Origin of the sequence: Brevibacterium sp. 2SA (assembly GCF_005502845.1) — a bacterium.
Lineage (GTDB): Bacteria > Actinomycetota > Actinomycetes > Actinomycetales > Brevibacteriaceae > Brevibacterium.
The window spans coordinates 1-50,425 of sequence record NZ_SCMW01000022.1; the positions used below are offsets into that span (position 1 = coordinate 1).

Annotated in this window: 44 protein-coding genes and 1 riboswitch; of the genes, 13 read left to right on the top strand and 31 right to left on the bottom strand. The window is 69.1% G+C overall.

Features of this window, described 5'->3' with window-relative positions:
- Positions 1-236: 236 nt before the first annotated feature.
- The 3 genes from FFS20_RS09570 to FFS20_RS09580 all read right to left on the bottom strand — a co-directional run bounded on the left by FFS20_RS09570 (position 237) and on the right by FFS20_RS09580 (position 3,072).
- On the bottom strand, positions 237-1,226 hold the full coding sequence (locus FFS20_RS09570; RefSeq protein ID WP_137825621.1) for a hypothetical protein: 990 nt from the start codon (positions 1,224-1,226) through the stop codon (positions 237-239).
- A gap of 350 nt (positions 1,227-1,576) precedes the next feature.
- A complete protein-coding gene (locus FFS20_RS09575) occupies positions 1,577-2,266 on the bottom strand; it encodes a phosphonatase-like hydrolase (RefSeq protein WP_137825622.1) in 690 nt (229 codons plus the stop codon).
- Between the two features lie 53 nt (positions 2,267-2,319).
- Positions 2,320-3,072: a GntR family transcriptional regulator gene (locus FFS20_RS09580; protein WP_249356767.1), complete on the bottom strand. Its 753-nt coding sequence runs from the start codon at positions 3,070-3,072 to the stop codon at positions 2,320-2,322.
- Between the two features lie 189 nt (positions 3,073-3,261).
- Between FFS20_RS09580 and FFS20_RS09585 the strand changes: the two genes are divergently transcribed.
- The 4 genes from FFS20_RS09585 (at position 3,262) to phnE (ending at position 7,206) form a co-directional block, all read left to right on the top strand.
- Entirely contained in the window at positions 3,262-4,410 is a 1,149-nt protein-coding gene (locus FFS20_RS09585; RefSeq protein ID WP_171007041.1) for a TIGR03364 family FAD-dependent oxidoreductase, read from the top strand.
- A gap of 235 nt (positions 4,411-4,645) precedes the next feature.
- On the top strand, positions 4,646-5,551 hold the full coding sequence (locus tag FFS20_RS09590) for a phosphate/phosphite/phosphonate ABC transporter substrate-binding protein (protein WP_137825625.1): 906 nt from the start codon (positions 4,646-4,648) through the stop codon (positions 5,549-5,551).
- Positions 5,552-5,553: 2 nt separating this feature from the next.
- The gene (locus tag FFS20_RS09595) at positions 5,554-6,348 is read left to right on the top strand and encodes an ATP-binding cassette domain-containing protein (RefSeq protein ID WP_137825626.1); all 795 of its coding nucleotides are present in this window, start codon (positions 5,554-5,556) and stop codon (positions 6,346-6,348) included.
- Positions 6,349-7,206, top strand: coding sequence for a phosphonate ABC transporter, permease protein PhnE (phnE, locus tag FFS20_RS09600; protein WP_137825627.1), 858 nt, complete (start codon positions 6,349-6,351; stop codon positions 7,204-7,206). It abuts the gene before it with no gap.
- Between the two features lie 141 nt (positions 7,207-7,347).
- Here phnE and glmM read toward each other — a convergent pair whose 3' ends face one another.
- From glmM to rplM, 3 genes are all read right to left on the bottom strand, one after another.
- The gene (gene glmM, locus FFS20_RS09605; protein WP_137825628.1) at positions 7,348-8,700 is read right to left on the bottom strand and encodes a phosphoglucosamine mutase; all 1,353 of its coding nucleotides are present in this window, start codon (positions 8,698-8,700) and stop codon (positions 7,348-7,350) included.
- Between the two features lie 180 nt (positions 8,701-8,880).
- The gene (rpsI, locus tag FFS20_RS09610) at positions 8,881-9,309 is read right to left on the bottom strand and encodes a 30S ribosomal protein S9 (RefSeq protein WP_171007042.1); all 429 of its coding nucleotides are present in this window, start codon (positions 9,307-9,309) and stop codon (positions 8,881-8,883) included.
- A gap of 109 nt (positions 9,310-9,418) precedes the next feature.
- A complete protein-coding gene (rplM, locus tag FFS20_RS09615) occupies positions 9,419-9,862 on the bottom strand; it encodes a 50S ribosomal protein L13 (RefSeq protein ID WP_137825630.1) in 444 nt (147 codons plus the stop codon).
- 267 nt (positions 9,863-10,129) lie between these two features.
- On the opposite strand from rplM, the gene FFS20_RS09620 reads away from it, so the two are divergent.
- Together FFS20_RS09620 and FFS20_RS09625 are read left to right on the top strand one after the other, a co-directional pair.
- Positions 10,130-12,727, top strand: coding sequence for a hypothetical protein (locus tag FFS20_RS09620; RefSeq protein ID WP_249356768.1), 2,598 nt, complete (start codon positions 10,130-10,132; stop codon positions 12,725-12,727).
- Complete coding sequence (locus FFS20_RS09625) at positions 12,724-15,174, top strand: hypothetical protein (protein ID WP_249356769.1); 2,451 nt, start codon at positions 12,724-12,726, stop codon at positions 15,172-15,174. Before FFS20_RS09620 ends, FFS20_RS09625 begins: the two co-directional genes overlap by 4 nt.
- A 305-nt stretch (positions 15,175-15,479) precedes the next feature.
- Here FFS20_RS09625 and FFS20_RS09630 read toward each other — a convergent pair whose 3' ends face one another.
- The 4 genes from FFS20_RS09630 to FFS20_RS09645 form a co-directional block, all read right to left on the bottom strand.
- Complete coding sequence (locus FFS20_RS09630; protein WP_137825631.1) at positions 15,480-18,104, bottom strand: 5'-nucleotidase C-terminal domain-containing protein; 2,625 nt, start codon at positions 18,102-18,104, stop codon at positions 15,480-15,482.
- A gap of 365 nt (positions 18,105-18,469) precedes the next feature.
- The gene (locus FFS20_RS09635; RefSeq protein ID WP_137825632.1) at positions 18,470-19,063 is read right to left on the bottom strand and encodes a DUF1269 domain-containing protein; all 594 of its coding nucleotides are present in this window, start codon (positions 19,061-19,063) and stop codon (positions 18,470-18,472) included.
- Between the two features lie 249 nt (positions 19,064-19,312).
- A complete protein-coding gene (gene truA, locus FFS20_RS09640; protein WP_137825633.1) occupies positions 19,313-20,167 on the bottom strand; it encodes a tRNA pseudouridine(38-40) synthase TruA in 855 nt (284 codons plus the stop codon).
- Positions 20,164-20,838 carry a LemA family protein gene (locus FFS20_RS09645; RefSeq protein ID WP_137825634.1) on the bottom strand — a complete coding sequence of 225 codons (675 nt, stop codon included), beginning with the start codon at positions 20,836-20,838 and terminating at the stop codon, positions 20,164-20,166. The genes truA and FFS20_RS09645 overlap by 4 nt, the downstream gene beginning before the upstream one ends.
- A 230-nt stretch (positions 20,839-21,068) precedes the next feature.
- On the opposite strand from FFS20_RS09645, the gene FFS20_RS09650 reads away from it, so the two are divergent.
- Positions 21,069-22,211 (top strand): glycosyltransferase family 1 protein, encoded by a 1,143-nt coding sequence (locus tag FFS20_RS09650; RefSeq protein ID WP_137825635.1) that lies wholly within the window; start codon positions 21,069-21,071, stop codon positions 22,209-22,211.
- Between the two features lie 60 nt (positions 22,212-22,271).
- Here the strand turns inward: FFS20_RS09650 and FFS20_RS09655 are convergent, their stop codons facing one another.
- The 10 genes from FFS20_RS09655 to FFS20_RS09700 all read right to left on the bottom strand — a co-directional run bounded on the left by FFS20_RS09655 (position 22,272) and on the right by FFS20_RS09700 (position 31,272).
- Positions 22,272-22,613, bottom strand: a complete 342-nt coding sequence (locus tag FFS20_RS09655; RefSeq protein WP_137825636.1) for a hypothetical protein — start codon at positions 22,611-22,613, stop codon at positions 22,272-22,274.
- A gap of 200 nt (positions 22,614-22,813) precedes the next feature.
- Positions 22,814-23,368 (bottom strand): cysteine hydrolase, encoded by a 555-nt coding sequence (locus tag FFS20_RS09660; RefSeq protein ID WP_137825637.1) that lies wholly within the window; start codon positions 23,366-23,368, stop codon positions 22,814-22,816.
- Between the two features lie 92 nt (positions 23,369-23,460).
- Positions 23,461-24,045, bottom strand: coding sequence for a CbiQ family ECF transporter T component (locus FFS20_RS09665; RefSeq protein WP_249356770.1), 585 nt, complete (start codon positions 24,043-24,045; stop codon positions 23,461-23,463).
- A gap of 160 nt (positions 24,046-24,205) precedes the next feature.
- Complete coding sequence (locus FFS20_RS09670; protein ID WP_249356774.1) at positions 24,206-24,925, bottom strand: ABC transporter ATP-binding protein; 720 nt, start codon at positions 24,923-24,925, stop codon at positions 24,206-24,208.
- 158 nt (positions 24,926-25,083) lie between these two features.
- Positions 25,084-25,731, bottom strand: a complete 648-nt coding sequence (locus FFS20_RS09675) for a biotin transporter BioY (RefSeq protein ID WP_137825639.1) — start codon at positions 25,729-25,731, stop codon at positions 25,084-25,086.
- Positions 25,732-25,954: 223 nt separating this feature from the next.
- Positions 25,955-27,535 (bottom strand): glutamine-hydrolyzing GMP synthase, encoded by a 1,581-nt coding sequence (guaA, locus tag FFS20_RS09680; RefSeq protein WP_137825640.1) that lies wholly within the window; start codon positions 27,533-27,535, stop codon positions 25,955-25,957.
- A gap of 80 nt (positions 27,536-27,615) precedes the next feature.
- Positions 27,616-28,053 (bottom strand): DUF3817 domain-containing protein, encoded by a 438-nt coding sequence (locus FFS20_RS09685; RefSeq protein WP_137825641.1) that lies wholly within the window; start codon positions 28,051-28,053, stop codon positions 27,616-27,618.
- Positions 28,050-28,985 (bottom strand): SURF1 family protein, encoded by a 936-nt coding sequence (locus FFS20_RS09690; protein ID WP_249356771.1) that lies wholly within the window; start codon positions 28,983-28,985, stop codon positions 28,050-28,052. The genes FFS20_RS09685 and FFS20_RS09690 overlap by 4 nt, the downstream gene beginning before the upstream one ends.
- Before the next feature lie 55 nt (positions 28,986-29,040).
- Positions 29,041-30,174, bottom strand: a complete 1,134-nt coding sequence (locus FFS20_RS09695) for a GuaB3 family IMP dehydrogenase-related protein (protein WP_137825642.1) — start codon at positions 30,172-30,174, stop codon at positions 29,041-29,043.
- A gap of 198 nt (positions 30,175-30,372) precedes the next feature.
- Entirely contained in the window at positions 30,373-31,272 is a 900-nt protein-coding gene (locus FFS20_RS09700) for a LysR family transcriptional regulator (protein WP_137825643.1), read from the bottom strand.
- A 191-nt stretch (positions 31,273-31,463) separates the two neighbouring features.
- Between FFS20_RS09700 and FFS20_RS09705 the strand changes: the two genes are divergently transcribed.
- Entirely contained in the window at positions 31,464-32,180 is a 717-nt protein-coding gene (locus tag FFS20_RS09705; protein ID WP_137825644.1) for a LysE family translocator, read from the top strand.
- Between the two features lie 580 nt (positions 32,181-32,760).
- Here the strand turns inward: FFS20_RS09705 and FFS20_RS09710 are convergent.
- The 3 genes from FFS20_RS09710 to panB all read right to left on the bottom strand — a co-directional run bounded on the left by FFS20_RS09710 (position 32,761) and on the right by panB (position 36,747).
- A complete protein-coding gene (locus tag FFS20_RS09710) occupies positions 32,761-34,332 on the bottom strand; it encodes a mechanosensitive ion channel (RefSeq protein WP_137825645.1) in 1,572 nt (523 codons plus the stop codon).
- 523 nt (positions 34,333-34,855) lie between these two features.
- Positions 34,856-35,884, bottom strand: a complete 1,029-nt coding sequence (panC, locus tag FFS20_RS09715; protein WP_249356772.1) for a pantoate--beta-alanine ligase — start codon at positions 35,882-35,884, stop codon at positions 34,856-34,858.
- Positions 35,884-36,747, bottom strand: coding sequence for a 3-methyl-2-oxobutanoate hydroxymethyltransferase (gene panB / locus FFS20_RS09720; RefSeq protein ID WP_137825646.1), 864 nt, complete (start codon positions 36,745-36,747; stop codon positions 35,884-35,886). Before panB ends, panC begins: the two co-directional genes overlap by 1 nt.
- Positions 36,748-36,971: 224 nt before the next feature.
- Here panB and nadA point away from each other — a divergent pair, with 224 nt between their 5' ends.
- The 5 genes from nadA to FFS20_RS09745 all read left to right on the top strand — a co-directional run bounded on the left by nadA (position 36,972) and on the right by FFS20_RS09745 (position 42,613).
- Positions 36,972-38,255: a quinolinate synthase NadA gene (gene nadA, locus FFS20_RS09725; protein ID WP_137825647.1), complete on the top strand. Its 1,284-nt coding sequence runs from the start codon at positions 36,972-36,974 to the stop codon at positions 38,253-38,255.
- A 1-nt stretch (position 38,256) separates the two neighbouring features.
- Positions 38,257-40,056 (top strand): L-aspartate oxidase, encoded by a 1,800-nt coding sequence (nadB, locus tag FFS20_RS09730; RefSeq protein ID WP_137825648.1) that lies wholly within the window; start codon positions 38,257-38,259, stop codon positions 40,054-40,056.
- Positions 40,050-41,006, top strand: coding sequence for a carboxylating nicotinate-nucleotide diphosphorylase (gene nadC, locus FFS20_RS09735; protein ID WP_137825649.1), 957 nt, complete (start codon positions 40,050-40,052; stop codon positions 41,004-41,006). Before nadB ends, nadC begins: the two co-directional genes overlap by 7 nt.
- A gap of 1 nt (position 41,007) precedes the next feature.
- Positions 41,008-42,171 (top strand): cysteine desulfurase family protein, encoded by a 1,164-nt coding sequence (locus FFS20_RS09740; RefSeq protein ID WP_137825650.1) that lies wholly within the window; start codon positions 41,008-41,010, stop codon positions 42,169-42,171.
- 229 nt (positions 42,172-42,400) lie between these two features.
- Positions 42,401-42,613, top strand: a complete 213-nt coding sequence (locus FFS20_RS09745; RefSeq protein WP_137825651.1) for a hypothetical protein — start codon at positions 42,401-42,403, stop codon at positions 42,611-42,613.
- Between the two features lie 115 nt (positions 42,614-42,728).
- Here FFS20_RS09745 and FFS20_RS09750 read toward each other — a convergent pair whose 3' ends face one another.
- The 8 genes from FFS20_RS09750 to FFS20_RS09785 form a co-directional block, all read right to left on the bottom strand.
- Entirely contained in the window at positions 42,729-43,412 is a 684-nt protein-coding gene (locus tag FFS20_RS09750; RefSeq protein WP_137825652.1) for a hypothetical protein, read from the bottom strand.
- A gap of 118 nt (positions 43,413-43,530) precedes the next feature.
- Positions 43,531-44,253, bottom strand: a complete 723-nt coding sequence (locus tag FFS20_RS09755; RefSeq protein WP_137825653.1) for a TenA family protein — start codon at positions 44,251-44,253, stop codon at positions 43,531-43,533.
- Positions 44,254-44,347: 94 nt separating this feature from the next.
- A complete protein-coding gene (thiD, locus tag FFS20_RS09760) occupies positions 44,348-45,217 on the bottom strand; it encodes a bifunctional hydroxymethylpyrimidine kinase/phosphomethylpyrimidine kinase (RefSeq protein WP_137825654.1) in 870 nt (289 codons plus the stop codon).
- Positions 45,214-45,939 (bottom strand): thiamine phosphate synthase, encoded by a 726-nt coding sequence (gene thiE / locus FFS20_RS09765; RefSeq protein WP_137825655.1) that lies wholly within the window; start codon positions 45,937-45,939, stop codon positions 45,214-45,216. Before thiE ends, thiD begins: the two co-directional genes overlap by 4 nt.
- A complete protein-coding gene (thiM, locus tag FFS20_RS09770) occupies positions 45,936-46,796 on the bottom strand; it encodes a hydroxyethylthiazole kinase (protein ID WP_137825656.1) in 861 nt (286 codons plus the stop codon). Before thiM ends, thiE begins: the two co-directional genes overlap by 4 nt.
- Positions 46,784-46,887: riboswitch (TPP riboswitch) on the bottom strand. (Overlaps the previous gene by 13 nt.)
- A gap of 86 nt (positions 46,888-46,973) precedes the next feature.
- Positions 46,974-48,185, bottom strand: coding sequence for an ABC transporter permease (locus FFS20_RS09775; RefSeq protein ID WP_137825657.1), 1,212 nt, complete (start codon positions 48,183-48,185; stop codon positions 46,974-46,976).
- Entirely contained in the window at positions 48,182-49,018 is an 837-nt protein-coding gene (locus tag FFS20_RS09780) for an ATP-binding cassette domain-containing protein (RefSeq protein ID WP_212743320.1), read from the bottom strand. The genes FFS20_RS09775 and FFS20_RS09780 overlap by 4 nt, the downstream gene beginning before the upstream one ends.
- A gap of 18 nt (positions 49,019-49,036) precedes the next feature.
- Positions 49,037-50,179 carry a substrate-binding domain-containing protein gene (locus FFS20_RS09785; protein ID WP_249356773.1) on the bottom strand — a complete coding sequence of 381 codons (1,143 nt, stop codon included), beginning with the start codon at positions 50,177-50,179 and terminating at the stop codon, positions 49,037-49,039.
- Positions 50,180-50,425 lie beyond the last annotated feature (246 nt).

The following is a 50,425-nucleotide window of genomic DNA, read 5'->3' on the forward strand; positions in this document are numbered from 1 at the left end:
GTTCTCCGCAAGCTGAGGCGCGCGCCGGGAGCCGGGGCGGGTGCGGGGCGCGGGGAGCCCTGCTGGGTTGCGAGGCGCGCCGTCGCTCAACACTTCGCGTGAATATCAGCGCTTCCCCGAGCTCGAACTCGCTCGGTCAACAGTTGGCGCGAAAAAGCGGCCTTTGGAGACCACTTTTTCGCGTTAACTGTTGAATGAGGGAGCGCCGAGGGAGCAATCGGCGACTCCAGCCGCACTCAGCCTACAGTTGAGCGAGCAGGCCGCTGCGGTGTCCGTCGTTCGATCGCCGCTCTGATCCGGAGGAACTGGGTCGCGGAGAAGAGGTCCTGCCATGTCAACCGGAACACTTCGTATCCGAGGTTGCGGAGGGCGTACTCTCTGCGCCGCTCCTGTTCGAATGCCTTCTTCGGGTCCACACCTTTGAGGTGGTATTTCCCTGCGCCATCGAACTCGGCAACCACCTTTGCCTGCCTGTTCGCGAAGTCGGTGCGCGCGACGAATCGGCCGTTCTCGTCGACGATGACGACCTGTGGTTCGAGCCCCGGAACGGAGAACTCCACGAAGCGGACTGCGGTGATCGACTCTCCCACCGATTCGCGACGCCCGTCGACGTTCTCCAGCACGGTCTCGATCCGTCGCTGACGGGTGCGCACTGGATGGTCGGCGACGTAGGTCTGGAACTGCTCCTCGGTGATGACCGAGCGATGCAGGGCGTCGTCGATCGCTGCAACAGCGAGGGCAAGCGGATAGTCTCGCGCGAGATCGAACAGAGTGCGGAGGACCGAGGTGACGGGAATCCCGTCGACAGGAACGACGTCTTGTTCGTCGAGCGAGCGGCGCCTCACCTGCATCGACGGCCTGCGCAGGCCACAGCGGGGATGGACCGATTCGGCGAACACATCGCCGTCACGCTCGATGAAGGGGACAGCGAGTCCGTGGATGATGAGCGCACTCCGGTGGGAGAACACGGCATGCGGCAGAAGCTTGCCGACGTACGACCGGACCATGATGCGCAGATCTTCGTTGCGCTTGAGCTGCCCTTCTGTCTCGCGAGGGAGGTCGGTGGCGTCATCCGAAGCGACATCCGAGACGAACCGGTGAACACTCACCGCACATGACTTGGTGACGACGTAGATCCCGCGCCGGACGCGCCGCAGGCAGCACTTCTCGGCTCTGAGAATGTCGTACTCGCTCAGGCCCGCCGTCCTGAGCTCCGCAGCGCTCATACATATGAACATGCATCAAGAATGATCAAAAGACAGCTCTGTGACAATACCTCTGGATCAATCTGTGGATAACCTGTCACTTGAGTGCACAAGTTGCGCGACCTCGGGGCTGGAAGCGGGAGAGATCGCGAGCTGCCGCTCAACACTTCGCGTGATTATCAACGCTTTCCCGAGCCTGACCTCGCTCGGTCAACAGTTGGCGCGAAAAAGCGGCCTTTGGGGACCACATTTTCGCGCCAACTGTTGAATGAGCCGAAGACTCCGGGAAGGGGCCGTCACTGCCGAGCCGCGTCTGCTTCAACCGCATGCCGGGCGTGCGGCGCGGCCGGCCCCGCGGTGCCGGCCGCGGCTCAGCTGCGGAGGCCGAGGTACGCCGGGATCTCCGCGACCGAGGACAGGGACTGCGCTCCGTCCTGCGCCGCGAAGTCGGCGGCGGTGAGCTTGCCGGTCTCGACACCGAGGACGACACCGGCACCGGCGGCGGCTCCGGCCTCGACGTCGACGACGGTGTCACCGGCGACGAGCACCGTGGCCACGTCCTTCGTGCCGGTGCGCTCCATCGCCCGCTGGATCATGTACGGGTAGGGGCGTCCGGCGGCGACCTCGTCGGAGCAGACGACCGCGTCGAGGTTGCCGCCCTCCCCCGTCGCCCAGCCGAGTCCCTCGAGCAGGGGTCCGGCGACATCGGTCGAGAATCCCGTCGTCAGCGCCACCTTGACGCCGTTGCTGCGGAGTTCGGCGAGCGCCTCGGGGATGCCGGGCAGCGGCTCAGGCGGGGTCGCTGCGTAGAAGTCGCGGAGCAGCGCGCGGAAACGGTCGAACGAGGCCGCCACCGTCGCCTCGTCGCCGGCGTGCCCGCCGAGGCGGAGCAGGCTGCGGATCGCCTCGACCTTGTCGGCACCCATCCACGTCTGGAGGTTCTCGTCGGTGACCTTGACGCCGTTCTCCTCGACGCTCTGGCGCAGTGCGCGGTAGACGTCGCCGTGTTCGTTCAGCGTGGTGCCGGCCATGTCGAAGACGGCGAGTTCGATGGTGGTCATGGGTGTGCTCCTTGAGTGCGGTGTCAGGTGTCGGGAATGAGCTGAGTGCGGTGTCAGGTGTCGGGAATGAGGCGGACGACGGAGTTCGCCGCCCCTGCGGTGTTGTTGATCGTGAAGGTGACCTGGTCGGGCAGATAGTGGTCGTCGGAGTACTCGACGGGCACGCCCGACCCGGTCGAGGTGATGCGCCGTTCGCGCAGCAGCGGCGAGCCGACGGGGACGTCGAGAAGTTCGGCGTCGACCTCACCTGCGCCGATCGCGTCGAAGGTGTGCCGGGCGGCGACGAGTTCGACGTCGTTGGCCTTGAGGTGGGCGAAGATCGACCCGCTGTCGGTGTCGAAGTCGAAGAGGTGGCGTCCCGCGTCGAGGGTGAACGCCGTGCGCTCGACCATGACGGGCACCTCGTCGAGGAGGCGGAGGCGGATGATCTCGACGACGAGCTCTCCGACCGGGACGCCGAGGTTGAGCGCGACGTCCTGATTCGCCGCGCGCTTGGCGAGTTCGACCGTGCGCTGGCCCGGGGTCCGGTTCGTCGAATGCGCCCACTCCGAGAACGAGAGGAAGCTCGTCATCGACTGCGTCGGGATCGAGCCGACGACATGCGCGACCGCTCCCTGACCGCCGGCGATGATCCCCTCGGCCCGCAGCGCCGACAGCGCCTGACGCACCGGACCGCGGGAGACGGAGAACTCACGGCACAGCTCGGCTTCGCTCGGGACCGCGGCTCCGATCGGCAAGCGGCCATCGGTGATCCGCGCACGGAGTTCGTCGCCGATGACCCGATGCAGCGCGGTGCGCGGCTCCATAGGTGAACGAGAACTTGTCATCATAGGTTCGACCCTAACCCACTCCCCACGTCCCGACCGGCTTCACGTTTGAACGCCGGGTGAACAGATTCTGACTCTGCGGGATCGTATATGAACGGCTCGACAACTTATATATACATGCCCCGAATCGGCTTGTCCCAGACGTTCCCGACACGGCAGTCTCGAGGCATGAACCATTCTCACATCATCGTCGTCGGGGCCGGCATCGTCGGTCTCGCCCACGCCCGGGCCGCTGCCCGGCGGGGGCATTCGGTGACGATCCTCGACGTCGACACCGCCCCGCGCGGTGCCTCGGTGCGCAACTTCGGACACGCCTGCATCACCGGACAGACCGACGAGTTCGCCGAGCTCGCCGCCGCCGGCCGCGACCAGTGGATCGCCGCGGCCGCGGAGTCGGGCTTCTGGGCCGCGGAGACCGGGGCGTACGTCGTCGCCACCTCCCACGCGCAGATGGCCGTGCTCGAACAGGCCCGACTGTCCAAGGCGCCCGGCGCCATCGACCTCCTCACCCCCGAACGACTCGCGACCGCCGTCACCGGTGACCCGCACGCTCGCCTGCGCGGCGCCGTCGGCGGCGCCCATCTCACCGCCGACCTCCGGGTCGACCCCCGCACCGCGGCTCCGCGGATCGCGCAGACCCTGGCGGCCGCCTCGGCGATCGAGCTCCGCACCGGAGTCCGGGTCAGTCGGGTGGGCGACGGCGTCGTCGAGACCAACCGGGGCACGTTCACCGCCGACCATGTCATCGTCTGCACGGGCCACCAGCTGCCTGCGCTCTTCCCCGAGCTCGCCGCCGAGGCGGGCCTCGTCGAATGCGCGTTGTCGATGACCCTGGCCGCGACCCCGGAGCACATCCGCACCGACGCCGCGATCCTCTCCCGCACCTCGTTGCTGCGCTACGACGCGTTTTCCACGATGCCCGCCGCCGAGGCGGTCCGCGACGAGGTCGCCCGCAGCGCTCCCGAACTCCTCGCGGTCGGCGCGAACGTCATGTTCGGCCCCCGGCCCGACGGGACGATCATCATCGGCGACTCCCACGTCTACGGGGAGAACGTCGACCCGTTCCTGCCCGAATCGACGACGGAGGTCCTGCTCGCCGAGGCGGCCGCCGTCCTCGATCAGCCCACCGGGTTCTCGATCCGCCAGCGCTGGCAGGGGGTCTACGCCTCGAGCGAGTCCCGCCCGCTCATCGTCGAGAGCGTCGACGAGCGGACCACGGTCGCGACCGTGGCGACCGGGATCGGGATGACCATCGCCTTCGGCCTCGCCGAGCGCACCCTCGCCGGCATCCGCCGCGCCGACCGTCCCGCCGCCTGAGGCGGCAGCGGGCGCGGCAGAATCCGCCGCGCCCTCACCGCCCGCGCCCACAGACCAGACCCGACCTGACCGCCGACCACTCAGCCGTGCCGACAACCGTGTCCTGTCCGCGTGCTGACCGAACCCTGTCCTGTCCACACCACAGTCCTGTCCACCGCTCCGTCCTGCCCGCATCCGACCCCGTCACCAGACGCCAACCTCCAGACACCAATCACCACACACCAGAAGGATCGCCATGAAACGCTCTCACATCGCCCTTGCCTCCGCCGCTCTCGTCCTCGCCCCCGTCGTCCTCGCCGGCTGCACCTCGGCCGCAGAAGCAGAATCGGCCACGTGCCCTGACGGCAAGATCACCTTCGGCATCGAACCGTTCGAGGATCCGCAGAAGCTCGAACCCGCCTATCAGGCCGTCGGCGCCTCACTCGGTGAGGCCCTCGACTGCGAGGTCGAGGTCCAGGTCCTCGAGGACTACTCCGCCGAGGTGCTCGCCATGGAGAACGGCAAGCTCGACATCGGACAGTTCGGTCCGCTCGGCTACGTCTTCGCCTCCGAGCGCGCCGGGGCCGAACCGCTCGTGTCCTTCGGCACCGCCGACGGTGAGCTCAGCTCCTACACCGGCGGCATCTGGGTCGCCAAGGACTCCGACATCGAGACGCTCGACGATCTGCGCGGCAAGGACCTCGCGCTCGGCAGCGTCGGCTCGACCTCGGGCGACGCACTGCCCCGCTTCGCGCTCGCCGAGGCCGGCATCGCCGAATCCGATCTCAACCTCAACTACGCCGGCGGTCACCCCGAGTCGCTGCTCGCCCTGACCAACGGCGCCGTCGACGCCGCGCAGATCAACTCGCAGACGATGGGCACCGCGATCAAGGAGGGCACGTTCAACGAAGAGGACTTCCGTCAGATCTGGCAGTCCGATCCCATCCCGAACGACCCGATGACCGTCCGGGAGGACGCCGATCCTGAGTTCAAGGCCGCCGTCAAGGACGCCCTGCTCAACATGCCCGCCGAGGACCTCGAAGAGGTCGCCGGCTACCTCGGCGTGACCCCGGCCGGTCAGCTCATCGAGGTCGACAAGTCGACCTACCAGCCGCTGTTCGACCTCGCGGAGACGATGAACCTCACCGAAGAGGACGTGTGAGCATGGCGACGAAGACCGTGAAGCCCGCGTCCGCCGAGGAGGCGGCCGGGTCAGCGGGAAGCGACGACGCGTCGTCTCCCCTCCTCCGGGTGGACGGCCTCGCTGTGTCCTTCGGGGCGAAGCGGGTGCTCGACGATGTCAGCTTCAGCGTCGCCCCCGGTGAGCTGCTCGCGTTCCTCGGCGCCAACGGCTCGGGCAAGTCGACGACGCTGCGTGCCGTCGCCGGTCTCACCCCGTACCAGAGAGGGGACATCGAGGTCGGCGGCAGCCACGGCCGCCCGGCCATGGTGTTCCAGAAGATCCACCTCGTGGCCCGCCGCTCGGTGCTCGACAACGTGTGCGCGGGAGCGCTGGGCCGGATGTCGACGGTCGCCTCGCTCCATCCGTGGCTCTTCCCGGCGGCGATCCGCCGGGAGGCCATGGTCGCCCTCGACCGCGTCGGCCTCGCCGACCGGGCGACCGACCGGGCCGGCACGCTCTCGGGCGGTCAGCAGCAGCGCGTGGCGGTCGCCCGGGCCCTGTGCCAGGGCGCCGAGGTGCTGCTCGCCGACGAACCCGTCGCCGCCCTCGACCCGCAGGCCGCGCGCACGGTGATGTCCCTGCTGCGCGATCTCGCACACGACGAGGGCCTCGCCGTCGCCGCCGTCCTCCACCAGCCGGATCTCGCCCGGGAGTTCGCCGATACGATCATCGGCCTGCAGTCCGGGGAGATCGTGCTGCGGGGCACCGCCGAGGAGATCTCCGCCGAGGCGATCACCTCCCTGTACACGACCGCCCCGATCGCGGAGGACGAGTAGATGAAGACGATTCCCGACACCCGCGGCACCACCCTGCGCACCGTGCCGCTGAGGAACACGACCTCGGCGCTGCAGCCGCCCATCCGCCGTTTCGGCGGGTGGCAGCTGGCGACGGCGATCGTCGTCATCGTCCTCCTCCACGTCGTCGCGATCCGGGAGACGGACTTCTCGTTCGTCACCCTTGTCGACGGCCGTCAGGGGATGATCAACTTCCTTTCCGAGGCGTTCCCGCCGAACCTCAGCTGGGAGGACACGCTGTGGCCGGGCATCGAGGCCACGGGCATCACCCTGTGGATCGGCCTGCTCGGGACGACCCTGTCGATCCCCACCTCGGCGCTGCTCGCGGTGCTGGGATCGCGCACGACGTCACCGAACCGGTTCGTCTACCAGATCGCGCGCTCGATCATGTCGTTCCTCCGCGCGGTGCCCGACATCGTCTTCGCGCTCGTCTTCGTCACCGCGGTCGGCCTCGGGCCCTTCCCCGGCGTGCTCGCGCTCATCTTCCACAACACGGGAGTCATGGGCAAGCTGTGGTCGGAGGCGATCGAGGAGATCGATCCGGGGCCGTCGGAGGCGCTGAAGACCGCTGGGGCCTCCCGCGGCCAGATCGTCGCGAATGCGACGTTCCCGCAGGTCGTCCCCCAGCTCTTCGGGCTGCTCCTCTACCGGTTCGACGTCAATGTCCGGTCCTCGCTCGTCCTCGGCCTCGTCGGGGCCGGCGGCATCGGACTGCTCATCAACCAGGCGATCAAGTCGTTCCAGTTCGACTCGATGCTCACGTACATCCTCATCGTGCTCGTGCTCATCATCGCCGTCGACCTCTTCTCCGCCGGCGTGCGCAAGAAGCTCGCCCTGTGAGGGGATGATCCCGCCGAGGCGGTCGCCGAGGCTGATCGCCCGTCAAGTCCGGTCGCCCGCCGAGGCGGTGTGTCTGACCAGCGTGAATGACCGAGGGGCCCGGCAGCAGATCTCTGCTGTCGGGCCCCTCGTCGTGTGCGCTCAGAGAGCGAGGTGCTCCTTGACGACGGCGGCGAGGCGCTCGGCCTGCACCTGCGAGACCTCTTCGGTCTCGGCTTCGACCATGACGCGGATGAGCGGTTCGGTGCCCGAGGCGCGCAGCAGCACCCGACCGGTGCCGTTGAGTTCGGTCTCGACGGCGGCCACCTCGGCGGCGACCTCCGGGATGTCGACCCGGTGCTTGTCGACGCCCTTGACGTTGACGAGCGCCTGCGGCAGCTGCGGGATCTCGGCGGCGAGATCGGCCAGGGTCCGCTTCGCGTCGGCCATCCGCTTCATCAGGTGCAGGGCCGTCTGCACGCCGTCACCGGTCGTGCCGTGATCGAGCATGAGGACGTGACCGGACTGCTCTCCGCCGAGCGCGAAGTCATCGGCGAGCATCCGCTCGAGGACGTAGCGGTCGCCGACGGCCGTCTGCACGGTGCTGATGCCGTGCTTGTCCATCGCCAGGCGCAGGCCGAGGTTCGACATCACCGTGGTGACGAGCGTGTTCCCGCGCAGTTCGCCGAGCTCCTTGAGCCCGATCGCGAGGATGCCCATGAGCTGGTCGCCGTTGACGACACGGCCGAGGGAGTCGACGGCGAGGCAGCGGTCGGCGTCACCGTCGAAGGCGACGCCGAGGTCGGACTGGGTCTCGACGACGAGGCGCTGGAGGGATTCGAGGTGGGTCGATCCGACACCGTCGTTGATGTTGAGGCCGTCGGGTTCGGCGGCGGAGACGATGACCTCGGCCCCGGCCTGACGCAGTGCGGCGGGACCGACGATCGACGCAGCGCCGTGAGCGCAGTCGGCGACGACCTTGAGGCCCGAGAGAGGGCGCACGCCTTCGGGCGCGATCGAGCGGACGAGCTTCTCGGTGTATTCGTCAGCGGCAGCCGGGTACCGGGAGATGCGGCCGACGTCGGAGCCGATGGGGCGCTCCCAATCCTGGTCGAGGATGTCGAGGATCGCGTCCTCGACGGCGTCGTCGAGCTTCGTGCCGCCGGCGGCGAAGAACTTGATGCCGTTGTCGGGCATGGGGTTGTGGGAGGCGGAGATGACGACGCCGAAGGCCGCTCCGGTGTCCTTGACGACGCTGGCGATGCCCGGGGTGGGCAGCATGCCCGCGTCGAGGACGTCCACGCCTGCCGAGGCAATGCCCGCACTCGTGGCCGCGGAGAGGAACTCTCCCGAGACGCGGGTGTCGCGTCCGATGACGGCGAAGGGGCGGCGGTCGCCGTCCCAGGAGCGGGTGAGCACGCGGGAGGCGGCGACGGAGAGCTGAAGCGCGAGCTTCGCGGTGATGTCGCGATTGGCGAGTCCGCGCACTCCGTCGGTACCGAAGAGTCTGGCCATGGGCAAGTCCTTTCCTCAAGGTTCGTATCGATGTTAGTCGATGGTCATCTGCGCGTTGAGGAGCGCGCGGTGACCATTCGGCGGTGAATGCACGAAATGCGGCCCCGAACGGGTTCGGGGCCGCACGTGCGCCGCCGACTGCGCATCAGTGGCAGACCATGCGCAGACGGTGGGAGCGGATCAGCGCTTCGAGAACTGCGGAGCCTTGCGGGCCTTCTTGAGACCGGCCTTCTTGCGTTCCTTGACGCGAGCGTCGCGGCGCAGGAAGCCTGCCTTCTTCAGTTCGGGGCGATTCGACTCAGCGTCGATCTGGTTGAGCGAACGAGCGATGCCCAGACGGACGGCACCGGCCTGTCCGGAGGGTCCGCCGCCCGAGATGCGCACGACGACGTCGAAGCGGCCTTCGAGGTCGAGCAGGCGGAAGGGCTCGTTGACGAGCTGCTGGTGCAGCTTGTTCGGGAAGTACTCCTCGAGAGTGCGTCCGTTGATCGTCCACTCGCCGGAGCCCGGGATGAGGCGGACGCGGGCGATCGCCTGCTTGCGGCGGCCCACTCCGTTGCCGGGGGCGGTGAGGGACTGTCCGCGTCCACCGGCGGTCTGGTCGCCCAGGCCGGCGTCTGCGGGGGTCTCGGAGGTGTATTCGGTCAGTTCTTCGACTTCGGTCGCGTTGGCGGTGTCAGCCACGGTTCTCCTCGGTATCTCTGTGACTCAAGCGCGCTTACTGCGCGACCTGGTTGAGTTCGTACGGCTGCGGGTTCTGCGAGGCGTGCGGGTGCTCGGCACCCGCGTAGACCTTGAGTTTCCGCATCTGGGCGCGTCCGAGGCGAGTCTTCGGAACCATGCCGGCGACAGCCTTCTCGACTGCGCGCTCGGGGTTCGACGCCAGCAGCTCGGCGTAGTTGACGCTCTTGAGGCCGCCCGGGTAGCCCGAGTGGTGGTAAGCGCGCTTCTGCTCGAGCTTCGCGCCGGTCAGCGCGACCTTGTCGGCGTTGATGATGATGACGAAGTCACCGGAATCGATGTGCGGGGCGAACGTGGTCTTGTGCTTGCCGCGCAGCAGGCGTGCAACCTGGGTGGCAAGACGACCGAGCACAACATCAGTGGCGTCGATGACGTGCCACTGGCGCTCGACATCGCCGGGCTTGGGGGTGTACGTACGCAAAAGTAGCCTTCTTTTCGTATCTCATGGGGCCAGTGCCTGGGCGGACTCATCGGGTCGTGAGGCTGATGCGTCCGAACACTGTCTGTCTTCAATCGGGTCCGTTCGTCGAGTGCTTCCCCACCTACGGGCCTGCAACGCAAGAGGCTATGCAAGGGAGCACGACGAGCGCACACAACGACAATCAAATATACATGCCCCGCGGCCCGGTGAGCAAACGTCCAGGTCGGGGTCAGGAGGGTGAAATGCCGCACCCGATACCATTGTCCTGTGCCGCCTCAATCCGTCCTGCCCCGCCGCCTTCCCTCCCACCGGCTCCTGGTGCTGGGGATCATCGTCGGGCTCGTGGCACTCTTCGTCTCCCCCGCCTCATCTCCCGCGTGGGCTCAGTCGACTCCGACGCCCCCCGCCGAAGCGCCGGCCGACTCCGACGACAGCGCCGCAGCGGCCGCTGAGAGCAAGACGGTTGTCTTCGGCATACCGGGCCTGACCATAGGAGACATCGATCCGGAGCGGACTCCGAATCTCTTCGAGATCTTCCGCACCGGGGCGGCGGCGAACCTCAACGTCCGCACGATCGGGTCCGCGACGTGCCCGGCATCGGGCTGGTTGTCCTTCGGATCCGGTGCCCGCGCCGAGGCGGGTCCCCCTCACGAACCCGACGTCGACAACCCTGCCCGCTGCCCTGCCCTCATCGCCCCGTCGACGAGCACCGAACCGGCCGGCGGCGACGAGGCCGAGGTCGCCGGAGGGTTTGAGGGTGATGAAAGTCTCCTCACCCGCCCCGGTGAGACGGTGCCGGCGACGATTCCCGACTTCGACGCCGTCAGGGAGCCGAATCAGGGCACCGGCTACACCGTCGACTACGGAATGCTCGCGCGCCTCGTCGGTGAGGCGGGGGCGCCTGCCGGCCTCGACGCCTGCGTCGCCGCCGAGGGCCCGGGGGCGGCGTACGCCGTCGCCGATGAGAACGGAGAGATCGCCGACTACACCGAGGACGCGATCGCGGCGAACTGCCGCCTCGCGCTCGTCGACCTCGGATCGATCGGCTCCCGTTCGTGGCTGTTCGACCCGATCCCCAACTACTCCTACACCGTGCCCACCGACTACGACCGGCGGGCCTCCGTCGAGGAGGCCGACCGCCGCCTCGGCGACCGGCTCGAGCAGCTGCGAGCCCAGTCGGAGACGGAGCCGACCGTCATCGTCGCCGGTCTCGGCGACAGCTCGAGCTCTCCCCGACTGCGGGCATTCCTCGCCTCGGGACCCGGCTTCGTCCCGGGCACGCTCTCTTCGGCGTCGACGCGGACGGAGGGCCTGCTCCAGATCACCGACCTCGCCCCGGGCATCCTCGAGCGCCTTGGGATCGATTCCCCGAGCGGGATCTCCCTCGACGTCACCCCGTCGTCGGCGTCACCGGAGGACCGTCGCCTCGATCTCGAGACCGAGGCGACGAAATCGGAGTTCGTCTACGAGAACCTCTCCACGTTCTCCCTCTTCCTCGACATCGCCTTCTACGTCCTCGTCGTCCTCTGCGGTCTCCTCCTCAGCACGATCTTCATCGACCGTTGGGCGCCCGGCCTCCGCAGCGCCATCGCCCGCCGCGTCGGCCGTCGCGACCGCGCCCGCGCCCGCCGCAGCGACCGCGCCGGTCACCCCGGTCGCACGACCGCAGCCCGCACCGCGGAGGCCCCGGACGCCGGCGGAACCGGACTCGCCGTCGCCGCGCCGCCCCAGACCGGCGGCGCCTGGGTCCACCGCACACTGGCCTGGTTCGCCTTCGTCCTCGCGACGATTCCCATGGGTGCATTCCTCGCGGGACTGCTGCCGTGGGCGCGGTTCCCGCATCCGCAGTTCGGTCTCTTCCTCTCCGTGGCCCTCGGGGCCGCCGCGATGCTCCTCCTCTCCCTGCTCCCGCCGTGGGGTCGGACGTGGCGGGGACGCGTCGCCGCGCTCTCGCTCCTCACCGTCGTCGTCATCGCCGTCGACCTGGCGACCGGGTCGCGGCTGCAGGCGAATTCGCTGCTCGGCTACAACCCGATCGTCGGCGGCCGCTACTACGGTCTCGGCAATCAGGGTGCCGCGATCTTCATCGCGAGCCTCTTCGTCTTCCTCGGCCTCCTCGTCTCCCGGCTGCGTGCCGCAGGCCACCGGCGGCTCGTCCTCATCGTCCCCGCCGTCATCGGCCTGCTCGCGGTGTTCGTCTCCGGGAATCCGTCGTGGGGGGCGAAGTTCGGCGGCACGATCGCCACTCTCGCCGGCCTCCTCGTCCTCCTCGCCCTCGTCAGTCGCATCCGGCTCTCGGTCCTCCGGCTCGGCCTCATCGGCGTCGCGTCACTCGCGGCGCTCATCGGCATCGCGTTCCTCGACTGGCTGCGACCGGCCGGCAGCCGCTCCCATTTCGGGAACTTCTTCGACCAGCTCGTCACCGGTGAGGCGCTGCAGGTCGTCGGCCGCAAGCTGAGCGCGAACCTCCACATCATCCAGGTGAATCCGGCGCTGTCGATCGTCACCCCTCTCGCGGTCATCGCGATCCTCGTCTTCCTCCGCTACCTCCTCCACTTCCCTCGGTTCCAGGGGCCGACCCGGACTGCGCGATTCCTCGACCACTGGCGGGGTCGCCTGCCCGAGGTCTTCGCCGACGAGGACGTCCACTTCGGCTTCCTCGCCGCCGTCACCGGACTCACCGTCGGTCTCGTGCTCACGGACTCCGGCATCGCCGTGCCCTCCACCGGCGCCATGGTCCTCCTGCCCTACCTCCTCGCCCTCTGCGCCGATGACCTCACCGTCGCACACGGCACTGACGCGAGACGCGGTGCCACAGCCCTCCTCACGCCCGCCGCCGACGCTTCCGGGGAATCGGGCCGATGAGCGCTGCTGTGCGTCCGTGGCTGCTGCGCGTCCTCCTCGGGGCGCTGGCCGCCCTCGTCCTCATCACCGGCCTGCCGCAGGCCGGGCAGGCAGCCGGCACCGGACAGGCAGCCAGCACCGGACAGGCTGCTGGCGCCGGACAGGCTGCCGGCGCCGGGCAGGCAGCCAGCACCGGACAAGCTGCCGGCACCGGGCAGTCCGCCGACAGCCCTCGTCCCGCGGAGAACGCCCCGATCCTCATCGGCACCTCGGGGTTCACGTTCGAGGACCTCGACCCGCAGACGACTCCGAACCTCTGGGCGATGATGCAGTCCTCCCAGATCGGGACGATGACCCCGCGCAGCGTCCGCTCCGTCAGCTGCCCCGTCGACGGGTGGCTCGCCGTGGGGTCGGGCCGCCGTGCCGCCGACGAGCCGCGGCAGCAGTGCCGCAAGCCCCAACCGCCGCTCGACGGCTGGGTCGCCGACTGGGACGTCTATCAGCAGGTCGCGCGCGGGGACAACTACGACGCCGCCCTCGGCGGTCTCGCCGATGCCGTCCCGGCGATCTCCGCCTACGGTCCGGGAGCCGCGATCGCCGCAGCCGATCCGAGTGGTCGCATCGACCAGTGGGAGCCGATCGCCGATGACATCGGCCTCCGAGCCGCCTCGGCGTCGGAATCCGGCGAGCTCGCCATCGTCGACCTCGGCAATTCGGAGGCCGACGGCTACTCGCTCAAGGACCTCGACCGCCGGGTCGGAGCGATCCTCACCGCGACCGGCTGGCTCGGCGCCGACCCGACGGCCGGGATCGGTGAGGGCACCTCGCCGATCATCTTCGCCTCGATCGCCGACGGCACCCACGACGGGTCCTCGATGCAGGCGACGATGATGCTCGAGCCCGGGGCCGAGCCGGGTCTCCTCACCTCCTCATCGACTCGACAGCCGGGGCTGATCCAGGTACCCGACATCGCGCCCACCCTCGTCCAGCTCAGCGGCGGGGAGACGATGGGCAACGTCGCGGGGGCGCCGATGACGTCCAACCCCGGCGGGTCGTGGGAGTCGCGCTTCCAGTCGGTGCTCGACCGGCAGGTCGCGGTGACGACGCAGAACGAGATCTCGACGTGGTTCTTCCCCGTCGTCGCCTCGCTCATGGCAGGGCTGCTCGCCCTCGCGTGGTTCCTCCGCCGCCGCCACCGGGAACTCGTCCACTCCACGGCGTACCGCCTCGGCGTCGTCTTCGCGGCGATGCCCGTGTCGACCTACCTCGTCAACGTCCTGCCGTGGGAGCGGGCGACGAACCCGGACATCGCGATGCTCGGCGCACTCGTCGGGTGGTCCGTCGTCCTCGGAGCACTCGCCCTCCTCGGACCCTGGCGCCGATCGCAGCTGGGACCGGTCCTCTTCGTCTCCGTCGTCACGGTGGGCGTGCTCGCCTACGACGTCATCACTGGCTCGCAGCTGCAGATGTCGACCCTCCTCGGCGAGCCTCTCCTCATCGCCTCCCGGTTCTACGGGATCGGCAACTCCGCGCTCGCGCTCTACTGCTGTGCCCTGCTGCTCGCCGTCGCCGGCTTCGCCTCCCTAGCGAGACGACCGCTGACGCGTCTGGCGATCGTCCTCGTGCCCGTCCTCCTCTCCTGTGTGCTGCTCGCCGCTCCGGGTCTCGGCACGAAGTTCGGGTCCGTGCCCACGCTCATCATCGGCGTCGCCTACCTCGCCCTCGCCTCGGCGGGCATCCGCTTCTCCGTCAAACGGCTCGGCCTCACCGTCGGCATCGCCGGCTTCGTCATGCTCCTCGTCCTCTTCCTCGACTGGCTGCGTCCGGCTGCCCAGCGCACGCACTTCGGCCGCTTCTTCGACTCGCTCATCAACGGTGAGGCGCTCGGTGTGCTCGCGCGCAAGATCGACATGAACATCGACATCCTCACGCAGTCGTGGATGACGGTCATCCTGCCGCTCATCATCATCGCCGTGTTCTGGGTCGCGCTCACCCCCGCACGCTTCTCGATGCACGGGCTCACCGCCCTCTATGCGCGCTTCCCGCTGCTGCGCGCGGCGATGATCAGCCTCGCCATCCTCCTCGGCGTCGGCACCTTCATCAACGACTCCGGAATCGTCGTCCCCGCCGTCGGCATCCTCTTCCTCGTCCCCGTCCTCGCCCATCTCGAGACGCACCCCCGCGCCGAGGCGACCGCGGGCCCCGGGCGCGCAACGCCGGGTTCCGGCGGGGCACGGGGTTCCGGCGGGGCTGCCGGTGGCACTGACCGTGCCCCCGGTAACGCTGACCGGGCATCCGGTAACGCTGACCGGGCCCACGGTGACGCTGACCAAGTCTCCGGTGGCACGGACGCGTCGGGTGACGCTCGTGCGAGGTCGGGGGCGGACCGTCATGCGTCGGTCGGCTCCGAGGCGCCGGCCGGTCGGAAGGACGCGGGGACCCCCAGCGATCGTCAGTCGTCCGACTGACCCCACCGCGAACGCGAAGCGCTGACAGCAGCGACGCCCCGACACCTGCGACAGTTTCCCGGCACTTGTGGGCTACGCGCGTGTTGACGATGCCGACGCCGGCGACAGTATCCCGGCACCTGCGGGCTGCGCGCGTCCGGACGTTCCCGACACCAGCGACGCCCAGACGTTCCCGACGTCGGCGACGCCCGACGTCAGCGACGGTGAGAACCAGGAACGCAGTCGGGAGTGCAGCGAGGGGCCGGGGAGATCACTCCCCGGCCCCTCGACTGAGCACCCATGTCACGCGCTGAGTGCTCTCACTCTCAGATGCTGATGTTCGCCTTCCGGCGCCGCACCACGGCGATGGCGGCGCCGCCGGCGACGATGAGCGCGAGTGCCGTGGCGACGAGGTTGAGGGCCTCGAAACCGGTGCGCGGCAGGTCGCCGCCGTCCTTCGAGCCCGACGCGTTCGACGCCGTGTCCGAACCGGCCCCCGAGCCCGCTCCCCCGCCGTTCGACGAGGCGTTCGCACCGTTCGCCGAGGCGTTCGCACCGTCGGCGGAGTCGTTCGCATCAGAGGAGCCCTGGTCAGAACCGTCGGCGCTGCCGCCGTTCGACGAGGCGTCCGAGCCGCCCTGATCCGAGCCATCGGCGCCGCCGCCGCCGTCGGCATCAGCACTGCCGCCGTCGGCGTCGGCTCCGGCGTCGGAACCGGACCCGCCGACGATCTGCGCCGTCGCTTCGAACGGGTGCGGCAGCGGCATCGGGTTGTTGTCCCACCAGTCGGCGTCGCCTGCCTGGAGCGTGGTCGTCACGGTGACCTCACCGGAGGCGTCCTCGGGTGCGGTGACGGTGATCGGAACCTCGTTCGTCCCCGCCGGGATCCCATCGAGCGTGATCGTCGCGGCAGCGGCCTGGGCCCCCGCCTCGGCGGCAGACGTCCCGGCCTCAGAGGTCGTGGCCGTCGCTGCCTGCGCGGTCCCCGCCTCGACGCTGTAGCCCTCGGGCACGTCGACGGTGACGTCGATGGGTCCGGGCACTTCACCCTGGGAATCCGTCTTGAGGACGAAGTCGCCGCTGGCTCCGGGGGCGATGCCGTCGGCCGGGGCGGTCAGCTCGGCGGTGAGGTCACCGGTGCTGATGACGTCCGTGGCCGCGTCGGCCTGCCGTTCGGACTTGTCGGGAGCCACCGGCGAGTTCTTCTGGAAGTAGTTCGTCCACGTCTCGAAGTCCGTGAGGCCGGAGAGCTCGAACGACCCCTTCGCAAAGGAGGAGAAGTTGTCACCGCCGGCGGCGAGGAAGCTCAGGGTCGCGACGCGGTAGTCCCGGTTCGGATCGATCTCCTCACCGTTGACCTTGACCGACTTCACACGCTCGCCGCGGGCCGCGGTCGAATCGTAGACGACGTCGAGCTCCTTGGAGATGCCGAGGTGGAGGAAGGGACGCGAGGCGCCGTCGGGCTGCCACTGCTCCTCGAAGAGACCGATGACGTCAGAGCCCTTCATCGTCACGACGCCGTGGTCGTTGGCGAACGGCAGCACCGCGTTGAGTTCGGCGGCCGTGACCTCGCACGGCTTCTCGTTGTTGTAGATGTCGTCGCACTTGAGGTCCGTGCGCAGTCCGCCGGGGTTCGTGATGCCGAAGTCCGCGGGCGCGAGCTGGGAGTCCTCGACCCCGTCCTTGAGTGAGTCGGCGACGAGGTTGCCGAGCGTCGACTCCGCCCCGCGGTCCTCCGCACCGTCCTCGGTGAACGCGCGCGTGATGTCCTCGGTGATCGTGCCCTCGACGACGGAGCCCGGGCCCTTCGCCTGCTCCTCGGCGTCAGCGACGATCTGCTTGACCTCGTCGACGACCGGCGAGGCGTAGTCCTTGTCCTCGGTCGGCAGCAGGTCCGAACTCGACGTCGTCCAATTGCCCGCACCGTCGGATTCGAGCTTGATCTGCCCGACGTAGGAGCCGTAGTTCCCGGCCTGGAGAACCGGCCGCGTGCGCTCGGGGTCACCGGGGACCGGGGCGTTGAAGTTCGATGCGAGGTGCGTATGGCCCGTGAGCAGGGCGTCGACGGAGGCATCGGCCTCGGTGACGAGCTTCTTGAACTCCGCGTTCGAGGCCTCCGCAGCCTCGAGGCTGTCGGTGGCAGAAGCGCCGAGGTGGGCCTCGACGACGGTCATGTCCGGCTGCTGATCCTCCGGCAGGGCCTCGAGCTCACCGGCGACGCGGTTGACGGCGTCGGTCGGGTCGCCGAAGTCGACATTGGCGATGCCCGCCGGGGAGACGAGCGAGGTGGTGTCCTGGGTGACGACGCCGATGACGGCGATCTTCACTCCGCCGACGTCGATCGTCGTGTAGTCCTCAAGACCGTCGACGACATCGGTGGTGCCCTTGTCGTAGACGTTCGCGGCGAGGTAGGGGAAGTCGGCCTCGGAGGCGACGCGGCCGGTGAGGTCGTCGATGCCCCTGTCGTATTCGTGGTTGCCTGTGGCCGAGCCCTGGAGTCCGATCGCGTTGAGGACGTCGATCGTCGGGGAGTCCTCCTGCGAGGACGACACGTAGGTCGAGGCCCCGATGCTGTCACCGGCGGCGATGAAGGCGGTGCCGGCGGCGTTGTCCTCGGCCGCGAACTTCGCGCGCTCCTCTTCGACCACCGAGGCGACCTGGGCTCCGGCTTCGGAGATCCGACCGTGGAAGTCCGTGATCCCCATGAGCTGGACCTTCGTGCCGGCCGGAGCGGCATTGGGGTCGGCGGTCGGCGCGGTCGTCGGGGCGGCCGAGGCTTCGCCGGGATCCGGTGCACCGGTCTCTGCCGGCGCGCTGTCGTCGGCGGGCTCCTGGGTCGAGGTCGATGATGACTCTCCGAGTCCGGCCGCGGCGACCGGCGCGGTCCCCGGCAGCGTCAGCAGCGAAACGGCGGCGCCGGCGGCGAGCACCTTGGGAAGAAGCTTCGACATAGATTCGCATCCTTGTGGTCGTGGTGTCCGCCGCCGGGCGGCGGGACGAGAAGAGGAACGAGCGTGATCATCGTGTCGCAGCGAAGCGAACGATGAGTGACGTGTACGTGAATCTACACAGGATTCTCACACCTGGGAAGAGGATTCCTCTCAAAATCGCGAGCGATGACGACAAGGACAGCAGTCGGAAACCACATTGTCGGGCCGCCGTCCTGGGCACGACGAGCGGCGCACGACCCGTCGTCCGGGCCGTGCGCCGCCGTCTCCGCTCAGTCCGAGCCGGGTTCGGTCCGAGCCGGGCTCAGTCCGAGCCGGACTCACCATGAGTTCAGCTCAGTCCGAGCCGGACTCAGGGCAAGTCGGACTCAGAGCTTCGCCTTGATCTTGTCGATGCGCTCCTGGCGCTTCTCCTTGCGTTCGGCCTTCTTCTCCTCCTTGACCTTCTGACGCGCGGCTTCGGCGGCGGCGTTGGCGGCGTCTTCGGCCGCGGCGACCTCGGCGAGCACGTCGTCCTCGGGACGGCGCAGCAGGGACGCACCGGTCGACTTCGCGAAGTCGTCGAGGACGGTGGGATCGGATTCGACGACCTCGGCGATCACACCGGTCTTCCCCGCCGGCAGAGCCGCACTGAACACGGAGAGCGCGTCCTCGGCGTCGAAGGAGCGCTCCGCGTCGACCGTCGAGCCGATGAGCGCACCGGCGGCGAAGCCGAGGAGCATCCCGAGCGGTCCGCCGAGGACGCCGATGAGCGCGCCGATGCCGCCTCCGCCGAGCGTCGAGAGGCCGAGGTCGTTGTCCTGGCCGTCGGTGACCCGCAGCTGGCCCTTGTCATTGCGTTCGACGACCGCCGAGGCGACGATCGAGAGCGCCTCGGAGTCGAGGTCGCGGAACTTGCTGAAGGCCTCATAGGCGGATCCTGAGTTGTCCCAGGTGAGGAGAATGATATTGGTTTCGGACATGGCACGCACCTGCTTTCTCCACGCGGCTCGGTCAGCCGCGAAGGTGGGGATGGAACGCCCCATCGGGGTCGGTGGGGTACTGAGAACTCCACCATCCCTGTAGTGGAGGGTCAATGACAGGTCATCAAGACGGATTGTTTTCCCAGGGGGCGGTCAGACTCGGCGACGAGGCGGCCGACGGGCGCGTCGCCACGGTGCCGTCGGTGCGGTGCCGTCGGCAATGTGATCCGCAGTCGAGCCGTCCCCTGCTCAGCCGAGGTCGCGGCGGGCCATCGTCTGCGCGGCCCGGGCCGCGTAGTCGGCCGGATCCGGGTAGCCCACCCCGGTGAGGACGAGACCGTGGGCCGGGGTGACGTGCATGGGTCCGGTCGCGGTGATCCCGGCGTCCGCCTCGGCGAGGAGCTCCGCGGGCCGGGTCACCGGCCACGCCCCCGACCCGACGCGGATGAGCCCGCCGACGAGCGCGCGGACCATGTGATGGCAGAACGCGTCGGCGCGGAGGTCGATCGTGATGACGGCGTCCTGGTCGCGGGCGACGTCGAGGTCGTGGAGGGTGCGGATCGTCGTCGCCCCGTCCCGCGGCTTGCAGAAGGGGAGGAAGTCGTGGAGCCCGCGGGCCTCATGCGCGGCCTCGGCCATCGCCTCGGCGTCGAGCTCCCCCTTGTGCCGGGGCGTCATCGCGGTGAGCAACGGGTCGAGGAACGACCGGTGGTCGGCCAGACGGTACTGGTAGGAGCGCCACAGTGCGGAGAAGCGGGCGTCGAAGTCGGCGGGCACCTCGGTCACGGCGTGGATGACGAGGTCGTCGGAGCCGTCGACGGTGAGCACACCGCGCAGGCGGGAGAGCAGGGCCTGCTCCGGCGACCGGGCCGATCGTCCGATGAGCTTGGCCAGTCCGGCCTCGTCGACGTCGATGTGGACGACCTGCCGCTGGGCGTGGACACCGGCGTCGGTGCGGCCGGCGACGACGGTGGCCACCTCGGTGCCGGTGACCCGGGCGAGCCCGTCCTCAAGGCTGCCCTGCACGGTGCGCTGGCCCGGCTGCTTCGCCCAGCCGTGGAAGTCCGTGCCCCGGTAGCCGAGGTCGAGGCGGAAACGGGTCACGCCTCGACCACTCCCCGCTCCGGTCCCTGGTCGGCGCTGTCGGCATCGCGCGCCGAGGCGGTCGCGCCGGTTCCGCGGGGCACGGTCGTGTCCGTTCCGTGGGGAACGGTCGTGTCCGCGACCGCCTCGGTGAAGTGCTCGCGCGGGGTGAAGACCCGGCCGAAGAGGCGCGAGAGAGTGCGCCGGCGCTGGTGGTGGTAGCGGTCGACGTTGGCGTTGTAGAGCCGGGAGACAGCGATGATGCGCTCGGAGAGGACGCTGAGCTGACCGTGGAGCAGCTGGACGGTCATGTCGAGTTCGTCGCGCATCCCCGTCGAGGCGTCGGGTCCGCCGGTCGCCTCGGCGCGGCGTCCCGGGAGAGCCGCGGCATCGTTGATCTCCGCCGTCAGGGCGTTCTCCGCGGCCGCTCCCCGAGGGCCGAACGGCGCGCGTTCGGCGGAGGCGAGCGCGAGTTCGAGCGGGGAGAGATCACGCGTCGTCACCTGCTGGAGGGTGCCGAGGTAGGCCGGGACGAGGGCATGCCGGGCGCGGAGTTCGACGACGAGCTGCCGTTTCGCCTCGTCGCAGAGGGAGCGGGCCATCGAGAGCTGGTTGAACCGGAGGATGATGAGCATGACCGCGGCGACGACGAGAACCGAGACCGCACCGGCGGTGACGATGGTCCAGAACACCCGGGCTCCTCTCACGTGCAGTCGGCCGAGGTGCCGGCGACCGCCTCGGCGGTTCAAGTTTACGCAGGGTTCACCCTCGTCGCGAACGCGTCGACCCCCGGTCACCTGGCCGGGCCGATTTCCGACAGTGGTCGCCGACACGTCGCCTGTCCGTCGCCGTGTCTTCACTCTGGCGGCGTGGACTGAGTGCTGTGAGAGTAGCGATCATTGCAGAATCCTTCCTCCCCAACATGAACGGGGTCACCCACTCACTCCTGCGGGTCCTCGAGCATCTGTCCGATCGCGGCGACGAGGTCCTCGTCATCGCCCCGGGCACTCGCCGCGACGGCCCCAAAGAGGTGTCGGGGGCGAGGATCGTGCGCGTCCCCTCGATCGCCCTGCCGAAGTACCGGCGCATCCGCGTCGCTCCCGGCGGCGTCACCCGGATCCGGCGTCTGCTCGAGAAGTTCTCCCCCGATGTCGTCCATCTCGCCAGTCCCTTCGTCCTCGGGTGGCGCGGGGTGCTCGCCGCGCAGAGCCTCGACCTGCCGACCGTGGCGATCTACCAGACCGAGGTGCCCGCCTATGCCGCGCGCTACGGGATGCACGGCATCGAGGCGATGCTGTGGACCCACGTGCGCAACATCCACCAGCACGCCTCCCTCACCCTCGCGCCCTCGTCGTACACGATCGCGCAGCTCCAGGGTCTCGGCGTCGCCGAGGTCGATCACTGGGCCCGCGGAGTTGACTCGAGCCGCTTCGACCCCAGCCACCGCTCCGAGCAGTGGCGGCGCTCGGTGGCTCCGAACGGGGAGCGGATCATCGGCTTCGTCGGTCGGCTCGCCGCGGAGAAGCAGGTCGAGGACCTCAGCGTGCTCGCCGATGTGCCCCATGCCAAGCTCGTCATCGTCGGCGACGGTCCGTGGCGGTCGAAGCTCGAGCGTCTGCTGCCGAACGCCCACTTCGCGGGCTTCCTCGGCGGGGACGCCCTCGCTCAGGCGGTCGCGAGCTTCGACCTCATGGTCGCTCCCGGTGAGCTCGAGACGTTCTGCCAGACGATCCAGGAGGCCATGGCCTCCGAAGTGCCGGTCATCGCCCCGGCCCGCGGCGGTCCCCTCGATCTCGTCGACTCCTCGCACACCGGGTGGCTGTATGCACCGAAGGACCTCGCCGCAATGCGTCAGCACGTCGTCGATCTCCTCGGCGACGAGGCCAAGCGCCGGGCCTTCGGCGTCGCCGGACGCCAGCAGGTGCTGTCTCGGTCGTGGAAGAGCGTGTGCTCCCAGCTCGTCGGCCACTATTCCCGCGCAATCGAGAATCCCACCCCGCAGGTCATGGGCCGCAGCTTCAACGTCCTCGCCTGGGCGGGTGCGGAAGGCACCACGACCCGCTGACGATCGAGCCGCCAGTGCCGGTGGCAGGCTGCGCACCCGGCCAACGCACCCGGCTGCGGCTCACTCCGTGCCGTCAGCGTTCGCGCCCTGCGCACGGGTGACCAGCCACGCGACATAGAACGAGAGGGGCAGCGCAGTGGCGTAGATCGCGATCGGCGAGACGATGCCGCTGCTGAGGGTCATCATGACGACGAGATAGACGAGAGCCCCGAGGAGCGCGAACCGGTCGGCCGGGACTGCTCGAACCTTCCGCCGCAGGCTCACCCACAGTCCCGCACCAGCGAGGATTGCGGCGATGACCTGGACGGATGACAATGCGCTCGCGGTCTCGGGCACGCTCTGTCCGTTGCGGCCGACGCTGATGACGGAGAAGAGCAGAGCGGCGATGATGACCAGGGGCATGCGATCCTCTCTTCGGTTGCGGTCCGCTTCCACCGTAACAGGACCACGCACACACGGATTCGCGTGCTCGCGGCGGCTCAACCCGCAGGTCATGGGCCGCAGCTTGGGCCTCCCTGAAATCGAGACGGACACTTCGCGTCGAGACCGACAGTTGTCAGTGCCGGTCTCGACGCGAAGTGTCCGTCTCGATGGCTGGGGCGTTACTTCCCGACCCACTCGGCGACGGTGACGACATCGGCCTGCCAGGGCAGCACCTTCTCGATGAGGACTCGGTGGACCTCCTCGTCGCGGTCGGCGCAGGCATCGGCGAGGATCGTCACGGGATAGTCGAGGTCGGCGGCCTGCCGCATCGTGGCGAGGACGACGCCGCGGGTGGCGATCCCGGCGAGCACGAGCTCGGTGGCCCCGAGGCCCCGGAGCACCTCGGCGAGGTCGCTGCCGCTGAACGCCCCGACGCGGCGCTTCGTCACGAGCAGCTCATCGTCCCGGCGCCCCATGACATCGAGGATCTGCGTCGCCTCGCTCTCCTCGGACAGGTCGCCGTGGGAGGCGATGCGCATGAACGGTGAGGTCTCGGGCAGCTCGGGATAACCGGGTCGCAGCGCCACGTGCACCCAGACGACGGGGATGCCGACCTGCCTGGCGTGGGCGATCGCGTCCTTCGTGCGGGCGACGACGTCAGCCTCGGCGAAGGGCCCGGCGATGCCGTTCTGGAAGTCCATGGCCAGCAGGACGGTGCCGGTGTGGTTCTTCATGAGCATCTCCCCTCTGTGCGGGGTCACTCGCCCCGCTGTCTCCGACGGTACTCCGGAGATCGGGTCATCGGGGTGGGCATCTCTGCTGGCGATCAGTCGACGATGCCGCGGGCGTCGAGGGCGCGCCCCGTGTCCTGCGCGTACTTCACCGATCGGAGGATCGCGGGCACGACCCGAGCCCTGAGGCTCGTCTCGAGCCCACGGGCGCGGGCGGCCCGGTCGGCGTCGGTCAGCAGCCCCGAGATGTGCGAGATCGCGCGGACCATGAGTCCGGCGGTCAGGGCGATGACCTCGGTGTCGACGCCGAGGCGGCGCAGCGGGGAGACGATCGCCGCGAACGCGTCGAGGAGCTGGCCGACGGTCGTCGTCAGAGTGAGCAGCAGTGCCGCCTGGACGCAGGCGAAGACGGTGCCGGCCACGGCCAGACCGGCCTGCAGGGTTCCGAAGAAGACCTGGAGGACCATGACGATGACGACGAGAACCGCCGCATACGCCCAGGTCAGGGCGAACCGTCGGACGGGCAGGCGGGCGCTGAAGCCGACGAGGACAAGGACGGCGAAGATCGACCAGTTGATGATCGGGTCGCGGAAGATCAGGGCGACAAGACCGATGACGGCGATTGCCGCGAGCTTCCACCCCGTCGGCACCCCGTGCAGCCAGCCCCGTTGCCTGCTCACCGTTCCGAAGAACTGAGGGCGACGCCGGACCCCGGCCCGCGACCGGCCCGCGCTTCGTGCCTGGCCGGCTTGGGTCTGCGCTGCCTGGGTCTGCCCTGCTTGGGTCTGCCCGGCTTGGGTCTGCGCTGCCTGGGTCTGCCCTGCTTGGTTCTGCCCTGACTCAGTCATGGGTCTCGCTCATGACGATCTCCCGGTAGGCCGCGACCGCCTCGGTGGGGGTGCCGTCGTGGGCGATGCGCCCGGCCTCGACGACGATGGCGCGGTCGGCGATCCCGGCGAACTCGAGGTCGTGTGTGGAGACGATGATGCGGACGCCGCGTCGGGCCACGAGGTCGTTCAGCCGTGCGCGCAGCCGCTCCCGGTTGCGCAGGTCGAGCAGGGTCGTCGGTTCGTCGAGGACGAGGATCTGCGGGTCGACGGCGAGGACGGCGGCGAGGGCGACGAGCTGCCGCTGCCCGCCGGAGAGCTCATAGACGCTGCGGTCGGCGAGGTCGGCGATCCCGAGTTCGTCGAGCACGGCGAGGGCCGCCGCCCGGCGTTCGCGTTTGGGCACGCGGCGGCGCAGGGAGAGTTCGATGTCCTCGAGTGGGGTCGGCATGACGAGCTGTGCGGCCGGGTCAGTGAAGACGAAGCCGACGTGAGAGCGCACCTCGGCGGGCTGCCGGGCGGGATCGATGCCGTCGATGAGGACCTGTCCGGCGTTGGCGGTGACGAGTCCGTTGAGCAGCTGGAGCAGCGTCGACTTGCCCGATCCGTTCGCCCCGATGACGGCGACCGCGGGCTCGGTGAGCCGCAGGTCGATGTCGGTGAGGATCGGCCGGAAGGCATCGCCTGTGGGAGTGTCGTCGACGACGCCGACCGTCACCCCGGACAGGGAGATCTCCCGGTGGTCCCTCGCCCGGGCAGGGGTGGATCCGGCCGACACCGAGGCGGCCCCGGGGTCTGCGGCGGACCCGGGCACCGCCTCGGGGTCGGCTGCGGACCCGGGCACCGCCTCGGCGGTCGATGGGGCGTTCGATGATGGGCGGCGGCGGAAGATCACTCGGCGTCCGGGATCTGGGGGCGGACGCCTCGGCGGCGGAGGATGTCGGGGAAGGCCCGGTGGATGAGCAGGGCCACGGACACCGCGAGGATGTTCTTGATGATGTCACCGGGCCAGTAGATGAGGTCCGCAGCGAAGGCGACGCCGAGCGGGAGGTCGCCGTTGATCGACATGCCGAGGATGCCGAGCGGGTGGTTGAGCAGGAAGCTCGCGCCGAGGGAGCCGAGGAACATCGCGACCCACAGGGCCGCGCCCCGATAGCGGCGCAGCGCCCAACGGGCGACGAATCCGGCGGCCAGGGCGTAGAGGGTGAAGGAGATGATGTAGCCGGCGCTCGGGCCGGCGAGGACGGCGATGCCGCCGCGCATCCCCGAGAAGATCGGCAGTCCGAGCAATCCGAGGACGACGTAGAGCCCGACGGCGGCGGCCCCGCGCCACGGGCCGAGGACGAGGCCGCACAGCGCCACAGCGAAGGTCTGCAGGGTGATCGGCACGCCCACCGGGCCGACGGGGATCGGGGGCAGCATCGCGAACGCCGCGAGCAGGGCGGCGAAGACCGCGATGAGCGCGATGTCGCCGGCCCGGCTCGGGGTCTTGAGCGAAGCGGTGCCCGCCGAGGCGGCGGTGCTGTCTGCGTGGGTCATGGGTTCTCCAACGGTCGGGTCGTCCCGGGCCTCACCCGGGCTGACCCCACTGTAGCTGAACACCGTTCAGGAGTTGTCGGCGGGGCACAGATCGTGCCCCGCTTCTTGGCAGGGCTCGACCCAGCGCCCGACCCAGGGCCCGACGCGGCACCCGACCCAGCGCCCGACTCGGCACCGGTCGCGGCACCCGCGGACGCCCGAGGTCACCGCACACGAGCGGCGCTCACTCCCATTCGATCGTGCCCGGAGGCTTCGAGGTGACGTCGAGGACGACGCGGTTGATGTCATCGACCTCGTTGGTGATCCGGTTCGAGATCACCGAGAGCGTGTCGTAGGGGATCCGCGTCCAGTCGGCGGTCATCGCATCCTCGCTCGAGACCGGTCGGAGGACGACGGGGTGGCCGTACGTGCGGCCGTCACCCTGGACGCCGACGGAGCGGACATCGGCGAGGAGGACGACCGGGCACTGCCAGATCTCACCGTCGAGGCCGGCCTTCGTCAGCTCCTCACGGGCGATCGCGTCGGCCCGGCGGAGGATCGCCAGGCGCTCCTCGGTGACCTCGCCGATGATGCGGATGCCGAGGCCCGGGCCCGGGAAGGGCTGACGGGAGACGATAGCCTCGGGCACGCCGAGTTCACGGCCGATCGCGCGCACCTCGTCCTTGAACAGGGCGCGCAGGGGTTCGATGAGCTGGAACTGGATGTCCTCGGGCAGCCCGCCGACGTTGTGGTGGCTCTTGATGTTCGCGGTGCCCGACCCGCCGCCGGATTCGACGACGTCGGGATAGAGGGTGCCCTGGACGAGGAAGCCGATCTCCTCGCCTTCGTCCTTGGCCTCGAGGACGAGGTCGGCGGCGGCGGTCTCGAAGGTGCGGATGAATTCGCGCCCGATGATCTTGCGCTTCTCCTCCGGGTCGGTCACCCCGGCGAGCTCCTTCATAAACCGCTCACGGGCGTCGACGGTGACGAGGCGGACGCCGATCGAGTTGACGTAGTCGTTCTCGACCTGTTCCCGTTCGCCTTCGCGCAGCAGCCCGTGGTCGACGAAGACGCAGGTGAGCTGATCGCCGATCGCCTTGTGGACGAGGGCGGCCGCGACCGAGGAGTCGACGCCGCCGGAGAGCGCGCAGATGACCTGCTTGTCCCCGACCTGCTGGCGGATGAGGTCGACCTGTTCGTCGATGACGGACTCGTTCGTCCAGTCGGCCTCAAGACCGGCGACCCGGTAGAGGAAGTTCTCGAGGATCTTCTGCCCGTTCTCGGAATGGAGGACCTCAGGGTGCCACTGGACGCCGGCGAACTTCCGTTCGGGGTGCTCGAACGCCGCGACCGGGGTGTCGGGAGTCGAGGCGAGGACAGTGAAGTCCGCGGGCGCCTCGGCGACGGAGTCCCCGTGGGACATCCACACGGTGTAGGCATCGGGGGTCTCGGCGAGCAGTGCCCCCTGGTCGGCGACGGCGACCGGAGTCGAGCCGTACTCGCGCTTGTCGGTCTTCGCGACGCGACCGCCGAGGCTCGTCGACATGAGCTGGAACCCGTAGCAGATGCCCATCGTCGGGACGCCGAGGTCGAAGACCGCCTCGTCGAAGGGCGGCGCCGCCTCGTCGTTGACGCTCGAGGGTCCGCCGGAGAGCACGATGGCCACGGGGTTCTTGGCCGCGAACTCGGCCGCCGGGGCGTCATGGGCGATGATCTCGGAATACAGTCCCGCCTCACGGATCCGGCGGGCGATGAGCTGCGCGTACTGCGCGCCGAAATCGACCACGAGAACAGGAGGCACCTGTGTGCTCTGGGGGTTCGTCATGCCCCCAAGTCTAATCAACGGCAGGACGCGCCGGATCGCCGGCTCCGGACGGAACTCAGCGACCGCCTCGGCGAGGGTCCTCAGCTCCTGGGAGCGACGACGACCGCGGCGGCGAGCTCAGCTTCGACCTGACGGTGGATGCGGCGCTCGAGGATGAACGACATCACCGGAACGACGCCGGCGAGGGCGAGGATGAGGTAGCGGCCGAGGCTCCAGCGCATCTGCTGATTGAGCCAGAAGCAGCCGATGAGGTAGACGACGTAGCACCAGCCGTGGCTGATCGCGATCGCCGCGGCGAGATTGAAGTCACCGAACATCAGCGCCGTCGACGGGTCCGGGGCGATGAGGTACTTGTAGATCATCTCGACCGTGAGGATCATGAGCATCGTGCCGGTGATGATCGCCATGACGCGATAGAACTTCAGGGCATTGCGCGCCGAGGTGAAGCGCTTGACGCTCCACAGGTTCGACTCGTCGACCTCGGGGCGGGAATCGAGGTTCTCGGGGTGGTCGCTCACGCTTCGGGTCCTTCGGTCGTGGTGCTGGCAGTCGGGGAGGGCTGGGTCTGGCTGTCGGCTCTGCGCGGTTTCGCCCCGCCGTGCCGGTGGGCGGGCAGTCCGGTCAGCCCGGACATCACCTCGGGGTCGATCCGCGCCTGGCCGGCAGGTTTGACGATGACGTAGTCGCCGCCGGTGGACGGGTCCTTCCCGTTGCCCCCGGCCTCGCCGAGGCGGGTCCTGACGTAGTCGTCGCGCAGCAGCTGCCACCACATGTAGAGGGCCATGCCGGCGAAGATCAGCCATTCGATGGCGTAGACCGCCGACTGCAGGTTGAAGCCGCCCTCGTCGCGGGTCGTCGTCGTGTCGACCTGGGTCAGTCCCCCGGTGCCCACCGAGGCGGCCGCGCCGGTGGCGGACTCGGGCATGAGGAAGCCGGAGTACGTGAGCAGGTCGGGGAAGAGGTTGATGAGCTGCGAGGTCGAGACCGTCTTCACCTGCCCTGGCGGCAGGTCGGTGCCGGGTTCGGGCCCTTCGACGGGACCGATGCGCGCCACGAGCGACACCGGGCCCTCGAGCGCCCGTGAGTTCATCGCCGTCGCCTCGTCGGTGGTGAAGCCGCGGAGGACGGGGATGGCGATCGTCTTGCCGGTCGTGTCCGCGACGGCTCCCTCGCCGAGGCGGGCGTCATCGGGGGCGAACATCGTGACGACCCAGTACCCCTCTTCCCCGTCGTTGATCCGGCCGGGAACGACGACCTGGTCGTCGGGCAGCCAGCGGCCGGTGAGACTGACCCGCTGATCGGCGAGGATGCCCGGCATCGGGGCCTGGGCGCCCATCAGCTCGTTGAAGTCCTTCGTCTCGTCGACATCGGTCGAGGACACGACCTCGTTCTTGTGCTGGGCACGGTCGACCTGCCATGCCGACAGTCCGACGAAGCAGCTGACGAGCACGAGGACGAAGACCAGGGACCCCAGCCATTTGGGAGTCAGTGCCAGACGGAACAGATCAGACCACCGATCCAGGCTGGTACGGGGACACGGTGACGTCGACGCGCTGGAACTCCTTGAGGTCGACGTACCCGGTCGTGGCGAGCGCCCGGCGCAGCGCACCGGCGAGGTTGAGTTCGCCGATCGCAGTGCGACCGGGACCGAAGAGGACCTGTTCGAGGCTGCCGACCGTGCCGAGTTCGACGCGGTGGCCGCGCGGCAGCTCGGGATGGTGGGCCTCGGCGCCCCAGTGCATGCCGCGGCCGGGGGCCTCCGTGGCGCGGGCGAGCGCAGTGCCGAGCATCACGGCGTCGGCGCCGACGCCGAAGGCCTTGACGATCTCACCGCTCGTGCCCAGACCGCCGTCGGCGATGACGTGGACGTAGCGGCCGCCGGATTCGTCCATGTAGTCGCGGCGGGCGGCGTGGACATCGGCGATCGCGGTGGCCATCGGGGCGTGGATGCCCAGCGTGCGCCGCGTCGTCGCCGCCGCTCCCCCGCCGAAGCCGACGAGGACGCCGGCGGCACCCGTGCGCATGAGGTGGAGGGCGGCGGTGTAGGTGGCGGCCCCGCCGACGATGACGGGGACGTCGAGTTCGTAGATGAACTGCTTGAGGTTGAGCGGCTCGGCCTGGCTCGAGACGTGTTCGGCCGAGACGGTCGTGCCGCGGATGACGAAGATGTCGACACCGGCATCGACGACGGTCTTGTAGAACTGCTGCGTGCGCTGCGGGGTCAGGGCACCGGCGACGGTGACCCCGGCGTCGCGGATCTCCGCGAGACGCGCGGTGATGAGTTCGGCCTGGATGGGCGCGGAGTAGAGCTCCTGCATCCGGGACGTCGCCATGTCCGAGGGCAGCTGGGCGATCTCGGCGAGCAGCGGGGCGGGGTCCTCGTACCGGGTCCACAGGCCCTCGAGGTCGAGGACGCCGAGACCGCCGAGGCGGCCGAGCGCGATGGCGGTGTCTGGCGACATCGCCGAGTCCATCGGCGCGCCGATGAACGGCAGCTCGAAATGGTAGGCGTCGATCTGCCAGGACAGGGAGACATCCTCGGGATCGCGGGTGCGACGTGCGGGGATGATGGCGATGTCGTCGAGCGAATAGCCCCGACGACCGCGCTTGCCTTTGCCGATCTCGATTTCAGAACTCACGCGCACAGCCTATCCCACCGGACTCTCAGGAGGTCTCAGCCGACTGTGAGGGAGAGCGCGACTGCGGAGGCAGGTCAGTGCCGGGGTGCGGCCGCGCGAATTGCCTCCCGGAGGCGGATCCCGCTCGATTTTCGCCGCGAAGTCGAGCGGGATCTACCTCTGGACGTCGTTCGGGGTGCGATGTCCGGGGTGAGCAGCTCAGGGGAAGCGGTCGGCGGCGACCGCCTCGGCGGCGGAGGCGAAGGCCCGCACGTGCGGGAGGTGGGCTTCACGGTCACGGACATGCATGACGACGCGGCGCACGGGGGTCGGGTCGGTGAGGTCGACGGCGACGAGGCCGGGCGACAGGTGCTCGGTCGAGAGACGGGGCAGCACGGTCACGGCGAGGTTCGCGGCGACGAGGGCGAGCGCGGCGTAGTCGTCCTCGGAAGCGGCGAACATCGTCGGCTCGAACCCGGCGGCGGCGCACGCGAGATCGACGACGCGGCTCGTCGGGCCGTTCCACAGGTCGTAGTTGACCCAGCGTTCGTCGGCGAGCTCCTTGAAGGGCACGAAGTCGCGGCCGGCGAAGGGGTGGCGTTCGGAGACGACGACCCGGTAGTCGTCGTCGAAGAGCACGGTGCGCGACATCCCCGGCAGGCTGCCCTCCTCGTCCTGAGGGACCTCGTTGCGGATCTCGATCGTGCAGTGGCTGCGGCGGACCTTCGCCGGTTCGTTGAGCTGGATGTCGAAGCGCAGGTCCTCGTGCTCGAGGGCGACGGGACCGATGATGTCGGGCAGAAGGACGGCGTTGAACGAGGTGAACGCCGCGATCCGCATCCGCGGGCGGTGGACGGCGCTGAAGCTCTCGACGAGGCCGTCGAGGCGGCCGAGGCCGGTGAAGACGTCGGAGGACTCCTCGGCGAGGCGGCGCCCGAGTTCGGTGATCTCGATCCCGCGTCCCGACCGGCGGTAGAGCTCGGCTCCGACGGCCTTCTGCAGGGTCGTGATGTGCTGGCTCACGGTGGCCGGGGTGTAGTTGAGGCTGCGCGCGGCGGCGACGACCGAGCCGGTCGCGACGACGGCCCGCCACACGCGCAGGCGCTGGAGATCCCACATGCGTCCAGGGTAGCCGAGATCGTTCGGTGACGCCTGATGATTGTTTGAGAATGATTGCTTTTCGCAACGCTTTTTCTGCGGCAGACTGGTCATCGGCGTGATTCGCGCCCGCCGTGTCTCGGTCGCTGTCGGCCGGCATCCGGCTCGTTCGTCCCCGCCAGCACGTGCACCACCACCCCGACAGGAGTCCCATGACCGGTCCTGAGCTCATCACCATCGCCGGCGCCGCCACCGTTCTCGCGGTCACCCCCGGACCCGAGACGATCCTCACCGTGCGGCTCTCGGCACTGCGCCGCAAGGCCGGGCTCATCTACTCCCTCGGTTCGGCGACCGGCATGACGATCTGGATGATCGCCGCGCTCACCGGGATCTCCGCACTGCTCACCGCCTACCCCTCGGCACTCCTCGTGCTCAAGATCGTCGGCGGCGCCTACCTCTGCTTCCTCGGCGTCCTCGCCGCTCGGCAGGCGCTGAAGATCCGCCGCGAACTGCGCGGCACCGCCCCGCTGGGACCGGTCGGCGAGATCGCGGCGGCCACCGATGACATCGTCGCCGACGACCTCGTCGCCGAGGTGGCCCCGGCCAAGGGCGCCCACCCGTGGGGCCAGCTCGCCTCGATCATCTCCTACCGCCGCGGCCTGCTCTCCTCCCTGTCGAATCCCAAGGCGGGTCTCTTCTTCCTCGCCGTCATGCCGACGCTCGTCCCCGCCTCCCCCGCGGGCACCGACTACGTGCTCCTCGTCGCGATCGTCGTCGGGCTGCTGCTCGCCTACCAGATCCTGCTCGCCCTCATCGCCGGATTCGCCGCCGCTGCCCTCCAGCGCCGCAGCACCGACTTCTGGATCGAAGCCGTCTCCGCAGGCATCCTCGTCGTCATGGGCATCACGGTCGCCGCCATCCCGATGTGACGCCCCCGCCGGTTGTGGTGTGAGCGGCGCGGCCTCCCATCGCACGGCCGCCGCGACGACACACCTGCACCGCGGCCCGTGTCGGCCAAAAGTACAACTGCGGACGACTGATCGCCCGCCGTTCTGCTTTTGGCCCGCAGAATCTCAGCGCCCCGCACCGTTCGCCCGCAGATCGACTTTTCGCCAACGCCACATGCGGCGCGGCATCTCGCAACACGATCGGTGCGACGACACACCTGCGCCGCAGCTTGTGTCGGCCGAAAGTACAACGGCGGACGACTGATCGCCCGCCGTTCTCCTTCTGGCCCGCAGAATCTCAGCGCCCCGCATCTTTCGCCTGCAGATCGACTTTTCGCCCTCGCCACCCTCGGCGCGGCACTGCCTATCGGCGCGACATGGCCGGGTGACACGGCGGGACGGCACGGCGACTGGTGCGGGCGGAGAGGCGACCCTGGCGACCGCCACCACACGCGACGGCGCCGGTGCCCGAGATCGCTCTCGGACACCGGCGCCGCTGACTTCTGTCCCGGCCGAACCGCCACCGCGGAGAATGCGGCGAGCGGCTCGGGCCGGGTCAGGCTCAGTCGCTGTGGCTGGGGCCGTCGCCGCGCGGACCGTCACCGACCGAACCCGCGCCGGGGCCGGCACCGGGAGCCGCACCGCCGCCGACCGGACCGGCACCGGTTGCGCGGCCGGTCGCACCGCCGAGGCGGTCGCCGGTCGGATCTCCGACCGAGGACTCGACGACATCGGCCGCTTCATCCTCGACCTTGCCGAGCAGTCGCGAAGCGGCCTCCCGACCGCCGAGGCCGAACGCGAGTGCGGCGGCCGCGGCTCCGCCGATGACGACGGCACCGAACGCGAGGTTGATGATCGAATCGGCGATGCCCATGTAGCGCAGGCCCATCGCGATGAAGAGCGCGATCGCCGAGTAGCGCAGCACCTTGCTCGCGAGGTTGTTCGTGATGAACTTGCCGATGAGCGCCGCGATGAGGAAGCCGGCCGCGATGATCACCGCGCCGAAGAGGACGCTGCCGCCCAGCGCGAGGATCTCATTGAGGATGTTGGTGATCTCGGGGAAGCCGAGCATCCTCGTGGCCATGATCGCGAAGAAGATCATGATGGCGACTTGGACGATCTTCGTGATCACCGACGACGCGCTCGTGCCCGCGGGGAAGATGCCGATCGAGTCGATCGCCTTGTCGGTGCCGACACCGCGGAGGATCTCCTCGAGCAGGTTGCCGAGGAACTTCGCGATCACCCAGCCGATGGTGAGCAGGATGGCCGCGGCGATGATGAGCGGGATCGCCTGGAGGAACATCTCGAGCATCTGCTGGGCGGGATCGGAGATCGCTGCGATGCCGAGCACCTGCAGCGCCGCGATCGAGACGACGATGATGATGATTCCGAAGACGAGATTGCCGACGAGGTTGACGACCCGAGCGTTCGCATCGGCCTGCGCGTTCGGCTGGCCGTAGCCCTGCTGACCGGTGTGGCCCTGCTGACCGTAACCCTGCTGACCCGGGTGACCCTGACCTGGATGGCCTTGGCCGGGCTGCCCCTGCGGCGGCATCGGCTGACCCTGCGGCGGCTGACCACCGGGCTGCCCCGGTCCCGCCGGTCCGCCCTGGCCCATGGGCGCACCCTGCTGGTCGAGGTTCGCGTTCGGCTGCGACGTGCCACCGGGACGGCGGAAGCCCCCGTCGGAATCGGCGACGCTGACCGCACGGTCGCCGATCGACTTGAACTTCGAGGTCAGTCGGCTGAGATCGACGGCACCAAGGGCGGTGACGACGAGCTGCTTGGCGATCTTCGCGAACACATAGCCGATGAGGAAGATGAAACCGGCGCCGATGATGTTGGGAAGGAACCCGAAGATTCCATTCGCCAGTCCCTGCAGCGGCGTGAGCACCTGATCGAGGGCGAACAGCTGGAGGACCGCGATGAGACCGAGGATCCAGATGACGAGTCCCGCGATCTGCCCGACCGAGCGGCCGATCTGCTGACCGTTGTGCCCGTCTCTCTGCAGAGCCGGGATCTTGGCCACGAGCTTGCCGATGGCCCATTTGACGATCGATGCGACGATCCACGTGACGATGAGAATGAGAATTGCAAGGCCCACATTGATGAGGACCGGCCATATGTCTTGCATTTCCGTTGTCTCCTTCGGATTCTGCGGACTAACAAGGCGTCATTGCCGCTTGTTGATTCGGAGCCTATTCGAATGGAGCACACCGGACAAGGGTGCGTCGGCTTTCATCTCGGATTTCGACCGAAATGACAATCGGCGACTGCGCCATTCATCCGTTTATTTCAATGCCTTAACAAGACGTTCATATGGCGATCACAATTGTGCATCGAGAACGCATTTCGGCGGCCGGCAGGTCGAGCCGCTCACCGACCTGACCTCGAACGGAAGGCATTCCCGGCGCGCGTCCTCAGCGATGACCAGAGTGACCGCCGAGCTGCCGGAATGGTCGGCATTCGTCTGCCCCGGACGCGAATAGCGGTCAATGCGCGCGGCCGGCGGCGAATGCAAGAATGGCCGCGAAACGGATCGATCCGAGTCCGCATTCGCTCACCGCCGCGCCGCCGGGGAATCGCTCATCAGCCGCAGAATCACCTCGACGGATCGCCCGAGAATCGTCCTGTGATCGTTGACAATGACCCGGCAATTACTCCGCGGAGAATTCCACCGGCACGTTGTCGATGAGCCGGGTCGTGCCGACGGTGACCGCGGCGAGCAGCAGCGCCGAACCGCGGAAATGGTCGGCCACCGGCTGCAGGGTCGCCGCGTCGACGAGACTGAGGTAGTGGACCCTGACGTCGGGTCCGCCGTCCGCCTGGGCCGACTCAATGCCGATGTCGAGCACCCGGCGGGCGACTTCGAGGGTGTCGGGCGGCAGCGCATTGTCGATGCGCACCGCCTTCTCCGCCGCCGCCAGTGCGCGGGGAATCGCGAGCGCCGCAGCCCTCTCCCCCGGGCTGAGGTATTCGTTCCGGCTCGAGGTCGCCAGGCCGTCGCGGTCGCGGACGACGGGCAGGCCGATGAGCTCGATATCGAAGTCGAGGTCGGCGATGAGTCGCCTGACCAGGGAGAACTGCTGGATGTCTTTGAGCCCGAAGACGGTGACATCGGGCTCGATGAGGGTGAAGAGCTTCGTCACGACCGTGAGCACCCCATCGAAATGGCCGGGCCGGTCGGCTCCTTCGAACACCGCACCCATGCGTCCGCCGGTGACGGTGACCTCGGGGGCCGACGGGTACATCTCGATGAACGCCGGGGCGAAGACGAAATCGGCTCCGGCCTCCTCGCACGCGGCGATGTCCTCGGCGAAGGGGCGCGGGTAGCGCGTGAAGTCCTCGCCGGGGCCGAACTGGAGCGGATTGACGAAGATCGACACGACGAGGTGGTCGGCCGTCTGCCGGGCACGCTCCATGAGCGCGCGGTGCCCGGAGTGGAGGGCGCCCATCGTCGGCACGAGCGCGACCGTCCCGGTCTGCCGCTTCCGCCACTCCCGCAGCGCGGGAATCCCGCCGATCTCCAGGCCACCGGCCCGGTTCTCAGTCCCCGACGCCTCCGCGCCCGAGGTCGCAGCACCCGATGCCTCCGCACCCGAGGTCGCAGCGCCCGGCTCAGCCGCTCGCGCCCCCGATGCACCCGACCCGTCCGCCTGCGACCCCTTCGCCTGCGCCGACGACATCACTCGAAGCTCCGCTCGGGTTCGGGGAACTGTCCGCCGGCCACCTCGGCGACATAGGTCTCGACCGCCTCGGTGAGGACGGATCGGACATCGGCGAAGCGCTTGACGAAACGAGGTGCCTTCCCCGGCCGCAGACCCGCCATGTCCTGCCACACGAGGACCTGCGCATCGCAGTCCGCGCCGGCCCCGATGCCGACGGTCGGGATGCTCAGCTCGGCGGTGACCTGGGCGGCCAGCGGGGCTGGCACCATCTCCATGACCACGGAGAACGCCCCCGCCTCGGCGACGGCACGGGCATCGGCGAGCAGGGCGTCGGCGGCATCACCGCGGCCCTGGACGCGATAGCCTCCGAGGTTGTGCTCGGCCTGCGGGGTGAACCCGATGTGCGCCATGACGGGGATCCCGGCCGCGGTGATCGCGCGGATCCGGGAGGCGACCTGCTGCCCGCCTTCGAGCTTGACGGCGTGGACCTCGGCCTCCTTCATGAAGCGCACGGCCGTGGCGACGGCCTGCTCATCGGAGATCTCGTAGCTGCCGAAGGGCAGGTCGGCGACGATGAGGGCCCGCGAGGTCGCGCGGGCGACGGCGCGGGCGAGCGGGATGAGCTCGTCGACGGTCACCGGCAGCGTCGTGTCGTAGCCGAAGACGTTGTTCGCCGCGGAGTCGCCGACGAGGAGCGCCTCGACTCCCGCCTCCTCGAAGAGCGCGGCGGTGTACTGGTCGTAGCTGGTCAGCATCGCCCAGCGCCGTCCCTCGGCCTTCGCCTTGAGCAGATCGACGGTGCGCACGCGCCGCGGCGGTGCCCCCGACCCGTACACCGGCGTCGTCTCTGTCTGCCTGCTGTCGTCTGCCGCATCGGGCATGGGAATCCTCTGTGGTTGGCTGTCTCGGCGCGCACGGTGGGCCGGGGCATCCGCGCGGTCGCGCGCTGCCTGCCTGCACCGGTCGCAAGCACCGTTGTCATGGAGCCGGCCCGGATCGCGAGCCTGCCACCAGCGTACCCGGGTCCGCGTCGGTTGCACTTTCCCGCCACAGATGATTAAGCTCAAAAGTGCGCAAATAAGGTGCCGAACCCCGAAGGACGACGATGACCACGACAGCCTCGATCGAGCTCACCCTCAAAGACATCTCCGCCGGCACCACCGCAGGATCGATGTGCGGCGACGACCTCGTCACCGCACCGTGGGACGTCGACGCCTCCCCCGGCTACGGCCCCGGCGCTTCGACCGCTGACCCGGTCCCCGCCTCGGCGCCGCGTCAGGGCGAGATCCCGCAGGAGTACCGGGACGCCTCGGCGGATGAGCTGCGGGAGCGGATCATCGCCGCCAAGACTGCGCTCGGTGACCGCGTCGTCATGCTCGGCCACCACTACCAGCGCGTCGAGGTCGTCGAACACGCCGACTACATCGGGGACTCGTTCATGCTCGCCGGTGCCGCCCAGAACCATCCCGACGCCGAGGCGATCGTCTTCTGCGGCGTCCACTTCATGGCCGAGACCGCCGACCTCCTCTCGACCCCTGACCAGGCCGTCATCCTCCCCAACCTCGCCGCCGGGTGCTCGATGGCCGACATGGCGACGATCGATGAGGTCGAGGACTGCTGGGAGCAACTGGCCGAGCTGTGGGGCACCGCACCCGACGCATCCGGCAAGGTGCCCGTCGTCCCCGTGACGTACATGAACTCCTCGGCCGCGATCAAGGGATTCTGCGGCCGCAACGGCGGAATCGTGTGCACCTCATCGAACGCCGAGGTGGTGCTCGACTGGGCCTTCGAACGCGGGCACCGCGTCCTCTTCTTCCCCGACCAGCACCTCGGCCGCAACACCGCCATCGACATGGGCATCGACCCCGGCCGGATGCCCCTGTGGAACCCCCGCCGACCGCTGGGCAACAACACCGCCGAGGTCCTCGACGACGCCCGCGTCATCCTCTGGCAGGGCTTCTGCTCCGTCCACAAGCGCTTCACTCCCGCCCAGATCGCTGCCGCCCGTGCCGCGAATCCGGACGTCCGCGTCATCGTCCACCCCGAGTGCCCGCGCGAGACCGTCGCCGCCGCCGACGAGTCCGGGTCGACGGCCTACATCACGAAGGCGATCGAAACCGCTGCCGAACCGACCGCGTTCGCCATCGGCACGGAGATCAACCTCGTCCAGCGGCTCGCCGCCGACCATCCCCAGCACGAGATCTCCTGTCTCGACCCCGTCGTGTGCCCGTGCTCGACGATGTACCGCATCCACCCCGGCTACATCGCGTGGGTCCTCGAATCCCTCCTCGACGGTCGGGTCGTCAATCAGATCACGGTCGATGCCGAGGTGGCCGACCCGGCCCGGGTGGCACTCGACCGGATGCTCGCCGCGAAGCCGAGGATCTGACGTGGGCCACGTCGTCGTCATCGGCTCCGGCATCGCCGGCCTGACCACGGCCCGGCACCTGGCCGGCGCCCACGAGGTCACCCTCGTGACGAAGGACCGCCTCGGCGACTCGAACACGGCGCTGGCCCAGGGCGGTATCGCCGGAGTGCTCAGCCCCGATGACTCCGCTGCCGCCCACATCGCCGACACGCTGACCGCCGGTGTCGGGCTCTGCGATGCGAGCGCCGTCCGGGTGCTCTGCACCGAGGGTCCCGCGCGCATCCGTGAGCTCGCGGAGACCGGGGTGCGCTTCGATCGCCGAGGCGGGACCGGCGATCCCGGGCCTGCCGGCGGGCTGGAGCCCCGCGTCGATCCGCTCGATCCCGCAGGGTGGGAGCGGGGCCTCGAGGGCGCGCATTCCGCGGCCCGGATCTATCACTCCGGCAGGGATGCGACGGGGCGGGCGATCGTCGAGGCCCTCGGCTCCGCGGTCCGCACCGAGGCGGACGCCGGCCGGATCGCAGTGCGGACGGAGACGATGCTCGTCGACCTCGTCACCGGGCCTGCGCAGTCCGCCGAGCCTGCGGCGGCTGCCGGGGCGCCGGCGGTGACAGGGGTCCGCGTGCATGGGCGCGACGGCGTTGTCGAGTGCATCGCCGCCGATGCCGTCGTCCTCGCGACCGGCGGGGCCGGACAGCTCTTCGCCCACACGACGAATCCGCCGGCGGCGACCGGTGACGGTCTCGCCGCGGCGATCCGCGCGGGCGCGGCCGTCAGCGACCTCGAGTTCGTCCAATTCCATCCCACGGCGTTCGCCGGATCGGGCTTCCTCGTCTCCGAGGCCGTCCGCGGTGCAGGGGCGCTGCTCCGCGATGCCCGCGGTCGACGGTTCATGCCCGCGATCGATCCGCGCGCCGAGCTCGCACCGCGCAATGTCGTCGCCCTCGCCCTCCGCCGGACGATGGCCGGACAGAACGGTCGGCCCTGTCACCTCGATGCGCGGGCGATCCCCGACGTCGATGCCCGGTTCCCGAGCATCGCCGCGCACCTGTCTGCCCACGGGCTCTCGCTCGCCGACGACCTCATACCCGTCACCCCCGCCGCGCACTACGTCATGGGCGGCATCACCACCGACCTCGAGGGGCGCACCTCGCTCGAGGGCCTCTTCGCCGTCGGCGAGGCAGCCTGCACGGGCGTCCACGGAGCCAACCGTCTCGCCTCGAACTCCCTGCTCGAAGGCGCGGTCTTCGGAGCGCGGGCCGCCGCCGCGATCACCGCCGACCTCGACGAGGAGACGCACAGCGGAATGACGCTCGCCGGCACGACGGCATCCGGCACCAGAGCCGAGGAGAACCGAACCGCATCGGCACCGAACCGGGAGACCGCCTCGGCGACCGACGAGCTCCATCGCCCAGCGCCGCTGTCGCGCACGGCGCTGCAGGCGCTGGCCTGGCAGCACCTCGGCCTCGAACGCACCGCTGCCGGCCTCACCGAACTCCTCGACCACCTCGGCGCCGGATCGAACGACCGCCCAGGCACGCCACAAGGAGACGACCTTCGCCCGAGTGACGACGTTGTGCTCGAACGGCATGACCTCGAAACCGCGAATCTCACGCTCATCGCACGGACGATGGCCGGGCACGCTCTGGCTCGCACCGAGAGCATCGGCGCTCATGTCCGCACCGACGAACCTCATCGGCCCGACGCCCTGCCCGATGCGACCTGCGCCGAGGCGGCCCCTGCGGCCTCGACGCCCGTGACCACTGGGTCCGGGGGTCGGACGACGATCCACCCCCACACCGAGGAGGCGGCTTCATGCTGACGACGGCGACGATCGAGACGGCAGTGCGGACTGCGCTGACCGAGGACGCACCCTGGGGTGACATCACCGGCGAGGTGTTCGTTCCCGCGGAGGCCACGGCCACCGCTGAGCTGCGCGCCCGGGAGGACGGCGTCTTCGCAGGCGGTGAGGTCTTCGCCGCCGCGTTCGCCCTCACCGATCCGACGATCGACGTCGAGGTGAGCCTGGCCGACGGGGATGCCTTCGCCGCCGGCCAGGTGCTCGCGTCCGTGTCGGGGCCGGCGCGCGGTGTGCTGCGCGCCGAGCGGATCGCTCTCAACTTCACCCAGCGGATGAGCGGAATTGCGACTCTGACCAGGGCATTCGTCGATGCCGCTGGGGGCAGGACACGGATCGCCGACACTCGGAAGACCACTCCGGGCCTCCGCGCGTTCGAGAAGCACGCGGTGCGCTGCGGGGGTGGGCACAGTCATCGGTTCGGGCTCTCGGATGCGGTCATGGTCAAGGACAACCACCTCGGCGTGCTCACCGGCGCCGGCGGCGACGTCACCGCCGCGCTGCTGACGGCGCGGGAGCGGCTCGGGCACACGACGATGATCGAGGTCGAGGTCGACCGGCTCGAGCAGATTCCCGCGGTCCTCGACGGCGGGGCCGACATCATCATGCTCGACAATTTCTCGCTGGCCGATCTGCGCCGTGGGGTCACCCTCATCGGCGATCAGGCGATCGTCGAAGCCAGCGGCAACGTCTCGCTCGAGACGGTCGAGGCGATCGCGGCCACCGGCGTCGATGTCATCTCCTCCGGTGCGCTCACGCACAGTGTCCGGTCGATCGACCTCGGCCTCGACCTCGTGCTCACCGCCGCCGCGGCGGCACCCGCGGCCGATGATGCGCCGATTCCAGCACCCGGGGCGAGCGCGGATCCTGCCTCCGCGGCCGCTGATCCAGTCATCCGCACGGCGGCCGACTGAGATGGACCCGCTCTACCTCGACACCGCCTCCGCCGCGCCGGTGCGGCGCGAAGCTCTTGAGGCGGCATGGCCGTATCTCGCCGGGGCCTTCGGCAATCCGTCGAGCCATCATGAGATCGGGCGGCGCTCCGCGGAGGCCCTCGACGACGCCCGGGCGCGAGTCGCCCGGGTCCTCGGGAGGCGGAGCACGGACATCGTCTTCACCGGTGGCGGCACCGAGGCGGCGAATCTCGCGGTCATCGGGATGGCGCTCGGCGGCCTGCCGGAGGACGGTGGCACCGCCCGCCGCCGCCACCTCGTGACCTCACCGCTCGAGCACGAGGCGGTGCTCGCCTCGGCGGATCATCTGCGCCGACGTCACGGCTTCACCGTCTCCTTCGTCGACGTCGAGCCCGACGGCACGGTCACCGCCGAGGCTCTGCGCGCGGTGCTGCGAGAGGACACCGCCGTCGTCAGCCTCGGGTATGCCAACAATGAGATCGGCACGGTCGCCGATGTCTCGACGCTGTCCGACATCGCCCGCGAGGTCGGTGCGCTCACGCACACCGATGCCGTCCAAGCCGCCGGATGGCTGCCGCTGGGCGATCTCGGGGTCGACGCCCTCACGCTCGCCGGGCACAAGATCGGGGCGCCGAAGGGCATCGGGGTCGCCGCGATCCGTGCCCGGGTCCCGGTCGAGCCGATCATCCACGGCGGGGGTCAGGAGTCGGGGCGTCGGTCGGGCACGGAGAACGTCGCCCTGGCCGTCGCGTTCGCCACGGCCCTCGAACTCGCCGAGGCGGAACGGGTCGAGGCGGCCGCACGGGTGGCCCGCATCCGGGATGCCTTCATCGCCGAGGTGGTCGGGGCGGTCGACGGCGCACTGCTCACGGGCAGCGCTGCGGCGCGGACCCCCAACCATGCCTCGTTCTGCTTCTCGCGCACGAGCGGGGAGGCGGTGCTCCTCGAGCTCGAGCGGCTCGGTGTCACGGCATCGAGCGGATCGGCGTGCGCGGTCGGCTCCGATGAGCCCTCGCATGTGCTCCTCGCTCTCGGCATCGACGCCGAGGTTGCGAAGACGAGTGTGCGCTTCACCTTTCCGGCCTCGATCACCCCCGAACAGGGGGCGGCAGCCGCGGCCGCCGTCGTCGAGTCGGCGAAGCGGTTGAGCCTCGCATTCTCCTGAGCCTCGCGGTCTCCTGAGTCCCGCAGGCCCCTGAGCCTCGCGGTCTCCTGAGCCTCGGGGTCACCTGAGGACTCGGTCCGGACTGCGGTCTCACGCCGTTCAGCCCTCACACGGCCCCTCTCACCTGCCGCGAAGAGTCCACTGATGAGCGATTGGACTCTTTCCAAGCTCTGGATGCGGAGAGACACTGGAATCACAGGATCCGCTTCGGCTGGGAGGAGGCACCGTCATGGATCTCGTGGCCCTGCTCTTCATCGCAGCGAGCTTCACGGGCATCGTCTTCCTCATCGGACGGCTGACGTGTCCGCGCCGCGATCGGGTGCCGCTGACGGAGGTCGACGGCGTCATCCTCTGGACCACGCTGTGCCGCGGGTGGCTGGCGATGAGCGCGATCGCTCCGCTCACCCTCATCATCGACGACCGTCCGGACAGCGCTGCCTAAAAGCGAATCGGGCTAAAAAATTGACCTCTTGCTGCGATAGATGCGGAATTGGCGAGTGACCAAGTGCTAGATGATGTGGACACCCGCCTCGCCCTTCTGTTTGCCTATTTGAAGGCTAACGACCAGCGCCAATGGCGAACTGAGCGTAGCCTTGAAACCCGAGAGCTGCCCAAGCAGCTCCGTACTTGATGAATCCGGTTGCGACATTCTTTACTTGACTTGCCGCCGCCGCCCATCGCGATTTTTCATCCTCCGACGCGCCCTGAGCAGCTAAGAGTGCAACCCACAGTTGCTCCATCGCATGGCCAAAGTCGAATTCTTGTCCAAGGCCGTTCCGTTCAATGTTGGCTCGAATCGAGCTTAAGAGTTCGTTGATGTACCGCTTCATTTCGCCGCTGATCGACTCGTCTTCGACGAGAATTTGGCGGACTTCGCCGAGGAGATCGTCCACCCGGGGAGCGTGCCGCGTGTTCTCGTCGAGGATTCTCTGTACATCGTAAGCGGCGAGGCGTAAGGCCTCCATCATCACCGGATCGAAGTTGTATGAGTCGAGCTGGCTACTATCCCAGCTGGACTGTACAGCCAGAATCGCGCGGGCCATCTTGGGAACGTGCTGGAGACAACGCTCAGCGACCAAGCTGTGGGTGCTGAGGAACTCAAGAGTACGACGAGTTTCAGTGAAGAGCTCCATCGCCTCAATGTGACGTTGAGTCGCTTGGCCTGGATCCCGTTTGAACCCCCGGCTCGTTTTGGGCGTTTCGTTGGTATTCCATGCATCAAACAGATCGGCAAGTTCCATTACCGGATTGCCATCAGATCTCGTTCCCATACACCATATCCAACCACAATACGGAAGTCAGCACTGTCGTCATCGGTGATTCCGGAGGGTCGGCCGTAGTTTCCTTGGCGTCCGCCCCTCACCTCGCGAAGACGGAGGCGTCCCAATTCTGCATCGCATGCGCTGAGGCCCAGAAGTGGAGTTCGTAGACGCATGCGCGTTCGAACGCCGCGCGCATCCGTGCGGCTTCGTCAGCCGGAACCCGGTCGAACTCGCGCTCTAAGATCGCCACGGCCTGCCGGGTCGATTCGTCGAACTCCGGGGAGTCATAGGTCTGCACCCACGTCCGGTACGGGTGATTCTCGCTCATCGTTCCCGCCTTCTCGACGAGCACTTTGCCCATGTGCGCGTAGACCCAGAAGCACGGGAGGACACCGGCGACACCTTCCCCGTACGACCGGCTCGCCGCAGTGGCGACGAGGAACGACACGTAGCCGAGCGTCGTCGGCGACGGTCCCAGATGGTCGGTGGCCTCGAGCTCGGCGTGGGCCACGGCGAGCCGCTCATCGGAGAGCAGCTGAGCGTGCATCTCCTCCTCCACCGTGATCGCCTCCGCCGCCGAGGTCGACCAGAACCGGGACTCTCCTCTGTCCGCTGTCTTCCCGGCGAGGAACGACATCGCCTTCGCATACCCGCTCAAGTAGATGCTGTCCTGCGTGATGTAGTTCGTGAACGCGAGCGGGGCGAGCGTGCCCTCGGCGAGCTGGGTGAGGAACGGCAGCGCTTCGATCTCGTCGATGATCGGGCGCACGTCCTCCCACAGCGCGGTGGTGTGCGGTCCGGCGGCGAAGGTCATGCTCATGAGTGGTCTCTCCTCGGGGTCGGAATGGGACGGGAATCAGACGGGAATCGGACTGTCCGGAATCAGCCGGGTGGGAAGCGGCCGGGTCGACAGGCTATCCGCGACGGCGGACGTCGACCTGGTGGTCGACGGGCCCGTGCGCACCGGCCGCATCGAGGCTGACCTGCCAGTCCGCGGCCGAGGCGAGCGCGCGGGCGAGGAAGTCGAGTCCGCGCTCGACGGCCCCGTGCACCTCCTCGGCACTCAGCGCCTCTCCGCCGTTCGCCCGCCTGAGCACGGCCGCCTCGGCGGTGATCGCAGCCGACAGGGTGCACCCGGTGCCGTGCGTGTTCGGGGTGGAGATCCGGGGGTGGGAGAACTCGGCGATCTCCCCATCAGCGGTGACGAGAATGTCGGCGACGTCCCCGTCCGCGGCGTGACCGCCCTTGAGGAGCACCGCCCGGGCACCCCGGGCGATGAGCTCGCGTGCCTGGTCGCGCATCTGAGCCGGGGTCTGGGCCTCAGCGACATCGTCGCCGAGGAGGAGGGCGGCCTCGGGGAGGTTCGGGGTGATGAGATCGGCGAAGGGCAGGAGACGCTCCCGCACGGCGGCGACCGCATCGACCTCGAGGAGGCGGTGCCCGGACGTCGACACCATGACCGGGTCGACGGTGAAGAACCCGAGATCGGAGGTGCGCGCCCGATCGACGACGAGGTCGACGAGCGACGTCGACCCGAGCATCCCCGTCTTCGTCGCATCGACGGGCATGTCGTTCAGGACACTGTCGAGCTCGGCGACGACGAAGTCCTCATCGATCGGGTAGACGCGGGAGACCCCGTGCGTGTTCTGCGCGACGAGCGCGGTGATCGCCGTGGTCCCCAGCACCCCGAGGGCGGTGAACGTCTTGAGGTCGGCGTGGATGCCCGCCCCGCCCGAGGGGTCGGTGCCGGCGATCGACAGGGTGATCGGTGGCCGCGTGCTCATGCCGCTCCCCCGTCCTCGCCGGCACCCGGCGCGGTCCCGTCGCCGTACGCGGTGAGCAGCTCCCGGGCCGCCCGTTCCGGGTCGGCAGCCCGGCAGATCGCCGAGACGACGCAGAAGCCGAGCAGTCCGCGGCCGCGCAGCTGCGGGACCCGGCTGGCATCGATGCCGCCGATCGCCACCGCCGGCAGACCCGCCTCGGCCGTGAGTTCGCCGAGGCGGTCGGGACCGATCCCGGCCGGTGCGTCGGTCTTCGTCGTCGTGTCGAAGACGGGCCCGATCCCGACGAGGTCGACGGCGCCGGCAGCCCGGGCGGCGGCGAACTCGGCGTCGCTGGCGGCGGAGAGACCGATGAGCGGGTCGGGTCCGACGAGGTCGCGCACCTCGGCGACGGGAGTGTCGGTCTGTCCGACATGGATGTGGACGTCGGCGCCCTCATCGAGGAGGTGCCGGGTGACGGCGACCCGGTCGTTGAGGACAACGGGCACGCGGCGGTCCGTACCCGCCACCGCCTCGGCGACGGCGGCAATGACCTCCCTGGTCAGGGTCAGGAACTCGGTGTCGTCGATGTCCTTGTCGCGGACCTGGACCATGCCGACTCCCCCGCGCACGGCCGCGAGCACGGTCTCGGCGACGGTGCGTCCGGCCTCCCGGCTCTGGGCGGAATCGGTGACGAGGTAGAGGCGGGCGTCGACGCCGGCCAGGCGCTCACTCGTCGCGCTCATGCTCTCGTCACTTCGACCCGTGCCTGACCGATGCGCGCATCGTCGGTGGTGTAGAGGGCGTCGAGGAAGTGTTCGGCATAGCTGCCCGGTCCGGCGGCACCGGCCGCTGCGGCTTCGCCGGCGACGGCGAAGTGGGCGTGGGCGGCGACGACGGCGGTGAACTGTTCGAACGCCGCGAGTCCGGCCGGCCCCGCACCGGAACTCGAACCGGCCGGCGGCACGGCGGCGAGGTAGGCGGAGGTCACGGCACCGAGCGAGCACCCGGTGCCGATGACGAGCGGCATGAACTCATGGCCCCCGTCGACACGGGCGATGTGATCGACGCCGTCGATGTGGGCGACGATCGCGTCGCGTCTGCCCGAGACGGCGACGATCGCCCCACTGGTCCGTGCGAGCTCGGCCGCCGCGGGGAGGACGGCGTCGACCTCGTCGGTGGATTCGACGCCGCGCCCGCCGGCCCCGGCTCCTGCCAGGGCCGCGATCTCCGAGGCGTTGCCGCGGATCGCGGTCGGGCGATCGGCGGCGGCCCGGCGGATGCGGGTGGTGCGGTGGTCGACTGCGCCGATGCTCACCGGGTCGAGCACCCACGGAGTCGAGTCCGCGGTGACGGCTCCGATCGCGGCGTCGGCGGCGAGGAACTGCTGGTTCGTCGCGGTTCCGAAGTTGACGAGCAGACCGCCGGCGAGGTGCGCGAACTGTGCGGCGTCGGCTTCATGGTCGAGCATCGCCGGGGACGCACCGACGGCGAGCAGCACGTTCGCGCTGAACTGCTGCACGACCGTGTTCGTGATGCATTGGATGAGCGGATTCGCCGCGCGCAGACGTGCGTGCGCCGACGACAGATCGATGTCAGTCATGACGATCCCTTCGCTAGCATGGCCCAGATCAGGTTCGATGGGTGTCCTCTCAGCCCGGCGCGACTGCCGCCGGGCACCCCATGTCATTGCCCATGACTGTACCAAAATCGCCGAGGCGGGGGTGAGGTGGGGTCACCCCCTGACCTCGCCCCCGCCTCGGCGCTGGTGGAGCAGACCTCACCCCCTGCCGACGTACCGCTGTCCGCGCCGGCTGACGGCGTCGATGACGACGGCGGTGAGGAGGACGAGGGCGGTGATGATCTGCTGCATATCGGAGTTGAAGCCGATGAGGTAGAGACCGTTGTTGATCGCGCCGACGACGAACGCCCCGAGGACCGCGGCCCACGCCGACCCCCGCCCGCCGAAGAGGGAGGTGCCGCCGATGACGGCCGCGGCGATCGCGTTGAGGAGGTCCTGGGTGCCCACGAGCGTCGACCCGGCGTTCGTCGTCACTCCGGCCTTGACGAAGCCGAAGAGGGCGGCGAGGACCCCGGCGGTCATGAACACGCTGATGCGCACCCACGTCACCCGGATGCCGGCGCGCCGGGCGGCTTCGACCTTGCCGCCGACGGCGTAGATCGAGCGTCCGTAGCGGGTCTTGCGCAGCACGAGGTCGATGATGATCGCGATGACCATCATGAGGAAGAACGGCAGCGCGAGTCCGAAGTCCTGGTTGACGAGGATGAGGAAGCCGAAGACGATCGCCGCGAGGACGACGATGCGCACGATGACGGCCGTCCAGCTCGGGCTGTCGAGGCCTGCGGAGTGCCGACGCAGCTTCGAATGGATGATGCCGGCGGCGAAGCCGATGACGGCGATCGCCCCGAAGACGTAGGCCCAGAACGCCGGGAAGTAGTAGCTGGCGAAGTCGAAGACGAACGTATCGGCCATCGAGAGGTTCTTCTGGGTGCCGAGCACCGTGAGCGTGAGCCCCGTGAACGCGAGCAGACCGGCAAGGGTGACGACGAACGCGGGAATCCCGACGACGGCGAAGAACCAGCCCTGGATCGCCCCGATGACGAGGCCGAGCAGGAGGATGATCGTCACCGCGATCACCGGCGGGACCCCCTGCCGGACGACGAGGACACCGAGCACCGAGGCGGCGAGACCGCCGAGCTGGGCGAGCGAGAGGTCGATCTCGCCGAGGAGGAGGATGAGGTTGATCCCGAGTGCGAGGATCGCCAGGTAGGCGACCTGGGTGGAGAGGTTGACGAGATTCGCCGGTGAGAGGAAGTTGCTGTTCGCCGACTGGAAGACGATGACGATGACGACGAGGGCGAGGATGACGGGGAACGACCCGAGCTGGCCTTCCCGGATCCGGCGGACGAACGTCCGCACGAGCCCCTCGTCGGAGATCCGCTCGTCGGTGATGAGGGAATTGCGGGTCATCGGCGCTCACCCCTCCGCGCGGCCCGCTGGGTCACGACGTTGTCGTTGGCTCCGGTGATCGCGGCGACGAGGACGTCGGTGCGCTCGTCTCCCGGGAAGTCCCCGGCGTCCTTGCCCAGCCGCAGCACGTGGACACGGTCGCACACGGCCTGGACATCGGCCATGTTGTGGCTGACGAGGAGCACCCCGAGGTCACGGTCACGGAGGCGTTCGATGAGGTTGAGCACCTCGGCGGTCTGGGCGACGCCGAGGGCGGCCGTCGGTTCGTCGAGCATGACGAGCGAGGGTTCGCCGAGGAGGGACCGGGCGATCGCCACCGTCTGGCGCTGGCCGCCGGACAGGGCGGCGATCGGCACGCGCACGCTCGGGATCTTCGCGGACAGGCTGCGCAGCAGCTCCCACGACTTCGCCTCCATCGCGACTTCGTCGAGGACGCCGCCGCGGGTGTGCTCGTGACCGAGGAAGAGGTTGGCGACGACGTCGAGGTTCTCGCAGAGTGCGAGATCCTGGAACACCGTGGCCACCCCGGCTCGCTGTGCGTCCTTCGGGGAGGAGAACTTCTGCGGGCGTCCGCCCATGATGAGCTCGCCTCCGTCGGCGGAGTGGACGCCGGCGATGATCTTGATGAGCGTCGACTTGCCGGCGCCGTTGTCGCCGACGAGGCCGACGACCTCGCCGCGGCCGATCGTGAGGTTGATGTCGGTGAGCGCCTGGACGGCGCCGAATCGCTTGTCGATCCCGCGCAGCTGGAGCACGGGCTGGGAAGCAGTGGACTGGGGCGTCTCCGACGCCCGCCCGGAAGCGGGCGTCGGATCGTTCGTCTGTGAGGTCATCGGGCTGGTCGGACCGTCCTACTTGATTCCGGCATCCGTGCACAGCTTCTCATCGATGCCCGAGCAGATGTCGGAGGCCTTGATCTGATCGCCGACGATGTCCTTGATCGTGTCCTTCGTCACGACCTTCGCCTCGACGAAGTCCGTCGGGGTGTCCTTGTACGTCGTGCCGGCCTCGGGCTTCTCCCCGTTGGCCAGTGCGACCGCGGCCTTCGCCGCGTATTCGGCCTGCGGCGGGATCGACTTGTAGATCGTCGCGTACTGCTCGCCCTTGAGGATGTTCTGCAGTCCGTCGACCTCGGCGTCCTGCCCGGTGACGACGGGATCCTGCTTCGCCTTCGTCGTCGCCGCGAGCACCCCGCCGGCGGTGCCGTCATTGGCCGCGTAGATCGCGATCGGCTTCTCACCCCCGCCCTGCAGCTGGCCCTCGACCCACTGGCGGGCATCGTCGGGGTTCCAATCGAGCGTGTCGTGGTTGGCGGCGATGTCGACGCCGGCACCCTTGAGCGTCTCCTCGGCACCGGCCTTGAAGTCCGCGGCGTTGGGGTCCTTCGGGTCGCCGTTGACCATCCACACCGGTCCGGACGTCGGGTCGACGCCCTTGGCCTCGAGTCCGTCGAGGAGGGCCTGACCCTGGAGGTTGCCGATCTTCTTGTTGTCGAACGACGTGTAGTAGTCGGCGCCCTCGAAGAACCGGTCATAGGAGACGACGGGGATCTGCTTCGCTTCGGCCTTCGACAGGGAGGAGGAGACCGCCGAGGCGTCGACGGGGTCGAGGACGATGACGTCGACGCCCTCGGTGACCGCGGCTTCGAACTGCTGTTGCTGCTGGGTCGCGTCCTGGTTGGCGTTGCGGTACTCGACCGTCGCATCGGGGCTCGCCTCGGCGACGTACTTCTCGAAGTTCGGCTTGTCGAGGGATTCGTAGCGCGTCGTCTTCGACTCGGGCAGGAGGAGGGCGATCGTCACCGGGCCGTCACCGCCGCCGGAATCGGCGGCTTCGTTGCCCTGGCCCTTCTGGTTGCCGCAGCCGCTGAGCGCGAGGGCCGAGATCGCGACCGCGGCGCCGAGCACCGCGAGCCGGCGCGGCTTCCTCAGCGCTGTGGGCACGGCGGTGAGAGACGACTTCTGTGCGTGTGACTGGGGGCGGAACCTGCGCATTCGCGAAACCTTTCATCATTCTGACAACGTTGTCAGGTTGGTCAACATATTTCGCCCACCGGTGTCGTTTGTCAACCACCCCCGCGGTGATTCCTTCCTCGCGTCGGCTCAGCGCTCGGTGACCTGGCGGGGTGATTCCTCACCGCTGCCGCGGCGGATGAGGTGGACGCGCGCGAATGCGGCGGCTTCGCCTCGTGCCTCGTCGGTCCGCGCGGACTCAGCGCCATCGGCGAGCGATTCCCCGGC

Coding starts and splice junctions, on each gene's coding strand:
- FFS20_RS09570 (WP_137825621.1), bottom strand. CDS start 1,226: ATGAGCGCTGCGGAGCTCAGGACGGCGGGCCTGAGCGAGTACGACATT.
- FFS20_RS09575 (WP_137825622.1), bottom strand. CDS start 2,266: ATGACCACCATCGAACTCGCCGTCTTCGACATGGCCGGCACCACGCTG.
- FFS20_RS09580 (WP_249356767.1), bottom strand. CDS start 3,072: ATGGAGCCGCGCACCGCGCTGCATCGGGTCATCGGCGACGAACTCCGT.
- FFS20_RS09585 (WP_171007041.1), top strand. CDS start 3,262: ATGAACCATTCTCACATCATCGTCGTCGGGGCCGGCATCGTCGGTCTC.
- FFS20_RS09590 (WP_137825625.1), top strand. CDS start 4,646: ATGAAACGCTCTCACATCGCCCTTGCCTCCGCCGCTCTCGTCCTCGCC.
- FFS20_RS09595 (WP_137825626.1), top strand. CDS start 5,554: ATGGCGACGAAGACCGTGAAGCCCGCGTCCGCCGAGGAGGCGGCCGGG.
- phnE (WP_137825627.1), top strand. CDS start 6,349: ATGAAGACGATTCCCGACACCCGCGGCACCACCCTGCGCACCGTGCCG.
- glmM (WP_137825628.1), bottom strand. CDS start 8,700: ATGGCCAGACTCTTCGGTACCGACGGAGTGCGCGGACTCGCCAATCGC.
- FFS20_RS09625 (WP_249356769.1), top strand. CDS start 12,724: ATGAGCGCTGCTGTGCGTCCGTGGCTGCTGCGCGTCCTCCTCGGGGCG.
- FFS20_RS09630 (WP_137825631.1), bottom strand. CDS start 18,104: ATGTCGAAGCTTCTTCCCAAGGTGCTCGCCGCCGGCGCCGCCGTTTCG.
- FFS20_RS09635 (WP_137825632.1), bottom strand. CDS start 19,063: ATGTCCGAAACCAATATCATTCTCCTCACCTGGGACAACTCAGGATCC.
- FFS20_RS09650 (WP_137825635.1), top strand. CDS start 21,069: ATGAACGGGGTCACCCACTCACTCCTGCGGGTCCTCGAGCATCTGTCC.
- FFS20_RS09655 (WP_137825636.1), bottom strand. CDS start 22,613: ATGCCCCTGGTCATCATCGCCGCTCTGCTCTTCTCCGTCATCAGCGTC.
- FFS20_RS09660 (WP_137825637.1), bottom strand. CDS start 23,368: ATGAAGAACCACACCGGCACCGTCCTGCTGGCCATGGACTTCCAGAAC.
- FFS20_RS09675 (WP_137825639.1), bottom strand. CDS start 25,731: ATGACCCACGCAGACAGCACCGCCGCCTCGGCGGGCACCGCTTCGCTC.
- guaA (WP_137825640.1), bottom strand. CDS start 27,535: ATGACGAACCCCCAGAGCACACAGGTGCCTCCTGTTCTCGTGGTCGAT.
- FFS20_RS09700 (WP_137825643.1), bottom strand. CDS start 31,272: ATGTGGGATCTCCAGCGCCTGCGCGTGTGGCGGGCCGTCGTCGCGACC.
- FFS20_RS09705 (WP_137825644.1), top strand. CDS start 31,464: ATGACCGGTCCTGAGCTCATCACCATCGCCGGCGCCGCCACCGTTCTC.
- FFS20_RS09710 (WP_137825645.1), bottom strand. CDS start 34,332: ATGCAAGACATATGGCCGGTCCTCATCAATGTGGGCCTTGCAATTCTC.
- panC (WP_249356772.1), bottom strand. CDS start 35,884: ATGTCGTCGGCGCAGGCGAAGGGGTCGCAGGCGGACGGGTCGGGTGCA.
- panB (WP_137825646.1), bottom strand. CDS start 36,747: ATGCCCGATGCGGCAGACGACAGCAGGCAGACAGAGACGACGCCGGTG.
- nadA (WP_137825647.1), top strand. CDS start 36,972: ATGACCACGACAGCCTCGATCGAGCTCACCCTCAAAGACATCTCCGCC.
- nadC (WP_137825649.1), top strand. CDS start 40,050: ATGCTGACGACGGCGACGATCGAGACGGCAGTGCGGACTGCGCTGACC.
- FFS20_RS09740 (WP_137825650.1), top strand. CDS start 41,008: ATGGACCCGCTCTACCTCGACACCGCCTCCGCCGCGCCGGTGCGGCGC.
- FFS20_RS09745 (WP_137825651.1), top strand. CDS start 42,401: ATGGATCTCGTGGCCCTGCTCTTCATCGCAGCGAGCTTCACGGGCATC.
- FFS20_RS09750 (WP_137825652.1), bottom strand. CDS start 43,412: ATGGAACTTGCCGATCTGTTTGATGCATGGAATACCAACGAAACGCCC.
- FFS20_RS09755 (WP_137825653.1), bottom strand. CDS start 44,253: ATGAGCATGACCTTCGCCGCCGGACCGCACACCACCGCGCTGTGGGAG.
- thiD (WP_137825654.1), bottom strand. CDS start 45,217: ATGAGCACGCGGCCACCGATCACCCTGTCGATCGCCGGCACCGACCCC.
- thiE (WP_137825655.1), bottom strand. CDS start 45,939: ATGAGCGCGACGAGTGAGCGCCTGGCCGGCGTCGACGCCCGCCTCTAC.
- thiM (WP_137825656.1), bottom strand. CDS start 46,796: ATGACTGACATCGATCTGTCGTCGGCGCACGCACGTCTGCGCGCGGCG.
- FFS20_RS09775 (WP_137825657.1), bottom strand. CDS start 48,185: ATGACCCGCAATTCCCTCATCACCGACGAGCGGATCTCCGACGAGGGG.
- FFS20_RS09780 (WP_212743320.1), bottom strand. CDS start 49,018: ATGACCTCACAGACGAACGATCCGACGCCCGCTTCCGGGCGGGCGTCG.
- FFS20_RS09785 (WP_249356773.1), bottom strand. CDS start 50,179: ATGCGCAGGTTCCGCCCCCAGTCACACGCACAGAAGTCGTCTCTCACC.